The sequence below is a fragment of the Streptomyces spiralis genome (genome assembly GCF_014654675.1).
GTDB lineage: Bacteria > Actinomycetota > Actinomycetes > Streptomycetales > Streptomycetaceae > Streptomyces > Streptomyces spiralis.
The window spans coordinates 57,137-102,286 of the sequence record NZ_BNBC01000025.1; the positions used below are offsets into that span (position 1 = coordinate 57,137).

38 protein-coding genes and 1 tRNA gene (1 of these 39 running past the window's edge) are annotated in these 45,150 nt (G+C 71.3%); 21 read left to right on the forward strand and 18 right to left on the reverse strand.

Annotation, left to right across the window (positions count from 1 at the left end):
- On the reverse strand, nucleotides 1–638 hold the 5' portion of the coding sequence (locus IE318_RS24590; protein ID WP_189903719.1) for a hypothetical protein. The gene continues 262 nt to the left of window position 1, outside the view; the window shows 638 of its 900 coding nt (coding positions 1–638); the start codon lies at nucleotides 636–638; the stop codon falls past the left edge of the window.
- Nucleotides 639–736: 98 nt separating this feature from the next.
- On the opposite strand from IE318_RS24590, the gene IE318_RS24595 reads away from it, so the two are divergent.
- The 4 genes from IE318_RS24595 to IE318_RS24610 all read left to right on the forward strand — a co-directional run bounded on the left by IE318_RS24595 (nucleotide 737) and on the right by IE318_RS24610 (nucleotide 7,508).
- Nucleotides 737–1,087: a chorismate mutase gene (locus IE318_RS24595; RefSeq protein ID WP_030167585.1), complete on the forward strand. Its 351-nt coding sequence runs from the start codon at nucleotides 737–739 to the stop codon at nucleotides 1,085–1,087.
- Nucleotides 1,088–1,922: 835 nt separating this feature from the next.
- Entirely contained in the window at nucleotides 1,923–4,433 is a 2,511-nt protein-coding gene (pepN, locus tag IE318_RS24600) for an aminopeptidase N (RefSeq protein WP_189903721.1), read from the forward strand.
- A gap of 241 nt (nucleotides 4,434–4,674) precedes the next feature.
- On the forward strand, nucleotides 4,675–6,081 hold the full coding sequence (locus IE318_RS24605; protein WP_189903723.1) for a pyridoxal phosphate-dependent decarboxylase family protein: 1,407 nt from the start codon (nucleotides 4,675–4,677) through the stop codon (nucleotides 6,079–6,081).
- Nucleotides 6,078–7,508: a lysine N(6)-hydroxylase/L-ornithine N(5)-oxygenase family protein gene (locus IE318_RS24610; protein ID WP_189903725.1), complete on the forward strand. Its 1,431-nt coding sequence runs from the start codon at nucleotides 6,078–6,080 to the stop codon at nucleotides 7,506–7,508. Before IE318_RS24605 ends, IE318_RS24610 begins: the two co-directional genes overlap by 4 nt.
- Nucleotides 7,509–7,535: 27 nt before the next feature.
- Here IE318_RS24610 and IE318_RS24615 read toward each other — a convergent pair whose 3' ends face one another.
- Complete coding sequence (locus IE318_RS24615) at nucleotides 7,536–9,356, reverse strand: bifunctional metallophosphatase/5'-nucleotidase (protein ID WP_189903727.1); 1,821 nt, start codon at nucleotides 9,354–9,356, stop codon at nucleotides 7,536–7,538.
- 265 nt (nucleotides 9,357–9,621) lie between these two features.
- On the opposite strand from IE318_RS24615, the gene pyk reads away from it, so the two are divergent.
- Nucleotides 9,622–11,058 carry a pyruvate kinase gene (pyk, locus tag IE318_RS24620; RefSeq protein WP_189903729.1) on the forward strand — a complete coding sequence of 479 codons (1,437 nt, stop codon included), beginning with the start codon at nucleotides 9,622–9,624 and terminating at the stop codon, nucleotides 11,056–11,058.
- A 107-nt stretch (nucleotides 11,059–11,165) separates the two neighbouring features.
- On the opposite strand, the gene IE318_RS24625 is transcribed toward pyk, so the two are convergent.
- Nucleotides 11,166–11,248 (reverse strand) — tRNA-Leu (locus IE318_RS24625).
- 101 nt (nucleotides 11,249–11,349) lie between these two features.
- On the opposite strand from IE318_RS24625, the gene IE318_RS24630 reads away from it, so the two are divergent.
- Nucleotides 11,350–12,021 carry an ANTAR domain-containing response regulator gene (locus tag IE318_RS24630; RefSeq protein WP_030167572.1) on the forward strand — a complete coding sequence of 224 codons (672 nt, stop codon included), beginning with the start codon at nucleotides 11,350–11,352 and terminating at the stop codon, nucleotides 12,019–12,021.
- An 80-nt stretch (nucleotides 12,022–12,101) separates the two neighbouring features.
- Here the strand turns inward: IE318_RS24630 and IE318_RS24635 are convergent, their stop codons facing one another.
- From IE318_RS24635 to IE318_RS24665, 7 genes are all read right to left on the reverse strand, one after another.
- Complete coding sequence (locus tag IE318_RS24635) at nucleotides 12,102–12,818, reverse strand: ABC transporter ATP-binding protein (RefSeq protein WP_189903731.1); 717 nt, start codon at nucleotides 12,816–12,818, stop codon at nucleotides 12,102–12,104.
- Entirely contained in the window at nucleotides 12,815–13,789 is a 975-nt protein-coding gene (locus IE318_RS24640) for an ABC transporter ATP-binding protein (protein ID WP_189903732.1), read from the reverse strand. The genes IE318_RS24635 and IE318_RS24640 overlap by 4 nt, the downstream gene beginning before the upstream one ends.
- 6 nt (nucleotides 13,790–13,795) lie before the next feature.
- Nucleotides 13,796–15,574 carry a branched-chain amino acid ABC transporter permease gene (locus tag IE318_RS24645; RefSeq protein WP_189903734.1) on the reverse strand — a complete coding sequence of 593 codons (1,779 nt, stop codon included), beginning with the start codon at nucleotides 15,572–15,574 and terminating at the stop codon, nucleotides 13,796–13,798.
- A gap of 5 nt (nucleotides 15,575–15,579) precedes the next feature.
- Nucleotides 15,580–16,518, reverse strand: coding sequence for a branched-chain amino acid ABC transporter permease (locus tag IE318_RS24650; RefSeq protein ID WP_030167561.1), 939 nt, complete (start codon nucleotides 16,516–16,518; stop codon nucleotides 15,580–15,582).
- A 111-nt stretch (nucleotides 16,519–16,629) separates the two neighbouring features.
- Nucleotides 16,630–17,838 (reverse strand): branched-chain amino acid ABC transporter substrate-binding protein, encoded by a 1,209-nt coding sequence (locus tag IE318_RS24655; RefSeq protein ID WP_189903819.1) that lies wholly within the window; start codon nucleotides 17,836–17,838, stop codon nucleotides 16,630–16,632.
- A gap of 655 nt (nucleotides 17,839–18,493) precedes the next feature.
- The gene (locus tag IE318_RS24660) at nucleotides 18,494–18,985 is read right to left on the reverse strand and encodes a PaaI family thioesterase (protein WP_189903736.1); all 492 of its coding nucleotides are present in this window, start codon (nucleotides 18,983–18,985) and stop codon (nucleotides 18,494–18,496) included.
- A gap of 60 nt (nucleotides 18,986–19,045) precedes the next feature.
- Nucleotides 19,046–21,337 carry an FdhF/YdeP family oxidoreductase gene (locus IE318_RS24665; RefSeq protein WP_189903738.1) on the reverse strand — a complete coding sequence of 764 codons (2,292 nt, stop codon included), beginning with the start codon at nucleotides 21,335–21,337 and terminating at the stop codon, nucleotides 19,046–19,048.
- A 190-nt stretch (nucleotides 21,338–21,527) separates the two neighbouring features.
- On the opposite strand from IE318_RS24665, the gene polA reads away from it, so the two are divergent.
- Together polA and IE318_RS24675 are read left to right on the forward strand one after the other, a co-directional pair.
- Entirely contained in the window at nucleotides 21,528–24,254 is a 2,727-nt protein-coding gene (polA, locus tag IE318_RS24670; protein ID WP_189903740.1) for a DNA polymerase I, read from the forward strand.
- Between the two features lie 278 nt (nucleotides 24,255–24,532).
- Nucleotides 24,533–25,075, forward strand: coding sequence for a hypothetical protein (locus tag IE318_RS24675; protein WP_189903742.1), 543 nt, complete (start codon nucleotides 24,533–24,535; stop codon nucleotides 25,073–25,075).
- Nucleotides 25,076–25,253: 178 nt separating this feature from the next.
- On the opposite strand, the gene IE318_RS24680 is transcribed toward IE318_RS24675, so the two are convergent.
- A complete protein-coding gene (locus tag IE318_RS24680; protein ID WP_189903744.1) occupies nucleotides 25,254–26,165 on the reverse strand; it encodes a DUF4184 family protein in 912 nt (303 codons plus the stop codon).
- A gap of 285 nt (nucleotides 26,166–26,450) precedes the next feature.
- On the opposite strand from IE318_RS24680, the gene IE318_RS24685 reads away from it, so the two are divergent.
- The gene (locus IE318_RS24685; RefSeq protein ID WP_189903746.1) at nucleotides 26,451–28,199 is read left to right on the forward strand and encodes a lytic transglycosylase domain-containing protein; all 1,749 of its coding nucleotides are present in this window, start codon (nucleotides 26,451–26,453) and stop codon (nucleotides 28,197–28,199) included.
- Between the two features lie 105 nt (nucleotides 28,200–28,304).
- Here IE318_RS24685 and IE318_RS24690 read toward each other — a convergent pair whose 3' ends face one another.
- Nucleotides 28,305–30,968, reverse strand: coding sequence for an ATP-dependent RNA helicase (locus tag IE318_RS24690; protein ID WP_189903748.1), 2,664 nt, complete (start codon nucleotides 30,966–30,968; stop codon nucleotides 28,305–28,307).
- A gap of 55 nt (nucleotides 30,969–31,023) precedes the next feature.
- Nucleotides 31,024–31,845 (reverse strand): class I SAM-dependent methyltransferase, encoded by an 822-nt coding sequence (locus IE318_RS24695; RefSeq protein WP_030167534.1) that lies wholly within the window; start codon nucleotides 31,843–31,845, stop codon nucleotides 31,024–31,026.
- Between the two features lie 371 nt (nucleotides 31,846–32,216).
- Between IE318_RS24695 and rpsA the strand changes: the two genes are divergently transcribed.
- The 4 genes from rpsA to IE318_RS24715 all read left to right on the forward strand — a co-directional run bounded on the left by rpsA (nucleotide 32,217) and on the right by IE318_RS24715 (nucleotide 35,938).
- The gene (gene rpsA / locus IE318_RS24700; RefSeq protein ID WP_030167530.1) at nucleotides 32,217–33,707 is read left to right on the forward strand and encodes a 30S ribosomal protein S1; all 1,491 of its coding nucleotides are present in this window, start codon (nucleotides 32,217–32,219) and stop codon (nucleotides 33,705–33,707) included.
- Nucleotides 33,708–33,884: 177 nt separating this feature from the next.
- Nucleotides 33,885–34,823 (forward strand): PAC2 family protein, encoded by a 939-nt coding sequence (locus IE318_RS24705; RefSeq protein WP_030167526.1) that lies wholly within the window; start codon nucleotides 33,885–33,887, stop codon nucleotides 34,821–34,823.
- A 45-nt stretch (nucleotides 34,824–34,868) separates the two neighbouring features.
- Nucleotides 34,869–35,507 (forward strand): dephospho-CoA kinase, encoded by a 639-nt coding sequence (gene coaE, locus IE318_RS24710; protein ID WP_189903750.1) that lies wholly within the window; start codon nucleotides 34,869–34,871, stop codon nucleotides 35,505–35,507.
- A 50-nt stretch (nucleotides 35,508–35,557) separates the two neighbouring features.
- A complete protein-coding gene (locus IE318_RS24715; RefSeq protein ID WP_030167520.1) occupies nucleotides 35,558–35,938 on the forward strand; it encodes a tetratricopeptide repeat protein in 381 nt (126 codons plus the stop codon).
- Nucleotides 35,939–35,964: 26 nt separating this feature from the next.
- Here the strand turns inward: IE318_RS24715 and IE318_RS24720 are convergent, their stop codons facing one another.
- Entirely contained in the window at nucleotides 35,965–36,231 is a 267-nt protein-coding gene (locus tag IE318_RS24720; RefSeq protein WP_189903752.1) for a DUF6343 family protein, read from the reverse strand.
- Nucleotides 36,232–36,431: 200 nt separating this feature from the next.
- On the opposite strand from IE318_RS24720, the gene IE318_RS24725 reads away from it, so the two are divergent.
- On the forward strand, nucleotides 36,432–36,881 hold the full coding sequence (locus tag IE318_RS24725) for a DoxX family protein (protein WP_189903754.1): 450 nt from the start codon (nucleotides 36,432–36,434) through the stop codon (nucleotides 36,879–36,881).
- 72 nt (nucleotides 36,882–36,953) lie between these two features.
- Here the strand turns inward: IE318_RS24725 and IE318_RS24730 are convergent, their stop codons facing one another.
- A complete protein-coding gene (locus IE318_RS24730) occupies nucleotides 36,954–37,499 on the reverse strand; it encodes an RNA-binding S4 domain-containing protein (RefSeq protein ID WP_189903756.1) in 546 nt (181 codons plus the stop codon).
- 75 nt (nucleotides 37,500–37,574) lie between these two features.
- Between IE318_RS24730 and IE318_RS24735 the strand changes: the two genes are divergently transcribed.
- The 4 genes from IE318_RS24735 to IE318_RS24750 all read left to right on the forward strand — a co-directional run bounded on the left by IE318_RS24735 (nucleotide 37,575) and on the right by IE318_RS24750 (nucleotide 40,460).
- Entirely contained in the window at nucleotides 37,575–38,276 is a 702-nt protein-coding gene (locus tag IE318_RS24735) for a uracil-DNA glycosylase (RefSeq protein WP_189903758.1), read from the forward strand.
- 37 nt (nucleotides 38,277–38,313) lie between these two features.
- Nucleotides 38,314–39,315, forward strand: a complete 1,002-nt coding sequence (gene pip / locus IE318_RS24740) for a prolyl aminopeptidase (RefSeq protein ID WP_189903760.1) — start codon at nucleotides 38,314–38,316, stop codon at nucleotides 39,313–39,315.
- Complete coding sequence (locus tag IE318_RS24745) at nucleotides 39,312–40,097, forward strand: nucleotidyltransferase family protein (RefSeq protein WP_189903762.1); 786 nt, start codon at nucleotides 39,312–39,314, stop codon at nucleotides 40,095–40,097. The genes pip and IE318_RS24745 overlap by 4 nt, the downstream gene beginning before the upstream one ends.
- A gap of 177 nt (nucleotides 40,098–40,274) precedes the next feature.
- Complete coding sequence (locus IE318_RS24750; protein ID WP_189903764.1) at nucleotides 40,275–40,460, forward strand: DUF8839 family protein; 186 nt, start codon at nucleotides 40,275–40,277, stop codon at nucleotides 40,458–40,460.
- A 30-nt stretch (nucleotides 40,461–40,490) separates the two neighbouring features.
- On the opposite strand, the gene IE318_RS24755 is transcribed toward IE318_RS24750, so the two are convergent.
- Together IE318_RS24755 and IE318_RS24760 are read right to left on the reverse strand one after the other, a co-directional pair.
- Nucleotides 40,491–40,982, reverse strand: a complete 492-nt coding sequence (locus IE318_RS24755; protein WP_030167494.1) for a hypothetical protein — start codon at nucleotides 40,980–40,982, stop codon at nucleotides 40,491–40,493.
- Entirely contained in the window at nucleotides 40,973–41,671 is a 699-nt protein-coding gene (locus IE318_RS24760) for an ATP-binding protein (RefSeq protein ID WP_189903766.1), read from the reverse strand. Before IE318_RS24760 ends, IE318_RS24755 begins: the two co-directional genes overlap by 10 nt.
- Before the next feature lie 278 nt (nucleotides 41,672–41,949).
- Here IE318_RS24760 and IE318_RS24765 point away from each other — a divergent pair, with 278 nt between their 5' ends.
- From IE318_RS24765 to IE318_RS24775, 3 genes are read left to right on the forward strand one after another with little or no spacing between them, the layout of a single operon-like run.
- Entirely contained in the window at nucleotides 41,950–42,810 is an 861-nt protein-coding gene (locus IE318_RS24765; RefSeq protein ID WP_030167487.1) for a Sco1979 family transcriptional regulator, read from the forward strand.
- Nucleotides 42,811–43,101, forward strand: a complete 291-nt coding sequence (locus IE318_RS24770) for a DUF397 domain-containing protein (RefSeq protein WP_030167484.1) — start codon at nucleotides 42,811–42,813, stop codon at nucleotides 43,099–43,101. It begins immediately after the preceding gene.
- 53 nt (nucleotides 43,102–43,154) lie between these two features.
- A complete protein-coding gene (locus tag IE318_RS24775) occupies nucleotides 43,155–43,304 on the forward strand; it encodes a hypothetical protein (protein ID WP_189903767.1) in 150 nt (49 codons plus the stop codon).
- 113 nt (nucleotides 43,305–43,417) lie between these two features.
- Here IE318_RS24775 and IE318_RS24780 read toward each other — a convergent pair whose 3' ends face one another.
- Nucleotides 43,418–44,905 (reverse strand): glutamate synthase subunit beta, encoded by a 1,488-nt coding sequence (locus IE318_RS24780; RefSeq protein ID WP_189903769.1) that lies wholly within the window; start codon nucleotides 44,903–44,905, stop codon nucleotides 43,418–43,420.
- Between the last annotated feature and the right edge of the window lie 245 nt (nucleotides 44,906–45,150).

The window sequence follows — 45,150 nt, forward strand, 5'->3', positions numbered from 1 at the left end:
CGGCGGGCCCGGGCCAGCCCCTTCTCATACGCCTCGTAGCCCTGCGGGCTGGTGAACCACGTCGAAGGGTCCTCACCGAAGAACAACGCCCGCTTGGCCAGGACGTACCCGAACTCCTCCGGCGTGAGATAGCCGAGCTTCTGGGAGGACGTGCCGTGCTCCCGGAAGGCGTCCAGCAGCAGCCAGCCCGCACCCAGGTACGTCGCCGCCGTGTCCGTGAGGATCTCGTTGTCCCGCAGACCGGGGAACGACAGATCCAGGCGGTGCAGATAGACGTGCATCACCTCGTGCGCCAGGGCCGCGCCGATGTCCTGCCGATGGGTGCGGAAACGGTCGTTCAGCTCGACGAAGTACTCGGGGCCCGACGTCAGCTCCACGTTCGCCGCGTGCTGCATCTCCCTGAAGCTGACGATCAGCCGCGCGTCCGGCAGCCGGTAGTGGCGCACCATCTCGCGTGCCACCCGCTGGGCACCCAGATGCAGATCGTCGGTGTCGCAGAACGCCACGTCGGCCGGGGCCACACTGGTCGCGAACGTCTGGACGGTGTCGTACGAGAGCCGCTTGTACAGCGCCGTGATCGCGGCGCGCACCGTCTCCAGATGCGGGAAACCGTGCTTGACCGGTCCGTCGTCCGCCACGTCCGCACCCCCAAAGACGCCATGAACCCTTCCACTCTATGCACAGCGGACACCGCGCGGACGGAACCGGGCGGTCCGGCCCCGTAAGGTGGACCCCCATGACCATCAGCAGCACCGGTACCGGCGACGTCGACCCCGCCGTCCTCAGCGAACTCGCACGCCTGCGCGACAGCATCGACAACATCGACGCCGCCGTCGTCCACATGCTCGCCGAGCGGTTCAAGGCGACCCAGCAGGTCGGCCACCTCAAGGCCGCCCACCAGCTCCCGCCCGCCGACCCGGACCGCGAGGGCCGCCAGATCGCCCGCCTGCGCGCACTCGCCGAGGACGCCAAACTCGACCCGGCGTTCGCCGAGAAGTTCCTCAACTTCATCATCGCCGAGGTCATCCGCCACCACGAACGCATCGCCGAGAAGTCCGCCAACGGCGACCCCACCCCGACGATCTGACCCCACCCCACCCCACGACACCGCCCGCCCCGCCGAGTCTCCAGGCGCGCGGGAGCAAATCCCGTGCGGGACCGCCCCTGCGGATGTGGCGGTTCCTGTGGGTGGGGGAGCCGGCGCCGGCGCCGAGGATGTTCGGCTCCGGGGCGGGCGCGCTGCTCGTGTGGGGTCGTCCGTGCGGTGGTGGAGGTCCCTGTGGGTCGGGGAGCCGGCGCCGCGCGGGGGGATGTTCGATCCCCGGCGGGAGGGTGCTCGTGTGGGGTAGGTCGTCCGTGCGGTGATGGAGGTCCCTGTGCGTGGGGGAGTCGGCGACTGCGCGGCGACGACTGGCTCTCGCGCGGGATCGGCGCTCGTCCGGGACCGGCCTCCGGCACGGCCCCGGAGCCCCCGCGCGTGGGGCCGCCCTCGCGGTCGCGGGGCCCGTGTGCGCGGGAAGTCGGCATCGGCGCGCGGAGGGCCGGATCGCGCGTAGGACCGGGCATCCCGCACGGACGCCGCCCCCGGCCCGTGCAGGGACGGGTCGCGTGCCTGCGAGGCCCCGTACGCAGGGAGGGGCCGTGTGTCTGCGAGGCCCCGTGGGCAGGGAGGGGGCGCGTACTGTGCCAGGCCCCGTGCGCGGGGACGGGCCGCGTGCCCTGCCGAGCCCCCGTGCGCAGGGACGGACGTGTGCGCTGCTGGACTCGGCGCGCATGGGTCGTGCCGTGTGCCCTGCCGGGGCCCCTGCGCAGAGACGGGCCGCGCGGGTGTGGGGCGTGGGTCGTGTCGGGTTTCGTGCGGGGGAGTGCCCCGGTGGTGGTGCCCGGAACCCCCTCGTGCCCTGACCGTGGTATCAGGCACCATGGCGTCCATGTCCGTACTGACGCGCGACGAAGCGCAGACCCGTGCCCAGCTCCTCGACGTCCACCACTACAGCGTCGACCTCGACCTGACCCGTGGGGACGACACCTTCGACTCCCGGACCGTCATACGGTTCACCGTACGCACCGGCACCGGCCAGGACACCACGGACACCTTCGTCGAGCTCAAGCCGGCCGAACTGCGCTCCGCCACCCTCGACGGACAGCCCCTCGACCCGCACAGCCTCAGCGGCAACCGCCTGCCCCTGAAGAACCTCGCCGCCGGCGAACACGAACTGCGCGTCGACGCCGCCATGCGCTACTCCCGCACCGGCGAGGGCATGCACCGCTTCACCGACCCCTCCGACGGCGAGACCTACGTCTACACCCAGCTGTTCCTCGACGACGTCCAACGCGTCTTCGCGGCCTTCGACCAGCCCGACCTCAAGGCCGTCTTCGACCTCACCGTCACCGCACCCGACGGCTGGACCGTCCTCGCCAACGGCATCACCGAGCACACCGGGGACGGCGTCTGGAAGTCCGCCACCACCCCGCTCATCTCCACCTACCTCGTCGCCGTCGCCGCCGGGCCCTGGCACTCGGTGCGCACCGAACACCGCGGCCTGCCCTTCGCCATCCACTGCCGCCGCTCCCTCGCCCCCCACCTCGACGCCGACGCCGACGAGATCCTCGACGTCACCCGCGCCTGCTTCGACCGCTACCACGAGAAGTTCGAGCAGCCCTACCCGTTCGACTCCTACGACCAGGCGTTCGTCCCCGAGTTCAACGCCGGCGCCATGGAGAACCCCGGCCTCGTCACCTTCCGCGACGAGTTCGTCTACCGCTCCGCCGTCACCGAGACCGAGCGCCAGACCCGCGCCATGGTCATCGCCCACGAGATGGCCCACATGTGGTTCGGCGACCTCGTCACCCTCAAGTGGTGGGACGACATCTGGCTGAACGAGTCCTTCGCCGAGTACATGGGCTACCAGACGGCCGCCGAGGCGACCCGCTTCACCAACACCTGGACCGAGTTCGGCGTCTCCCGCAAGTCCTGGGGCTACGACGCCGACCAGCGTCCCTCCACCCACCCCGTGGCCCCCGAAGCCGTCGACGACACCGCCTCCGCCCTGCTCAACTTCGACGGCATCTCCTACGCCAAGGGCGCCTCCGCCCTGCGTCAACTGGTCGCCTGGCTCGGCGAGAAGGACTTCCTGGCCGGCATCAACACCCACTTCGAGAGGCACAAGTTCGCCAACGCCTCCCTCGCCGACTTCGTCGACTCCCTCGCCTCCGCCACCGACCGCGACGTCCACGCCTGGGCCGACGCATGGCTGCGCACCACCGGCGTCGACACCCTCACCGCGTCCACCGACGCCCGCCCCGGCCAGTGGTCCCTCACCCTCGGCCGCGACGGCAGCCGCCCCCACCGCGTCACCATCGGCGTCTACGACCGCGACCTGTCCGACGGCCGCACCCTGACCCTGCGGGAACGCTACGAGACCGACGTGCCGCAGGAAGCCGCCCCCGAGCCCCGCCCCGGCATCCGCCCCGCACTGGTCGTCCCCAACGACCTCGACCTGACCTACGCCAAGGTCCGCCTCGACGACACCTCCCTGGAAACTGCCCTGCGCGGCCTGTCGGGCGTCCCTGACGCACTCACCCGCGCGGTCGTGTGGAACACGCTGCGCGACATGGTCCGCGACGGTGAGCTCGCCCCCGCCGACTACCTGGCCACCGCCGCAGCCCACCTGCCGGAGGAGACCGACCTCGCCCTCGTCCAGGGCGTCCTCGCCTTCGCCCGCACCCACATCGCCGACCGCTACCTCACCCCCGACCAGCGGCCCACCGCCCTCGCCACCCTCACCGACCTGTGCCGCGACCTCATCCGCCGCACCGAGGACGGCGACAACCCCGGCCTGCGTCTCATCGCCGTACGTCACCTCATCGACGTGGCCGCCCACCCGGACACCATCGCCGCCTGGCTCGCCGAGGGCATCGTCCCCGGCGGCCCGGAACTCGACCCCGAACTGCGCTGGCGCATCCTCGCCCGCCTCGCCGTCCTCGGCGCCACCGACGAGACCGCCATCGCCGCCGAACTCCACCGCGACCCCTCCGCCACCGGCCAGGAAGGCGCCGCCCGCTGCCGCGCCGCCCTGCCCGATCCCGAGGCCAAACGCGCCGCCTGGCAGGCGATGTTCGCCTCCGACGACCTGTCCAACTACCTGTTCACCGCCACCGCCCAGGGCTTCTGGCAGCCCGAACAGGCCGACCTCGTCCAGGACTACGTGCCCCGCTTCTACGAGGACGCCGTCACCGTCGCCGCCCGCCGAGGCCCCGCCATCGCCCGCGCCGCTGGCCATTGGGGCTTCCCCGCCCACGCCGTCGACACCGACCACCTCCGCCTCGGCCAGGCCTGTCTGCGCGACGCCGACCCCGTCCCGGCCCTGCGCCGCACCCTCGTCGACCAACTCGACGACCTCGCACGCGCACTGCGCGTCCGCACCGCGTAGACACCCGCGGGGCCCAGCCCTCAGGGGCGGGGCCCGACCGCAGGAACTCCAGGTGTGCGGGCCGAGCCACGACCCGGCCCGCACACCTCACCCTGTCCGCACCTCACCCGGCCCCCGCACCAACACGTTCTGCCCGCACGGCAGTACCCACTTTCGGGTTCCCCTCGCACTGCATTCCGGGCGCGTCGGACCCCAGGCGTACAAGCTGGACCCCCAGGCCCCGCGCCCCGGAGGACAGCCGATGAGTACGCCGCCCCCACCGCCGCCCCGAGCCCCCCTCGCCTCCGGCGCCGAAGACCCCGACCCCCTGCGTCCGCTGCTCGACACCGTCCTCGACGCCCTCCGCAGCGGCCGCCACGCCCGCGGAGGACCACTGCCCGCCGGCGGCCCCGACACCGTCACCGCCAAGCTGCGCGCCGCCGTCGGAGACGTCCTGCCCGACCACGGCGACCCCGACGCCCTGCGCACCCTCGTCCACGCCCTCGCCGAAGGCGCGGCCGACCCCGCCGACCCCCTGTGCGCCGCCCACCTGCACTGCCCGCCCCTCGCCGTCGCCGCCGCGGCCGACCTCGCCGCCAGCGTCCTCAACCCCTCGCTCGACTCCTGGGACCAGGCCCCCGCCGCCTCCGCGCTCGAAGCCCTCGTCACCCGCGAACTCGCCCACGCCACCGGCCTCGCCGACGCCGTCGTCACCACCGGCGGCACCGAGTCCAACCAACTCGCCCTGCTCCTCGCCCGCGAGAGCCACCCCGGCGGCGTCCGCCTCGTCTGCGGTGCCAACGCCCACCATTCCCTGCCCCGCGCCGCCTGGCTGCTCGGCCTGCCCGAACCCGTCGTCGTCCCCGCCCCCGCCGGCACCCTCGACCCCGCCGCCCTCCACCAAGCCCTCACCGACCTCGCAGGCCCCCACGGCCCCGGCAGCCCCCGCACCCCCCTCGTCGTGGCCGCCACCGCGGGCACCACCGACGCCGGCCTCATCGACCCCCTCCCCGAGATCGCCGGACTCTGCGCCGCCCACGGCGCCCGCCTCCACGTCGACGCCGCCCACGGCGGAGGGCTCCTGTTCAGCGACCGCCACCGCGACAAACTCACCGGCCTGGAAGCCGCCCACACGGTCACACTCGACCTGCACAAACTCGGCTGGCAGCCCGTCCCCGCCGGACTCCTCGCCGTCCGCCACCCCCGCGACCTCACCGCCCTGCACCACCGCGCCGACTACCTCAACGCCGGCGACGACACCGAGGCGGGCATCCCCGACCTCGTCGGCCGCTCCCTGCGCACCACCCGCCGCCCCGACATCCTCAAAGTCGCCGCCACCCTCAAGACCCTCGGCCGCAGCGGCCTCGGCGCCCTCGTCGACCAGGTGTGCGCCCGCGCCCGCGAACTCGCCGACCTCATCCACGCCGACCCCGGCCTCGAGCTCTACGACCGGCCCACCATCAGCACCGTCCTCTTCCGGCCCGCCGGCGCCACCGACGACACCGTCGCCGCCGTACGCCGCACCCTCCTCACCGACGGCCGCGCGGTCCTCGGCCGAGCCCGTCTCGATGACCGGCTCTGGCTCAAAGCCACCCTCCTCAACCCCCACACCCAGTCCGAAGACCTGGCCACCCTCCTGAAACTGGTGGAAGGAAGCACCCCCGCATGAACCTCCCGAACCACCTGAACCACCCCACCCCCCAAACCCCCCACGACCTCGTCGGCATCGGGATCGGCCCCTTCAACCTCTCCCTCGCCGCCCTCGCCCACCCCCTCACCCACCTCGACGCCGCCTTCTTCGAACAACGCCCTCGTTTCCACTGGCACTCCGGCCTGCTCATCGACGAGGCCCGCATCCAGGTCCCCTTCCTGGCCGACCTCACCACCCTCGTCGACCCCACCAGCCAGTGGACCTTCCTCAACTACCTGAAGACCCGCGAACGGCTCTTCCCCTTCTACTTCGCCGAACACCTGCACATCCGGCGCACCGAATACGACGCCTACTGCCGCTGGGTCAGCGAAAACCTCCCCACCCTCCACTTCGGCCACCAGGTCGACGCCGTCCGCTGGAACCCCGAACTCCGTCTCTTCGAGATCGACTACACCCAACTCGACACCGACGGCGAAGCCGAAGCACTCGGCCGCACCTACACCCGCAACATCGTCCTCGGCATCGGCACCCAACCCCACGTCCCCGAACCGCTCAAACCCCTCGCCGACGCCCCCGGCGTCCCCGTCGTCCACGCCGCCGACTACCTCGACCACCGCGACACCCTGCTCACCGCGGCGCACATCACCGTCGTCGGCACCGGGCAGTCAGGCGCCGAGATCTTCCTCGACCTGCTCCGCCACCGTCCCACCGGTCACGAAGGACTCCGCTGGATCGGCCGCACCGAGGCCTTCGCCCCCATGGAGTACTCCAAACTCGGCCTCGAACACTTCACCCCCGACTACACCCGCTACTTCCACGCGCTGCCCGAACCCGTCCGCGACCGGCTCGTGCCCGCCCAGTGGCAACTGCACAAGGCCGTCGACGCCGACACCCTCGCCGCCATCCACGACGAGCTCTACCACCGCACCCTGCACGACGGCTGGCCCGACACCGTCCTCACCCCCGGCGTCCACGTCCGCACCGCCGGCCGCGTCGCCGGCACCAAGATCGAACTCCACCTCGAGCACACCCAGCAGGCCACCCGCACCCGCCTCACCACCGACGCCGTCGTCCTCGCCACCGGGTACCGCCCACGCCCGCTCACCCCCCTCCTCGCGGGCCTCGACCCCTACCTGCGCCGCGACAGCAGCGAACGCCCCCGCATCGACGACCAGTACCGTCTCGTCCTCGACCCCTCCATCACCGCCACCGGCTGCCACGCCTACGTCCAGAACGCCGAACTCCACACCCACGGCGTCGGCACCCCCGACCTCGGACTCGCCGCCTGGCGCAGCGCCACCATCCTCAACGCGGTCACCGGCACCGTTCCCTACCCGCTGCCCACCCGCACCGCCTTCACCACCTTCGGCCTCACACAGCAACGGCCCCAGATCCCGCCCGTGCGCCAGATCAGAACACTGACACCCCTGGCAGACGGAATCTGAGGCCGCCACCTTCACACAGCCGAACGGCTAGAACACCGGCGTACCGTTCCGCGTCAGCCGCCAGTCCACCGAGGCGAAGTCCTTCGGATCCAGCTCGCCCTTCGCCGTCACCCACTCGGCGATCCGGGTACGGATCTCCGTCGACTCCGACCACAGCTCCTTCGCCGACGCCACGAACGGGAACGCCCCACCGCCATTGGCACGGTAGTTGTTCACCGCCAGCACGAACTGCTGCGCGTCGTCCAGCGCCGCCCCGTCGAACGTCAGGTTCCTGATCCGGGAACCGACCGGCTGGGCCACGTCGATGTCGTACCGCAGACCCGACACATAGTCGTAGTTGTAGTCCGGACGGCCGCCCGCGTTCGTCAGCTTGTCCACGTCGACGGCCGCGTCCGGCGCCGTCTGCACGTAGTACCCGGCGGAGTACTCCAGGTACGCACGCACCTGGGCGCCCGTCATCAGCTTGGCGACCAGCGTGTTGTCGTACACGTACAGACCCGACAGATCCCGGATCGTCACATCGCCGGCCGGGATCTCGGACGTCCGGGAGAACGGTGAGGCCTGTGCGATCACCGGCAGCGAGGCGTACTCGGTGCCGGCCAGCGCCGCCTTCACCACGTCCTCCTGCACCTTGGTGATCAGGTCGATGATCGGTGCGTCCTTGTACCGGGCCTCCACCGTCGTCAGCGTCTCCGTCGCCCGGCCGACCACCTGGTTGACGTACGCCACGACCTTCTCGTGCTCGTCGTCCAGCAGCTTCGTGATCGCCGGATCGTCGGCCACCGAGTTGGAGTTGCGCAGCGACGCCGACACCGACTCCACCTCCCACCGGCCCTTGACGAACACCAGCTCGATGTCGAAGAGGGTCAGCCGCTCGGCGAAGCACAGCGGCTCCGACAGCACCACCGTCTTCCCGGACTGCTCGTTGACGACCTTCAGCTCCGGGATCTCCAGATGCGCGTGCCCCACCAGGATCGCGTCGATCCCCGGCACCTGCCTGGCCACGTTCGCCGCCGCATCCTCCACATACGGCAGCTGGTCACCGTAAGAGGACTGACCCGACGTACCCGAATGCGCCGACACCACCACCACGTCCGCACCCATCGAACGCAGCTTCGGCACCCACTTCGCCGCCTGCTCCTCCAGCCCCGGGAACGTCAACTTCCCCTGCACATAGGCCTTGTCCCAGATCGCGATACCCGGGTTGGTCAGGCCCAGCACCGCCACCTTCACCGGCGGCGCACCGTGCGGACGGAACTCCTTGATGAAGTACGGCGCGAAAGCCGGCCGCTGCGTCGTCGCGTCCAGCGCGTTCGCACCCAGCAGCGGGAAGTCGCACTGCTGCTCGAACTTCCGCAGCGTCTCGATGCCGTAGTTGAACTCGTGGTTGCCCAGCGCCGCCGCGTCGTACCCGATCGCGTTCATCGCCTGCGCCATCGGATGCACCGGGCCACCCTTGGCCGTGATCGGATCCACCTTGGCGTAGTAGTACGTCAACGGCGTGCCCTGGATCGTGTCACCCGCGTCCAGCAGCAGCGTGTTGCCGCGGCCCTTCTCCTCGCGGACCTGGTTCACCAGCGTCGAGATCCGCGCCAGACCCTGCGCGTTGCCCGCCTTGTCCGAGTACTCGGCGTCCTTGAAGTAGTCCCAGTTGAAGACGTGCCCGTGCAGGTCCGTCGTGCCCATCACGGTCAGCGAGTACCGCTTGGGGTGCTTGCCCGGACCCATCGCGGAGTCCGCCGACGCCTCCGCGGCCTGCGCCGCCGGAGCCGCCGCCGCACCCGCCAGCGCCACCCCCGCCCCCGTCGCGGCCGACTTCTTCAGGAACTTCCGGCGGTCCAACGCCATGCTGGCTCTCCTCGCGAGAAGGGACAAAAGGTTTCACAACGCGCGTAGACACGCGCACATACATACGGACGCGCGTAGATTCTGGCCGGAGCATGATGAACGGAACAGCCCCTGGAGGTTGCGATCTGATGACCGGCACCGACACGGAATCAGATGAGCGCCACCCCGCACAGTTCAACAAGTGTCAATGACGGTTCACCCAAAGGTCGTTGAGCGGTCACGTCACACCAAGTCTCTACCGGCCGGTAAGGCCTAGGCTCGTACCATGCGCCGAGCAAAGATCGTCTGTACATTGGGGCCCGCCACCGCCACGTACGACCAGATCAAGGCACTGGTCGACGCCGGAATGGACGTCGCCCGCTTCAACCTCAGTCACGGCGGACACGCCGAACACGAGGAGCGCTACCAGCACGTTCGCAGAGCCGCCGACGAGACCGGCCGCAGCGTCGGAGTGCTCGCCGACCTTCAAGGCCCGAAGATCCGCCTCGGCCGGTTCCGTGAAGGCCCCGTACTCCTCGAACGCGGCGACACCTTCACCATCACCGTCGAAGAAGGTGTCGAAGGCGACCGCCACATCTGCGGCACCACCTACGCCGGCCTCGCCGAGGACGTCACCCCCGGTGAACGCATCCTCGTCGACGACGGCCGCGTCGCCCTCAAGGTCACCGCCGTCGACGGCCCCCGCGTCCACACCGAAGTCGTCGAGGCCGGCATGGTCTCCGACCACAAGGGCCTCAACCTCCCCGGAGTGGCCGTCTCGGTCCCCGCCCTCTCCAAGAAGGACGAGGACGACCTCCGCTGGGCCCTGCACGCCGGCTTCGACGTCATCGCCCTGTCTTTCGTCCGCAGCGGCCGCGACATCCTCGACGTCCACCGCATCATGGACGACGAGGGCCGCCGCCTCCCCGTCATCGCCAAGATCGAGAAACCCCAGGCGGTCGAGGCCATAGACGACATCGTCGCCGCCTTCGACGGCATCATGGTCGCGCGGGGAGACCTGGGCGTCGAAATGCCGCTCGAGCAGGTCCCCATCGTCCAGAAGCGAGCGATCAAACTGGCCAGACGCAACGCCAAACCGGTGATCGTCGCCACCCAGATGCTCGACTCCATGATCGACAACGCCCGCCCCACCAGGGCGGAGGCATCGGACGTGGCCAACGCCGTCATCGACGGCACCGACGCGGTGATGCTCTCGGGCGAGACCAGCGTGGGCAACTACCCGGTCCAGACGGTCCGCACCATGGCGAAGATCGTCGCGGCGGCGGAGGAGGACATCCTGGCCAAGGGCCTGCCGCCCCTGACCGAACGGAACAAGCCCCGCACCCAGGGCGGGGCCGTCGCCCGCGCGGCCGCCGAGATCGGTGACTTCCTCGGCGCGAAGTTCCTCGTCGCCTTCACCCAGTCCGGCGACACCGCCCGCCGCCTCTCCCGCTACCGCTCGCCCATCCCCCTCCTCGCCTTCACCCCCGAACCGGCCACCCGCTCCCAGCTCAGCATGTCCTGGGGCGTGGAGACGTTCCTGGGCCCCCACGTCGACTCCACGGACGCGATGGTCGCCCAGGTGGACGAACTGCTGCTGCGCTACGGCCGCTGCGAGCGGGGCGACGCGGTGGTGATCACGGCGGGCTCCCCTCCAGGGGTCCCGGGCGCGACGAACATGGTCCGCGTCCACCACATCGGCGAGGACGACAGCCCCAAGTAGGGCGGTCTGCCGTGCGGTGCCGCATGCGTACAGGCCGGGTGGCTGGGTGTGACGGCACACAGCAGAAAGCGGAAGATCACGCGAGCGTGATCCTCCGCTTCCAGGCGTGCCGGGTGCGGGATTCGAACCCGCAAGCCCTCACAGGCAGAGGTGTTTGAGACCTCCGTGTATACCGTTCCACCAACCCGGCGAGGCACTGCGGTGAGTGTACCGGGTGAGCTCGGGCCCGTGCCTCTAGGTAGGCTGCATAAGCAGCAAGACCTGCCCCGCCCCGGAACGAGGAGCGCCCCCGTGACCGCCGAGTCGCCCCAGCCCGTAGACGTGCCCGACGACGACAAGTCGCACGTGCCCCCGCTGACGACGCGTGTCGTCATCGCGGAGGACGAGGCGCTGATCCGGCTGGATCTCAAAGAGATGCTGGAAGAGGAGGGGTACACCGTCGTCGGCGAGGCCGGGGACGGTGAGCGGGCGGTGGAGCTGGCCCGGGAGCACCGTCCTGACCTGGTGATCCTCGATGTGAAGATGCCGAAGCTGGACGGCATCTCCGCGGCGGAGAAGATCGCTGAGGAGCGGATCGCGCCGGTGCTGATGCTGACGGCGTTCTCGCAGCGTGATCTGGTGGAGCGGGCTCGGGACGCGGGCGCGATGGCGTACCTCGTGAAGCCGTTCAGCAAGAGCGATGTGGTTCCGGCGATCGAGATGGCCGTGTCGCGGTTCACGGAGCTGAAGGAGCTGGAGAGGGAGGTCGCGGACCTCACCCAGCGTCTGGAGACGCGGAAGCTGGTGGATCGTGCGAAGTCGATCCTGCAGACGGAGTACGGGCTGACGGAGCCGGCGGCGTTCCGCTGGATCCAGAAGACGTCGATGGATCGCCGCATGTCGATGCAGCAGGTGGCGGAGGCGGTCATTCAGGACAGCGACGAGAAGAAGGCGGCGAAGGGCGGGAAGCCCGAGAAGGGCTGAGCGCGCCCGGCCTCTTCGACGCGTACGGCGAGGCCCGCACCCCTGTGGAGGGGTGCGGGCCTCGTTGTCGTGGTCCGGTGCTAGTCCTCGCCGAGGTATGCCTTGCGGACGGACTCGTCGTGGAGGAGTTCCTGTCCGGTGCCGGACAGGACGATGTTGCCGACCTCCATGACGTGGCCCTGGTCGGCGAGGGAGAGCGCCGCCTGGGCGTTCTGTTCGACGAGCAGGATGGTGGTGCCCTGGGACTTCAGTTCCGAGATGGTGGCCATGATCTTCTGCATCATGATCGGCGAGAGGCCCATGGACGGTTCGTCGAGCATGAGGAGCTTGGGCTGGGACATGAGGGCGCGGCCCATGGCGAGCATCTGCTGTTCGCCGCCGGAGAGGGTGCCCGCGGCCTGCTTTCTGCGTTCCCCGAGGATGGGGAAGAGGTCGTAGGCGCGCTGGATGTCCTTTTCGATGCCTTCCTTGTCCTTGCGGAGGAAGGCGCCGAGCTGGAGGTTCTCGGCGATGGTCAGGCGCGGGAAGATGTGCCGGCCTTCGGGGGAGTGGGCGAGTCCGAGGGCGACGATCTTGTGGGCGGGGACGCCGGTGAGCGGCTTGCCGTCGAAGACGATCTTGCCGGACGTGGGCTTGAGCAGGCCCGAGAGGGTGCGCAGGGTGGTCGTCTTGCCGGCGCCGTTGGTGCCGATGAGGGTGACGACCTGGCCGGCCTCGACGCTGAACGAGATGCCTTTGACGGCTTCGATCTTGCCGTAGGCGACCCTGAGGTCCTCGACCTCCAGCAGTGCGGTCACTGGGCCTCTCCCTTGGTGGTGCTGTCGTTCTCCTCGCCGGTGCTGTCGGCGACGCCCGAGGTGTCCGCGTCGCTGCGGCTGTCCGAGTCGGCGATGTCGTCCGCGGCGCCGCTGTCGTCCGCGTCGGCCGTGTCGTCCGCGTCGGCGGTCTCGGCGGCAGCCTCCGCGGCCTCGACCTCGGCCGCCTCCGCTTCCCCGGGATCGCCCTCGAAGGGTTCGCCCAGGTAGGCGGCGACGACCCGCTCGTCGGCCTGGACGACGTCGGAGGTGCCCTCGACGAGCTTCTCGCCCTGGACGAGGACGGCGACGCGGTCGCACAGGTTGAAGATGAAGCGCATGTCGTGCTCGATCACGAGCACGGCGATGCCCTTGTCCCGGATGGCGAAGACCAGTTCCTCGGTGGTCCGGGTCTCCTGCGGGTTCATGCCGGCCGTCGGCTCGTCGAGCAGCAGCAGGCCCGGCTCGCTGGCGAGTGCCCGGGCGATCTCCAGCTTGCGCTGCTCGCCGTAGGGCAGGTTGCGGGCGAGGTGGTCGCGTTTGGCGTCGAGGCCGACGAACGCGAGGAGCTCCATGGCCTTCGCCTCGGAGTCCCTCTCGGCCTTGCGGAAGCCGGGGCCGCGCAGCAGTGCGGACCACAGGCCTTCCTTGGTCCGGGTGTGGCGGCCCACGAGGACGTTCTCCAGAACGGTCATGTTGGCGAACAGCCGGATGTTCTGGAAGGTGCGGGCGATACCGGCCTGCGTGACCAGGTGCGGCTTGGGCGGCAGCACCTTGCCCTGGTAGGCGACGGTGCCCTCGGTGGGGACGTACAGGCCGGTGAGGCAGTTGAAGAAGGTGGTCTTGCCGGCGCCGTTCGGGCCGATGAGGCCGACGATCTCGCCGCTGTTGACCGTGAAGTCGACCGATCGCACGGCGGTGAGGCCGCCGAAGCGCATGGTGACGTCACGGGCTTCGAGTACAGGTGTCGTCATGGTTTCTTACGCCCCTGCCTTGGTGACGGCCGGTTCGTCGGTCAGCGTCTTCTGTTCTGGTACGTCGAGTTGGTCGATCTCGTGGAACTCGAGCTGGCGGCGGCGGTTGGCGATGATGCCCTCCGGCCGGAAGCGCATCAGCAGGACGAGCGCGATGCCGAAGGCGAACAGCTCGTAGTTCTGGAGGAACTGGAGCTTTTCGGGGACCAGGTAGAGGACGCTGGCGCCGAGCAGCGGGCCGCTGACGGTGCCCATGCCGCCGAGGACGACGGCGGCCAGGAGGAAGGCCGAGTTGGGCGGGGCGGCGCCGGCGAACTGGTAGGGCTGGGGGTTGACGCTGTAGTTGACGTGGGCCATCACGGTGCCGGCGAGGCCCGCGAGGGAGGCGCCGAGGGCGAAGGCGATGAGTTTGACGCGGAAGCCGTTGATGCCCATGGCGGTGGCGGCGGTCTCGTCCTCGCGGATGGCGATCCAGGAGCGGCCGATGCGGGAGTCGGCCGCGCGGGTGAAGACGAGCACGACGATGGCCGTGACGATGAGCATCAGGAACAGGTAGTTGGCGAATCGGCCGAGGGTGAATCCGCCGATGTCGTGTGCCTCGCCCAGGTTGAATCCGAGGATGTTGAGGTCCGGGATCTGGGTGATGCCGTTCGGGCCGCGGGTGATGTTGGGTCCGGAGTCGCCGTCGAGGTTGTTGACGGTGATGCGGAAGATCTCACCGAAGCCGAGGGTGACGATGGCGAGGTAGTCGCCGCGCAGTCGCAGGGTGGGCGCACCGATGAGCACGCCGAAGACGAGCGAGGCGGCCATGCCGGTCAGGGCGGCGGCCCAGAAGGGGAAGTGGACGCCGGAGAACCGGGAGTACTCGGAGCCGGAGACGAGGGCCGCGGCGTAGGCGCCGACGCCGAGGAAGGCGACGTAACCGAGGTCGAGGAGGCCGGTGAGGCCGACGACGATGTTCAGGCCGAGGGCGACGGTGGCGAAGATGAGGATGTTGACGCCGACGTTGGCGTTGTGGTCGTCGCTCTGGGTGAAGGGGAAGATCACCGCCGCGACGAAGGCGAGGGCCGCGGCGAAGCCCTTGTGCTGTGCGGAGATCGTCGCGTAGCGGTCGACGAGACCGGTGTGGATGAGTCCCCAGGCGGCGAAGACGACGAGCAGCAGGTAGCCGATGAAGGTTTCGCTGGCGTCGTTGTCGATGCCGATGCCGTAGGTGAAGGCGATCAGGGCGATCGCGGTGCCGGCGGTGATGATGCCGCGTTCGGCGATCGGCGTGATGCCGCGGGGGCGGGGCTGCTGGGGCTTGGTGAGGTAGCCGCGCAGGCCGGTGCCCGGGGCCGGGTGGGGCAGGGCGAGGGCGCCGAGGACGGGGAGTGCGGAGGCCACCATGGCCACGTAGGCGCCGGGGTCGAGGTTGACCAGGCCGCCGAGGTCGACGGTGATGGCGATGCCGGTGAACCAGCAGACGGTGAACGCCGACATGGCGGTGAGGAACACCGGCGAGGTGGCGTTCGACGGGTTCAGCCAGCGCAGCCCCTTCACGTTCCACTGGTTGAGCGCGAACAGCAGGGTGAGGGCGCCGGCCACCAGGGCGAGGATCTGCAGGCCCGCGGGGTAGCCGTAGACGGTGAGGTCGCCGGGGAAGTCGGGCGTCCAGGTCCAGCTGAGGAAGGTGCTGGCGATGGTGGCGACGGCGCCGACGGCGATGAGCGGGCGGGCGAGGGCGGTCGGCAGCGGGATGGGTCCGCGTCCGGTGCCGGCGGGGGTCTTGGTGGTGTCGGTCATGCTGTTCACGCCCTGTCCGCGACGCGTTCACCGAGCAGGCCCTGTGGCCTGAAGAGGAGTACGAGGATGAGGAGGACGAAGGCCCATACGGCGGCCCAGCCACCGCCGCCGAGCTGCTGCATGCCGGGGATGTCGGCGATGTAGGCGGTGGCCATGGCCTCGGCGACGCCGAGGACGAGGCCGCCGAGCATGGCGCCGTAGATGTTGCCGATGCCGCCGAGGACGGCCGCGGTGAATGCCTTCAGGCCGGCGATGAAGCCCATGTCGTAGGAGACGGAGCCGTACTTGAGGCCGTAGGACACGCCGGCGACGGCGGCGAAGAAGCCGCCGATGGCGAAGGCGATGACGATGATGCGGTTGGTGTCGATGCCCATCAGCTGGGCGGTGTCCGGGTCCTGGGCGGTGGCCTGCATGGCGCGGCCGGTGCGGGAGAGGCGGACGAAGAAGGCGAGGACGGCCATGCACAGCGGGGCGGCGATGATCAGGAAGACGTCGCCGCTCTGTACGGTGACGGAGCCGATGTGCAGGGGGCCGAAGGGCAGCTGCGGGAACACGCGGGCGGACTTGGCGTCGCCGCCGACCTTGTACCAGTTGAAGACGGCCTGCTGCAGCGCGAGCGAGAGGCCGATCGCGGTGATCAGCGGGGCGAGGCGTGGTGCGCCGCGCAGTGGCCGGTAGGCGAAGCGCTCGGCGCCGACGGCGATGAGCACGGCGACCAGTGCGCCGCCGATGAGCATCGCCGGCAGGGCTATCCACATGGATATGCCGTCCGGCAGGACGAGATAGACCGTGAGGGCTCCGAAGCCTCCGGTCATGAAGATCTCGCCGTGGGCGAAGTTGATGAGCTGGACGATGCCGTAGACCATCGTGTAGCCGATGGCTATCAGCCCGTACATCGAGCCGAGGAACAGCCCGTTGGCCAGCTGCTGCGGCAGGGTGTTCACCGCATGGCCTCCATGTGGTGGGGAGAGTCAAGGGGGGGGCGTAGAAGGCGGGCCGCGCGGTGACGGTGGTCTGCGCCGCGCGGCCCTGGTGGTGCGGAGTGTCCGGCTTGGTTACTTCGGGGTGGCGATGCCGCTCTTGACGGACTTCCATTCACCGTTGGTGACCTGGTAGACGGTCAGCTGCTTGTTGGTGGTGTCGCCGTACTCGTCGAAGGAGATCTTGCCGGAGAGACCGTCGAAGGAGGACTTCTGGACACCGTCGACGACCTGCTGGCGGGCGTCGGCGGGGATCTTGCCGTCCTTCACGACCTGGCCCACGGCCTTGATGATGGCGGTGGCGGCGTCGTAGGCGTAGGAGCCGTAGGTGCCGTAGTCGCCGGGGTACTTCTTGGCCTTGTAGGTGGCCACGAAGTCCTTGGCGGCGGGCAGGGTGTCGACCGGGACGCCGATGGAGGTGACCAGGTCGCCCTCGGCGGCCTTGCCGGCGGTCTTGATGTAGGTCGGGGTGAACATGCCGTCGCCGCCGAACAGCGGGATCTTGGCCCCGGCGTCCTTGAGCTGCTTGGTCAGGACCTGGGACTCGTCGTACTGGCCGCCGTAGTAGAGGATGTCGGCGCCGGAGTTCTTGATCTTGGTGACGAGGGTGGAGAAGTCGCGGTCGCCGGTGTTGACGTGGTCGGTGCCGATGACCTTGCCGCCCTGCTTGACGAACTGATCCTTGAAGATCTTGGAGAGGCCGGCGCCGTAGGTCTGCTTGTCGTCGACGACGAACGCCTTCTTCTTGTGGATGCCGTTGTAGGCGTAGTCCGCGGCGTAGGCGCCCTGGAGCGCGTCGGTGGTGGCGGTGCGGAAGTACGTCTTGAACGGGCGGGACTTGCTGGTCTGCCAGTTCTTGCCCTGGGTCAGCTCGGGGGCGGTGTTGGAGGGCGAGATCTGCACCAGGTTGGCGGTCGCGAAGACCTGCTGCATCTGGGTGGCCACACCGGAGTTGAGGGGGCCGACGACGCCGAGGACGCTCTTGTCGGAGACGAGCTGGGTGGCGTTCTGCTGGCCGGTGGCCGGGATCGCCTTGTCGTCCAGCGCCTTGAGTTTGAAGGTGACGCCGGGGACGGTCTTGTTCTTGTTGGCGTCGTCGACGGCGATCTGCGCGCCGTACTGGATGCCGAGACCCGTCGCGGAGTTCTGGCCGGTCAGCGGGGCGTCGACGCCGATCGTGACCGTCACGTTGCCGCTGTCGCCGCCCTTGCTGTTGTCATTGCGGGAGCCGCAGGCGGTGAGAGTCAGAGCTCCGGTGGTCAGAACGGAGGTAAGAATCACCAGAGAACGCTGTCGCACAATCGATCCTTTCCGCTGGCACGCCCGCCCCTTCTGCGGGGAACGGCGGGTGCTGCGCCGGTACCGAACTCCCGTTGGAGCGGTGACTGGCCGTGACTCTAAGCGTGTGTGGGGAACGTGGAGGAGTGCTTGACCAAGGCTGTGACGCTCTTGTTATGACACGAGGTAATGCAGAGCGGTACAGCGTGGGGGGAAGAGCTGAATTCGGGCCGATTCGCCCCGTCCACATTGTGAGAATCCGCAGGACTCGCCGTGCTGCGTTCAGGCGTCTCAACGGTTTTGGTGATTACGCAGCTTTGTTGCCGCGGGCGCCTTTCGGGGTCGGCGAAGGGTGCTGCGCGCAGGGGGTTGTGGGAGCGAAAGCGCGAATGTGTATTGCGCGCGTATTACATAGAGTTACTGCGAAGGAAAGGGTTCGGCGACTTCGGCGCTTTTCCGTATTCCGCCCATGGGTGAGGGTGTGGTGACTTTGCGGGAAGAGTGCCGCTTTGTCTGGAAAGGGCGGGTGATGTCGTGCGCGGGGCGGCGGAGGCCGCACCGGCTGACAAGGCGTCAACTCACTGGCGCAGACGGCGGGATGAGGGTCGCCGCGAGAGGTGTGGTCCCCGGCGGGGCTCGGTGGCCTGCCGGGGTGAGGGCGTCAGACGCCGGTGTTCGGCAGGTTCGCCCCGTCGCTCTTGGGGGCGTCGCGCAGCAGGCAGGTCAGGCGGGCGCTGCACACGCGGCGTCCCTCCTCGTCACTGATCACGATCTCGTACGTGGCCGTCGAGCGTCCCCGGTGCACCGGTGTGGCGACGCCGGTGACGAGGCCCGAGCGCGCCCCGCGGTGGTGCGTGCAGTTGAGGTCCACGCCGACCGCGATCTTCGAGGTGCCGCCGTGCAGCATGGAGCCGACCGAGCCCAGCGTCTCGGCCAGCACGGCGGAGGCGCCGCCGTGCAGCAGCCCGTACGGCTGGGTGTTGCCCTCCACGGGCATGGTCCCGACGACCCGCTCCGCCGACGCCTCCAGGATCTGCACGCCCATCCGCGTCCCGAGGTGCCCGGCCGAGAACAGCGCCTGCAGGTCGACACCGAGCGCGGCGTACTCGTCGATGACCTCCTGCGGGAACTTCACGTGCTGCTGCTCACCCATGGGCCCGGCTCCGTTCGTCGTACACCTGGTTCGTCGTACATCTGTCCGCTGAGCAAACGCTCAGTCGGTCGCCGATTGTTCCAGACGGGTCTTCAGGCGGACCACCACGGACTTGCTGGCGGGGGTGTTGCTGGTGTCCGCGGTGGCGTCCAGCGGGACGAGCACGTTGGTCTCCGGGTAGTAGGCCGCCGCGCAGCCCCGGGCCGTCGGGTAGTGCACGACGCGGAAGCCGGGCGCCCGCCGCTCGACACCGTCCTTCCACTCGCTCACCAGGTCGACGTAGGAGCCGTCGGCGACGCCGAGGGCCCGCGCGTCCTCGGGGTGCACCAGCACCACCCGGCGGCCGGCCGTGATGCCCCGGTAGCGGTCGTCGAGGCCGTAGATCGTGGTGTTGTACTGGTCGTGCGAGCGCAGCGTCTGCAGCAGCAGCCGGCCCTCGGGCAGCTCGGGGTACTCCACCGGCGCCGCCGTGAAGTTGGCCTTGCCGGTGGCCGTGGGGAAGCGGCGCTCGTCGCGCGGGGCGTGCGGCAGCGCGAAGCCGCCGGGGCGGGCCACGCGCGCGTTGAAGTCCTCGAAGCCGGGGACCACGCGGGCGATCCGGTCGCGGATCGTGGCGTAGTCCTTCTCGAACTCCTCCCACGGCACCACGCTGTCCTCGCCCAGCACGCGGCGCGCCAGCCGGCAGACGATGGCCGGCTCCGACAGCAGGTGCGGGCTCGCGGGCTCCAGACGGCCGCGCGAGGCGTGCACCATGCCCATGGAGTCCTCGACGGTCACGAACTGCTCGCCGCCGTCCTGGAGGTCCCGCTCGGTGCGGCCCAGGGTGGGCAGGATCAGGGCGCGCGCGCCGGTGACGACGTGGGAGCGGTTGAGCTTGGTCGACACGTGCACGGTCAGCCGGGCCCGGCGCATGGCGGCCTCGGTGACCTCCGTGTCGGGGGAGGCGGAGACGAAGTTGCCGCCCATGGCGAAGAACACCTTCGCCTCGCCGTCGCGCAGCGCGCGGATGGCCCGCACGACGTCGTAGCCGTGTGCGCGCGGCGGCGCGAAGCCGAACTCCTTCTCCAGGGCGTCCAGGAAGGCCGGGGCCGGGCGCTCGAAGATGCCCATCGTGCGGTCGCCCTGCACGTTGGAGTGGCCGCGCACCGGGCACACGCCCGCGCCCGGGCGGCCGATGTTGCCGCGCAGCAGCAGGAAGTTCACGACCTCGCGGATGGTCGGCACCGCGTGCTTGTGCTGGGTCAGGCCCATCGCCCAGCACACGATGGTGCGCTTCGAGGCCAGGACCATCTCCAGTGCCCGGTCGATCTCCGCGCGCGTGAGGCCGGTCGCGGTGAGCGTCTCGTCCCAGTCGGCGGCGCGGGCGGCGGCGGCGAACTCCTCGTAGCCGTGGGTGTGTTCGCGGACGAACTCCTCGTCGACCGCACCCCGGGTCTCCACGATCAGCTTGTTGAGCAGGCGGAAGAGGGCCTGGTCGCCGCCGATGCGGATCTGCAGGAACAGGTCGGTGAGCGCGGCGCCGGTGGTCAGCCCCTTCGGCGTCTGCGGGTTCTTGAAGCGCTCCAGGCCCGCCTCGGGCAGCGGATTGACGCTGATGACCTTCGCGCCGTTCGCCTTGGCCTTCTCCAGGGCGGAGAGCATGCGCGGGTGGTTGGTGCCCGGGTTCTGGCCGGCCACGATGATCAGGTCGGCCCGGTACAGGTCCTCCAGCAGGACGCTGCCCTTGCCGATGCCGATCGTCTCCGACAGGGCCGAGCCGGAGGACTCGTGGCACATGTTGGAGCAGTCGGGCAGGTTGTTGGTGCCCAGCTCGCGCGCGAACAGCTGGTAGAGGAACGCGGCCTCGTTGCCGGTGCGGCCGGAGGTGTAGAAGACGGCCTCGTCGGGGGAGGAGAGGGCGGCGATCTCCTCGGCGACGATGCCGAAGGCGCGCTCCCAGGTGACCGGCTCGTAGTGGTCGGCGCCCTCGGGCAGGTACATGGGGTGGGTCAGGCGCCCCTGCTGGCCCAGCCAGTAGCCGCTGCGGCCCGCCAGGTCGGCGACGGAGTGCGCGGCGAAGAACTCCGGGGTGACCCGGCGCAGGGTGGCCTCCTCGGCGACCGCCTTCGCGCCGTTCTCGCAGAACTCCGCCTTGTGCCGGTCCTCCGGCTCCGGCCAGGCGCAGCCCGGGCAGTCGAAGCCGTCCTTCTGGTTGACCCGCAGCAGGGTCAGCGCGGTGCGGCGCACGCCCATCTGCTGCTGGGCGATGCGCAGGGTGTGCCCGACGGCCGCCAGCCCCGCGGCCGCGTGCTTCGGCCCGGCGACCCGCGGCGCGTCCTGAACCGGGTCGCCCTTGGGCGGCTTCGTGGCCATCGCGCCCTCCCCTTCGACTGCGCTGTTGAAGACGTACGCCGCCGATCCTGCCACGGGGCACCGACTACGGGACCGGCCCCCTTGCGCCCCGGTCGCCGTGACGGCTGCGACCCCGGTCGCTGTGACGGCGCTCACGCCCGCCGGGGCCGCGCGGCACCGGCTGTCAGTGGGGCGTGGCAGGATCGAGGGCGTGGCAGAGACAGCATCGAAGAAGACCGACACGACCTCCGGCGGTACCCGTCCCCGGCTGATGCTCATGGACGGGCACTCGCTGGCCTACCGGGCGTTCTTCGCGCTGCCCGCGGAGAACTTCACCACCGCGACGGGCCAGCCGACGAACGCGATCTACGGCTTCGCGTCGATGCTGGCCAACACCCTGCGTGACGAGGCGCCCACGCACTTCGCGGTCGCCTTCGACGTCTCGCGCAAGACCTGGCGCTCGGAGGAGTTCACCGAGTACAAGGCGAACCGCTCCAAGACCCCGGACGAGTTCAAGGGCCAGGTCCAGCTGATCGGCGAGCTGCTCGACGCGATGCAGGCCCCCCGCTTCGCCGTCGACGGGTTCGAGGCGGACGACGTCATCGCCACCCTCGCCACCCGGGCCGAGGCCGAGGGCTTCGAGGTGCTGATCGTCACCGGCGACCGCGACTCCTTCCAGCTGGTCTCCGAGCACACCACGGTGCTGTACCCGACCAAGGGCGTCTCGGAGCTGACCCGGTTCACTCCGGAGAAGGTCTTCGAGAAGTACGGGTTGACGCCGGCCCAGTACCCGGACTTCGCGGCGCTGCGCGGCGACCCGTCGGACAACCTGCCGGGCATCCCGGGCGTCGGCGAGAAGACGGCCACGAAGTGGATCAACCAGTTCGGTTCGTTCGCCGAGCTGGTCGAGCGCGTCGAGGAGGTCAAGGGCAAGGCCGGGCAGAACCTGCGCGACCACCTGGAGGCCGTCAAGCTCAACCGCCGGCTCACCGAGCTGGAGCGCGACGTGGAGCTGCCCAGGGCGGTCACCGACCTCGCCCGGCAGCCCTACGACCGCAAGGCTGTCGCGATGCTCCTGGACAGCCTGGAGATCCGCAACCCGTCCCTGCGCGAGCGGCTCTTCGCGGTCGACCCCGGTGCCGAGGAGGCCGAGACCACCCCGATCGCCGCCGACGGCGTGGAGCTGGACGGCACGGTGCTCGCCACCGGCGAGCTGGCCGGCTGGCTCGCCGAGCACGGCACCCAGCCCCTGGGCGTCGCCACGGTCGACGCATGGGCGCTGGGCGCGGGCTCGGTCGCCGAGGTCGCGCTCGCGGCGCCCGGCGGTGCGGCCGCCTGGTTCGACCCCTCCGAGCTGGACGAGGCCGACGAGCGGGCGTTCGCGAACTGGCTGGCCGACGCCGAGCGGGCCAAGACCTTCCACAACGCCAAGGGCGCGATGCGGGTCTTCGCCGAGCACGGCTGGCGCGTCGAGGGCGTCACCATGGACACCGCGCTCGCCGCCTACCTGGTCAAGCCGGGCCGCCGCTCCTTCGACCTGGACGCGCTGTCCCTGGAGTACCTGCACCGCGAGCTGACGCCCGCAGCCGCGGCCGACGGGCAGCTGGCCTTCGGCGCGGACGACGCCGCCCAGGCGGACGCCCTGATGATCCAGGCCCGCGCCGTCCTCGACCTCGGGGAGGCGTTCGAAGGCCGGCTGCGGGAGGTCGGCGCGGCGGATCTGCTGCGCGACATGGAGCTGCCCACCTCCGCGCTGCTCGCCCGCATGGAGCGGCACGGCATCGCCGCCGACCGCGCGCACCTCGAAGCCATGGAGCAGATGTTCGCCGGAGCGGTGCAGCAGGCCGTGAAGGAGGCGCACGCGGCGGCCGGGCACGAGTTCAACCTCGGCTCGCCCAAGCAGCTCCAGGAAGTCCTCTTCGGCGAGCTGGCCCTGCCGAAGACCAAGAAGACCAAGACGGGCTACACCACCGACGCCGACGCCCTGGCCTGGCTGGCCGGCCAGACGGACAACGAGCTGCCGGTGATCATGCTCCGCCACCGCGAGCAGGCCAAGCTCCGGGTCACCGTCGAGGGCCTGATCAAGACGGTCGCGGCGGACGGCCGTATCCACACCACGTTCAACCAGACGGTCGCCGCCACCGGCCGCCTGTCCTCCACCGACCCCAACCTGCAGAACATCCCGGTCCGCACCGACGAGGGCCGGGCCATCCGCCGCGGCTTCGTGGTCGGCGAGGGCTTCGAGTCGCTGATGACGGCCGACTACAGCCAGATCGAGCTGCGGGTGATGGCCCACCTCTCCGAGGACGCGGGCCTGATCGAGGCGTTCACCTCCGGCGAGGACCTGCACACCACGGCGGCCTCCCAGGTCTTCGGCGTCGAGCGGTCGGCGGTGGACGCGGAGATGCGCCGCAAGATCAAGGCGATGTCGTACGGCCTGGCCTACGGGCTGTCGGCCTTCGGCCTCTCCCAGCAGCTCAACATCGAGGCGGCCGAGGCCCGCGCCCTGATGGACGCCTACTTCGAGCGCTTCGGCGGCGTACGGGACTATCTGCGCCGGGTGGTCGACGAGGCGCGGGCCACGGGCTACACGGCGACGCTCTTCGGGCGCCGCCGCTACCTGCCCGACCTCAACAGCGACAACCGCCAGCGTCGCGAGGCGGCCGAGCGCATGGCCCTCAACGCACCCATCCAGGGCACGGCCGCCGACATCGTCAAGATCGCCATGCTGAACGTGGACCGCGCGCTGCGCGAGGCCGGTCTCGCCTCCCGCCTGCTCCTTCAGGTCCACGACGAAATCGTCCTGGAGATCGCCCCCGGCGAGCGGGCGGCGGCGGAGGAGATCGTCCGCCGTGAGATGTCCGGCGCGGTCCGCCTCCGGGCGCCGCTGGACGTCTCGGTGGGCGTGGGGCCGGACTGGGAGTCTGCGGCGCACTAGACGCGGCGCGGCACCTGGTGCCGCACCAGGCGACGGGCGGGCGACGGGGCCGGGCGGCGGCGCGAAGACGTGCGGGGGAGGGCCTGCCTGCCCTGCCTGGCCTGCCTGCCTCGGCCGTGGCGGCCGAGGCAGGTCCCCCGCCGCGGATACGGCAACCCGCACCGCCCACCTCGTGACCGGGACGGGCGGTGCGGACGGCCCTCCGTCCCGTGGCTGCCTGTCACTCACGTGGCCCCCGCAGAAACGCACCGGCCACCGCGGCCCGCCAGGATGCGGGCATGGGTATACGCACGCTCAACCACCGGCCGGCGGTGTCCCCGACAGCCGTCGGCGCGGCCCCCGCCGCGCCGCCCCCGCCGGTCCCGGCCCTCGCGGCCGACGCAAGCACCGCCCGCGTCCCCACCGATCTCGCGGCAGCCGTGCGCCGGGCCGTGACCGGGCTGCGCCGTCGGGCCGTCCCCGGCGAGTCCCGTTCCTGGCGGCTGTGGGCCGACCTGACGCGCGGCTACGTCGCGCTCCTCCTCACGCGCCTCCCGCGACCGGCCCCGGCGCGCACCGTCACCGTCTTCGTGGCGACCCCGATCCCCGGTACCGACCGTGTGGACCGCGCGGACCGCACGGACCGCCCGCTGGGCCCACCCGCGCACCGGCCCCGCCCGGACGGCCGTCCCGGCCGGGACGAGCCTGCCCGCCGGGACGAATCCGCTCGCCGGGACGGGCCGTCCCACCGAGAGAAGCCGTCCCTCCCGGACGAGCCCTCCCGTCACGACCGGCGCCCCCAGCAGAACGGGCAGAACCGCCCGGGCAACCGCGACTGGTAGCGCCGCCGGCCGATGAGAGCGGCCAGGGCGGCCGTGACCGGCACGCCCGCGCCACCGCCGGGAGCAGCCCACGGCCCGCAGCCGTCCGGTTCTCCCGCATCTCCGGCACTGTCAGGATCTTCCGTAGCCTCCGTAGCTTCCGGACCTTCCGGACCGTCCGAGGTGCCCGAAGCGCCCCTCAGTCCGAGCGCACGGAAACGCCCGCTTGGTCCGCCTCTCCGCCGGAGCGACCTGAGCGTCCGATCGAGCCACCTGAGCCACCCGAGCCGCTCAAGCCGTTGAATTCCCCGTACCCGGACCCCCGGCGCGCCCTGATCCCCACCGCGTAGGCCACCAGGCCGAGCGTCAGTCCGGCGCCCGCGCCGAAGCACAGGGTCGGGACGAGATCCCGGAGGCCCGCCGCCGAGGGCGGCCCCGCCCAGGACTGCGCGACCCGCTGCACCGCCCCGGCCGCCGCACATCCGCCGATGACGACCCCGGCCCACCATCGGTCCCGCACCGTCAGCACGGGCACCCCGGCCGGCTCGCCCGCCGGCACCCGCCGCAACGCGCGGACGAGGAACAGCACGATCACGACCCCGGCCACGGCCGAGCCGCCGTACTGCAGGTACCAGTAGAGCGGAGCGCCCGCCAGCCGCTGCCCCAGCACCGGAAACAGCCGCATTCCCCACCGGTCGAGATGCGTGAACGCGTCCCACACCACGTGCGTCAGCGCCCCCAGCACGGCCGAGACGTACCACCACAGCACCGAGGCCGGTGCCACGCGCGCGCGGGGCACCCCGCACCGGGTCAGCGCCGCGGGCCGCCCCTGCCGGGCCCGCGGCAGCAGCGCCACCAGTGGCTCGCGCATCAGCAGCCAGAGCCACACCAGCGCCCAGGCGATGGGCACATCGACGGTGAAGACCCCGGGGAAGGAGTGCGTGACCGTGCCGAACTCCATCGCCCCAGGAAGGACATTGGCCACGTAATAGGTCATGTCCGGCGAGAAGGAGCCGGCCACGAGCACCGTCGGCACCAGTCGGCCCCGGCCCGATCCGTCGCCGCGCACCGCGGGCAGCACGGCGGCCGCATGGCTCAGAGTGAACGGCAACTGGGCCCTCCGGAAAGCACGTTGAACCGGGCCCGACGGACCGGTGATCACCGCGTCCAGTATGCGGGACGGACCGGCGGTGCGACTCATCACCCGACGTCCGGGGCCAACCGGTGAAAACCGGGCACGAACCGCTCCCGACACAAAGGAAGTTGTCGTAGGGTCACCTGGGTCGTACATCCGAAAAGCTCCACGAGGGCAACCAGTACCGCGGGTCAACCGTCACAACAGGGCGAACAGACAGAACAGAGGGACGCTCGGACGTCCACGGGAGGGGTTCACTCCATGGCGGCGCAATTCGGCAGGAGGCTCTACAAGGGGGCGGCAACCACGGCCGTGGCCGCAGCGGCGGTCGCGGCTCTCACCGCCTCCCAGGCTCCCGGCGCGACGACGGACGGCCCGGGAAGACCGACCGCCACCGGTGCGACACCCTCCCCCGACGTCAACGCCGACGGCGACGGCGCCGCGACAGGCAACTCGCCGTACTACACGGACCTGCCCCCGCTCAACAGCCCCGACCCCGCGCCCACCGCCGGCGCCCCGTCCTCCGGGACGCCGTCCGAGGCCGGCATACCCGCCACCGTCCTCGACGCCTACAAGAAGGCCGAGGCGGAGCTGAGGGCCTCCAAGCCGAGCTGCAACCTGCCGTGGCAACTGCTCGCCGCCATCGGCAAGGTCGAGTCCGGCCAGGCGCGCGGCGGCCGCGTCGACGCGAACGGCACGACGACCTCGCCGATCCTCGGCCCGGTCCTCAACGGCAGCGGCTTCGCCCACATCAGCGACACCGACCACGGCGTCTACGACGGCGACAGCACGTACGACCGCGCGATCGGACCGATGCAGTTCATCCCGTCCACCTGGGAGTGGGCGGGACGCGACGGCAACGGCGACGGCAAGAAGGATCCCAACAACGTCTACGACGCGGCCCTCGCCGCGGGCCACTACCTGTGCCGCAACGGCTGGGACCTGTCCGACGACGCCGACCTGCGCAGGGCGATCCTCAGCTACAACAACTCCCAGGACTACCTGAACACCGTCCTGTCCTGGCTGGAGTACTACCGCAAGGGCACCCACTCGATCCCCGACGGCACCGGCACGATCCCCTCCGGCCGCAGCGACGACAGGAGCGGGTCCCGGCCGGGGCCGTCCTCCTCGGGGACGACCCCGCCGAGGGCAACGCCCGAGCCCCACAGTCCGGGCAAGACCGGCGGGCCGGCCAAGCCGGGCGGCGGCAGCCCGAGCACCAAGCCGACGCCGCCGTCCAGGTCGGTCACGCCGCCCTCGACGCCCTCCGCATCGCCGACGCCCACCGACACCGTGGACCACCTGGAGGACGCGGGCACCGCAGGGCTCACCGCCATGGCCGGGGACGCGTTCACCCAGAAGATCAGCACCCGTGCCGAGACGAAGGCCGGCAAGGCGGTCGCCAAGGTCAGGGTCCGGTTCACGATCCTCGGCGACACCGACGCCACCTTCACCGGCGGCGAGACGGTCGCCACGGTCCTCACCGACTCCTCAGGCGTGGCCGCCGCACCGGCGCTCCAGGCGGGCGAACAGACGGGCCGCTTCACCGTCCGGGCCCTGGTCGTCGGCCGTACGATCTCCGGCCTCGACTACACGGCGACCGTCACCGCGCGCGCCGCCGACACCCTCACCCGCACCAGCGACACCGCGCTCACCTGCACCCCGGGCGGCGAGTTCGCCGACCAGGTCGAGGTCAAGGCCACCTACAAGGGCGCCGTCGCCGACAAGGTCGCGGCCACCGCCACCCTGATCAAGGCCGCCGACGACGCGACCGAGAACGACAAGGGCCCCTACTTCAAGGACGCCGACGGCAAGCCCGTGCGCACGCTGAAGGACCTTCAGACGGACGGCGACGGTCTGCTGAAGCTGCCGAAGCTGTACGCGGACGACACCACCGGCACCTTCCTGCTCCGCATCACCACCACCGGCGGCGCCACGCTGACGGTGGAACTGAAGGTGGCGGCGGCCGACACCTCGGCGGAGCCGTCGCCGAGCCCCTCGGCCTCGTAGACCACGGCCCGACCGGCCCGCCGGACCGCATCGGCCCGACCGGCCCGCCGGACGCCACCGGCCCGACCGGCCCGCCGGACTCCACCGTCCGGCGGGCCGGACCTGTCAGCCCCGCCGGAGCCGGGCGTTGGTGTGCCGGGTCGGTTCCGCCGTCGCCGGGTCCTCCGGCCACGGATGCTTCGGATACCGCCCGCGCAGCTCCGCCCGTACGCCCTTGTAGCCGTCCCGCCAGAACGAGGCCAGGTCGGCGGTGACGGCGGCGGGCCGCCCGGCGGGGGAGAGCAGGTGCACGAGGACCGGTACCCCGGCGAGCACCGGCGACTGCCGCATCCCGAACATCTCCTGCAGCTTCACCGCCAGCACGGGCCGCTGGGGATCGGTGTAGTCGACGCGGATCCTGGACCCGCTGGGCACGGTGATCCGCTCCGGGGCGAGCTCGTCCAGCCGGGCGGCCTCACCGGAGGCCCAGGGCAGCAGCCGGGCCAGCGCCTGCCCGGCGTCGATCCGCGCCAGGTCCGCGCGCCGCCGGGCGCGGCCCAGCTCCGGCTCCAGCCACTCCTCCACGCGCGCGTGCAGCGCCTCGTCCCCGACGTCGGGCCACGGCTCCCCGAGATGCCGGTGCAGGAACGCGAGCCGCAGCCGCAGCACCTCCGCGTCGGGCGACCAGCGCAGCAGCCGGAAACCCTCCTGCCGCAGCCCGTCCAGCACTGCGTCCCGTACGCGGCCGGGGTCCGGGTCGGCCAGGGGGCGGACCGTCAGTTCCACCGCGCCCAGCCGCTCGACCCGCCGGGCCACCACGTCTCCGCCGGCCCAGCGGACCTCCTCGCGCTCCTCGTGCAGCGCCGCGGCCGCCCGTCGCGCGACGTCCTCGTCCACGGCCGCGGCGAGCCGCACGCGCGCGTGCCCCCTGCCGAGCGGCCGGTCCGCCACGGCCACGGCGATCCAGGGGACCCCTCGCAGACCCGACCCCTCGGCCAGCTCGGCACGCGTACCGGAGACCATGAGATACGACCCCCCGTCCAGCCTGGCCACCCGCTCGGGAAAGGCGAGCGCGGCCACAACCCCGACGACTGCGTCCTCCCCGGCACCGGCCCACCGCGCCCCGCGATGCTCCGCAGCCGGCCGGTGGTCGCTGCGCGGTTGTGCGTCCGCGTCCGTGACGGCGGTCGGCCGGTGGCCGCGGCCAGTTTTCGTACCGGCATTCGTACCAGCGTTCGTACCGGTGTTCGTCTCGGCGGGAGGCTCGTCGGCGGGGCGGTCGCCGGCGCCTGTCGCGGCGGCATGCAGGCGCCGGGACTCCGTGCGCCAGCGTGACGCGTACGGGTCGTCGCCGCGCCGGGCGGCCCGCAACGCGGCGGCGAGGTCGTCGCCGTACTCCCGGGGCAGCTCCTCGCTGAGCAGCGCGACCACCTCCGCCACGCGTTCGGCGCCGCCCGGGGCCGTCGCGTCGAGCAGGGCGCGGCCCAGCCGAGGATGCACGCCCAGCCGCGCCAGCCGCAGTCCCCGCGATGTGGCCCGCCCGGCCGGGTCCACCGCTCCCACGGCCGTCAGCACGTCCCGTGCCGCCGCCATCGCGCCCTGCGGCGGCGGATCCAGCAGTGCCAGCCCGGAGGCGTCCGGATCGCCCCAGCAGGCCGCCTGAAGGGCGAACGCGGTCAGGTCGGCCACCTTGATCTCCGGAGCGGGGAAACGCGGCAGCCGCCCGTCCTCGGCCTCCGCCCAGCACCGGTACACCGCGCCCGGCGCCTCGCGCCCGGCACGGCCCGCCCGCTGCCGTCCGGCCGCCTGCGAGGCACGTACCGTCGCCAGCGCGCTCAACCCGCGCGCGTGGTCCACACGCGGCTCCCGGGCCAGCCCCGAGTCGACGACCACGCGCACCCCGGGCACCGTCAGCGACGACTCCGCCACGGAGGTGGCGAGCACCACCCGGCGGCCCCGCCCCGGCGCCAGCACCGCGTCCTGCACGGCCGCCGGCGCCCGCCCGTGCACCTGGAGCACCTTCACGTCGCCGAGATCCCCCAGCTGCCCGGCGACCCGCGCGATCTCGCCCACGCCCGGCAGGAAACACAGCACGTCCCCGGCCCGCTCGGCGAGCGCCCGCCGCACCACCGACGCCACGTGCGTCAGCAGCGCGGGGTCCACCCGCATCCCGTGCGGCGGCCGTACCGGACGCGCGGGCGGCGCCCACACCACCTCCACCGGATGCGAGACGCCCTCCGCCTCGATCACCGGAGCCCCGCCCAGCAGCCGCGCCCAGCCCTCGGCGTCCGTGGTCGCCGACGCGGCGACCAGCCGCAGCTCGGGCCGCAGCGTCTCGCGCACGTCCCACAGGAACGCCGCCGCCGTGTCCGCGTCCAGATGCCGCTCGTGGCACTCGTCGAGCACCACCACGTCGACACCCGCCAGCTCCTGGTCGCGCTGGAGCCGCTGCAGCAGCACACCGGTCGTGACGACCTCCACGCGCGCGTTCCGCCCGACGACCCGCTCCCCGCGGACGGTGTAGCCGACCCTGTGGCCGACCTTCTCGCCCAGCAGCCATGCCATGCGCCGCGCCGCCGCCCGCGCGGCGATCCGCCGCGGCTCCGCCACGACCACCCGCCGCGCCGGTCCCTCGCCCAGCAGCCCGGCCAGCGCGAGCGGCACCAGCGTCGTCTTGCCGGTGCCGGGCGGGGCCACCAGAACGGCGGTCCCGTGCCCGTCGAGGGCGTCGTGCAGACCGGGCAGGGCGCCGCGCACCGGCAGCGCGTCCAGGGCGTCGTAACGGATCACGGTCGTCTCGGTCCCGGTCGTCTCACTCGTCCCGCTCGTCCGGCTCGTCCCGCTCTCAGTCCCGCTCGCAGACGAAGATCGCCGTCCCCGGGATCAGGTGCCCGCGCAGCGGGGACCAGCCGCCCCACTCGGAGGTGTTCCAGTCGGGCCACTCCGGCTCGACCAGGTCCACCAGGCGGAAGCCCGAGGCCACGACGTCCCGGACGCGGTCGCCGAGCGTGCGGTGGTGCTCGACGTAGACCGCGTTGCCGTCGTCGTCCTGCTCCACGTACGGCGTGCGGTCGAAGTAGGAGGCGGACACGCTCAGCCCCTCCGGGCCCGGCTCGTCGGGGAAGGCCCAGCGGATCGGGTGCGTCACCGAGAAGACGAACCGCCCGCCCGGCCGCAGCACCCGCCGCACCTCCCGCAGCACCAGCCGCGGGTCGGCGACGAAGGGCAGCGCCCCGTACGCCGAACACGCCAGGTCGAAGGAGCCGTCCGCGAAGGGCAGGGCGCCCGCATCGGCGCACACCAGAGGGAACGGTCCGCCGATCCGCAGTGCGTGCTGGAGCTGCCGGTGGGACAGGTCCAGGGCCACGGGGCGAGCGCCCTGCGCGGCGAGCCAGCGCGCACACTGGGCCGCACCGGCGCCGATCTCCAGGACGTCCTTGCCCTTGAGCTCCTCGGCCGGGCCGAGGAGCTCCGCCTCCACCTCGTCCAGGCCCTCGGGGCACCACACGAAGCGGTCGTCGCCGAGGAAGGTGCCGTGTTCGATCTGGTACTCGTCCGCGTTGCGGTCCCACCAGCCCCGGTTGGCCCGGGCGCTCTCGGTGACACCGGCCGCCCGCCGGGTGGCCTCGGGTTCGGACGATGCGAACGGTGCTGGCTCTTGGATGATCGGCTCCCTCGTCGTACTCTTCCGTCCAACCCGCCGCCCCGGTGTGCGCGCCGTCGGAGTGACGCCCTGGTGTCGGCGTGGCCTCGGGAGACAGGTTTTGTGCCGGATATGCGGCGATACGCCCCGGGTGGGTGGCTTCGCGCATTGACCCTGCCCGGCTGCCCCCGTATGCTACAAGTTGCGCTGCGGGCCTGCGCACCTCAGACGTAGCAGGCTGCGCTCGCATCTGTTGTATGTCCCCTCGGTTGTCGAGGCGCCACCAGTGGTTTGGTGTGGCGCTTCCTTGGCTGTCCGGCTTCTGCAGAGCGAAACGGGCTCCCGGCGTAAGCAGTACCTACGACTTCAATGTCCGTACCGGAGCCCTTTCCCACATGACGAGCAGCACCGAGACCACCGCCACCACCCCGCAGGTAGCGGTCAACGACATCGGTAACGAGGAAGCTTTCCTCGCAGCGATCGACGAGACGATCAAGTACTTCAACGACGGCGACATCGTCGACGGCGTCATCGTGAAGGTCGACCGGGACGAGGTCCTGCTCGACATCGGTTACAAGACCGAAGGTGTCATCCCGAGCCGCGAGCTCTCGATCAAGCACGACGTCGACCCGAACGAGGTCGTCGCCGTCGGCGACGAGATCGAGGCCCTGGTCCTTCAGAAGGAGGACAAGGAAGGCCGCCTGATCCTCTCGAAGAAGCGCGCCCAGTACGAGCGTGCCTGGGGCACCATCGAGAAGATCAAGGAAGAGGACGGCATCGTCACCGGTACCGTCATCGAGGTCGTCAAGGGTGGTCTCATCCTCGACATCGGCCTCCGTGGCTTCCTCCCGGCCTCCCTGGTCGAGATGCGCCGCGTCCGCGACCTTCAGCCGTACGTCGGCAAGGAGCTCGAGGCCAAGATCATCGAGCTGGACAAGAACCGCAACAACGTGGTCCTGTCCCGCCGTGCCTGGCTCGAGCAGACCCAGTCCGAGGTCCGCCAGACGTTCCTCACGACCCTCCAGAAGGGTCAGGTCCGCTCCGGCGTCGTCTCCTCGATCGTCAACTTCGGTGCCTTCGTGGACCTGGGTGGCGTCGACGGTCTGGTCCACGTCTCCGAGCTGTCCTGGAAGCACATCGACCACCCCTCCGAGGTCGTCGAGGTCGGCCAGGAGGTCACGGTCGAGGTCCTCGACGTCGACATGGACCGCGAGCGCGTCTCCCTGTCGCTGAAGGCGACCCAGGAAGACCCGTGGCAGCAGTTCGCCCGCACCCACCAGATCGGCCAGGTCGTGCCCGGCAAGGTCACGAAGCTGGTTCCGTTCGGTGCGTTCGTCCGCGTGGACGAGGGCATCGAGGGTCTGGTCCACATCTCCGAGCTGGCCGAGCGTCACGTGGAGATCCCGGAGCAGGTCGTCCAGGTCAACGACGAGATCTTCGTCAAGGTCATCGACATCGACCTCGAGCGCCGTCGCATCAGCCTCTCGCTGAAGCAGGCCAACGAGTCCTTCGGTGCCCACCCGGAGGAGGTCGAGTTCGACCCGACCCTCTACGGCATGGCCGCGTCCTACGACGACCAGGGCAACTACATCTACCCCGAGGGCTTCGACCCGGAGACCAACGACTGGCTGCCGGGCTACGAGAAGCAGCGCGAGGAGTGGGAGCGCCAGTACGCCGAGGCGCAGGCCCGCTTCGAGCAGCACCAGGCGCAGGTCATCAAGTCCCGCGAGGCGGACGCCGCTGCCGCCGCCGAGGGTGGCGAGGCCGCCGCTCCGGCCGCGACCGGCGGTTCGTACTCCTCCGAGGGTGGCGACACCTCCGGCGCCCTGGCCTCGGACGAGGCCCTGGCCGCCCTGCGCGAGAAGCTGGCCGGCGGCCAGAGCTGACCGCTCACCGCTAGGCAACCAGCCGACGACCGCGGCCCGTACCCCCTGTGTGGGGGGTGCGGGCCGCGGCCGCGTTCCGGGCCCGACTCGGCCTCCCGGACCGCTTGTCAGGAGTCGGGGAATGCCTGGGTCCCGTCTCTCGTTGTGAACCTACGAACACGAGGAGGGGCGGTCACAGTGCTTGATCCGCAGGGTTTGTACGCATGGGAGCCGAAGGGCCTGGCGGTCGTCGACATGGCGCTCGCCCAGGAGTCGGCCGGACTTGTCATGCTCTACCACTTCGACGGATACATCGACGCGGGCGAGACCGGCGACCAGATCGTCGAGCGGCTTCTGGACTCACTGCCGCACCAGGTCGTGGCGCGCTTCGACCACGACCGGCTCGTGGACTACCGGGCCCGCCGCCCGCTGCTGACCTTCAAGCGCGACCGCTGGACGGCTTACGAGGACCCCGCCATCGAGGTCCGGCTCGTCCAGGACGCCACCGGCGCGCCCTTCCTGCTGCTGTCCGGGCCCGAGCCCGACGTGGAGTGGGAGCGCTTCGCCGCCGCCGTACGGCAGATCGTGGAGCGCCTCGGCGTACGCCTGTCGGTGAACTTCCACGGCATCCCCATGGGCGTCCCCCACACCCGCCCGGTGGGCCTGACCCCGCACGGCAACCGCAGCGACCTCGTTCCCGGCCACCACAGCCCCTTCGACGAGGCGCAGGTGCCCGGCAGTGCCGAGGCGCTGCTGGAGTACCGCCTGATGGAGGCCGGCCACGACGTCCTCGGGGTCGCCGCGCACGTCCCGCACTACATCGCCCGCTCGCCGTACCCGGACGCGGCCCTGACCGTCCTGGAGGCCGTCACCGCGGCCACCGGCCTGGTCCTGCCCAGCATCGCGCACTCCCTGCGCAACGACGCCCACCGCACCCAGACGGAGATCGACCGGCAGATCCGCGAGGGCGACGAGGAGCTCACCTCCCTCGTCCAGGGCCTCGAGCACCAGTACGACGCCGCCGCGGGCGCGGAGACCCGCGGCAACATGCTCGCCGAACCCATCGACATCCCGTCGGCCGAGGAGATCGGCCGCGAGTTCGAGAGGTTCCTGGCGGAGCGCGAGGGAGAGAACTGAGGTCCGCCGGGCGGTCTGTCAGCGGCAGCGCCTAAGCTTCCGCTCATGCTGAAGGTAGGCCTCACCGGGGGCATCGGAGCCGGTAAGAGCGAGGTGTCGCGGCTGCTCGTCGAGTGCGGGGCCGTGCTGATCGACGCCGACCGCATCGCGCGCGAGGTCGTCGCCCCGGGCACGCCCGGCCTCGCCGCGGTCGTCGACGCCTTCGGCCCGGAAGTGCTCGCCGCGGACGGCAGCCTGGACCGGCCCAAGCTGGGTTCCATCGTCTTCGCCGACGCGGAGAAGCTGGCCGTCCTGAACTCGATCGTCCACCCCCTGGTGGGCACCCGCTCCCGCGAGCTGGAGGAGGCCGCCGCCGAGGACGCCGTCGTCGTCCACGACGTCCCGCTCCTGACGGAGAACGGTCTCGCCCCGCTGTACGACCTCGTGATCGTCGTCGACGCGGCCCCCGAGACCCAGCTGGACCGGCTGGTACGGCTGCGCGGCATGACCGCGGAGGACGCACGCGCCCGCATGGCCGCCCAGGCCACCCGGGAGGAGCGCCTGAAGATCGCGGACATCGTCATCGACAACGACGTGCCGCTGGAACGCCTCCGGCAGCGGGTGAGAGACGTCTGGGCCGAGCTCGTCCAAAGGGCCGCGCACACCCAGCACCCAGGGCACGGGGCGGCCGAACCTCAGGAATAGGGGTGTCCGGCAGGGGCGTTGAACCCTCCCAGTGAGGGAAGGACTTTGCCGTGCCCGAAACCAGCGGTTCGCCCGGACGTACTCCGGAGACGCATGTCATCGACTTCCGCGCCGCCGAGCAGCTGCTCGCCGCACGGGACCCTCGGGGCGCGGTGAAGCTGCTCGACGGGGTCATCGCCGCCCATCCCGAGAACACGGCCGCCCGGCTGCTGCGCGCCCGCGCCTTCTTCGCGGCCGCGCAACTGCGGCCCGCCGAGCTGGAGTTCAGCATCGTCCTGGAGCGTGAGCCGGACAACGCGTTCGCGCACTACGCGCTCGCCCGGACCTACGAGCGGCAGGGCCGCCCCGACCAGGCCAAACGCCACTTCCGGCTGGCCGCCGCCCTGGACCCGAACCCGGAGTACCTCCAGCGCGCCCGGTTCGACACCTGACCCCCGGACAGGTCCTGCCGGCGGGCCTACCGGCGGCGCTGATCGGGCGGCCAGTACGGCGGGACATCGCGCCCCGGCTGGTAGTGCGACCCCTGCCGCAGATGCCGGACGACCAGGGCGAAGTCGACGGCGATCACCAGCCACAGCGCCCCGAACGCGGCCGCCCATCCGGGCCGGCCGACCAGCACGAACACCGCCGTGCCGAACATCGCCCAGAACATCCCCCACACGCACAGCCAGAACCGCGCCCGCAGCGCACTCCGGGCGGTCGTCGGCTCACTGCCCGTACGCATCGCCGATCACCACTCCTCCTTGCAACGTACTCCCCGTGAGGGCCGTACGCGGCAGGAGAGCCGACCGGAGCGGAGACAAGGAGAGAGCCGGCCGGAGCGGAGAAGGCGCACGGGAAATCCGCCCGGCCGCGATGAGTCCCAGGGGCGAGGGCGGTCTACCTCTGCGACAGCACACGCACCGCTTCCCGGAGGAGACCCCCATGTCCGAGACCGCCGCTTCCGCCCCGTCCGTCGCCACCGCCCCGTCGACCGGGTCCGCCCGTGGCCGCCGTACCGCCCGCATCGCCCTGCGCGCCGTGCAGGTGCTGCTCGCCCTGTTCTACGTGATCGCGAGTGCGCTGCCCAAGCTCATCGCACATCCATCGGCCGCCGAAGCCTTCGACAAGATCGGCTGGGGCAGTGCGGGGATGTACACCATCGGCGCGCTGGAGCTCGCCGGAGGCGTCGCGCTGCTGATCCCGGTGCTGCAGTCGGTGGCGGCGCTGGCACTGAGCGCGCTCATGGTCGGCGCGTTCGTCGTCCAGCTCACCGTCTTCGACGGGCAGAACGCGGCGACACCGATCATCCTGATCGTGCCGCTCGCCCTGATCGCCTGGGCCCGCCGCGGGCACAACGCGGAGCTGCTGCGGCTGCTGCGGCGGCAGGGGTGACGACCACCGGACGGGCGCCGCACGGCTCCGCAGGCATCATCGGCCGTGCGAGCATCATCGGCCGTGCGAGCGTCACCGGCCGTGCGGGCGGCCGGCGGGGCCGCTCGGACCGTCCAGGCCGCCCAGGGCGCGCAGCCGCTCCAGTTCACGCCGGTCGCGCTTGGTGGGCCGGCCGGTACCCCGGTCGCGTACGGCGATCGGAGCGACGGCCTCGCGGGGCGGGGGCGGCGGGGAGTTGTCGACGTAGCACTGCACCGCGACGGGCGCGCCGACCCGCTTGCGGATCAGGCGCCTGACGACCACGATCCGCTCGCGACCCTCCTGCCGCACGCGCACCTCGTCGCCGACGCGGACCGAGTGGGACGGTTTGACCCGCTCGCCGTTCACCCGGACGTGCCCGCCCCGGCAGGCGGTGGCACCGGCGGAACGGGTCTTGACCAGACGCACGGCCCAGATCCAGCTGTCGATCCGCACGGTCTCACCGCTCGCCGGACCGGCCGCCTCGGCGGCGGCGATGGCGGCGGCGACCTTCGGATCCACGGCCGCAGCGGGCGCCTCGCCGGCTTCGGCCCCGCTCCCGTCCCCGTCGCGGTCCTTGACGTCGTCCTCGCTAGCCATGGCTCAGACCTTAGTCTCCTCACGTCTCTTGGACCGGCCGCACCGGACGACTTTACGGTGGGGAACGTGGAGAACATGGACAGCAGCAGCCTGTGCGCCCTCGACGAGCGGATTTCGCACTGCCGTGCCTGTCCGCGTCTGGTCGCCTGGCGTGAGGAGGTGGCCCGCACCAAGCGGGCCGCGTTCGCCGACTGGACGTACTGGGGGCGGCCGGTGCCGGGCTTCGGACCGGCGGACGCCCGGCTGCTGATCGTGGGACTCGCCCCGGCCGCGCACGGCGGGAACCGTACCGGCCGCATGTTCACCGGGGACCGGTCCGGTGACGTGCTCTACCAGGCGCTGTACGACGTGGGGCTCGCCTCCCAGCCCACCTCCGTCGCCGCCGACGACGGGCTGGAGCTGTACGGGGTGCGGATCACCTCGCCCGTGCACTGCGCCCCGCCCGCCAACAAGCCGACCCCCGGCGAACGGGACACCTGCCGGCCCTGGCTGGTCCAGGAACTGCATCTGCTGCGGCCCACCCTGCGGGCGGTGGTCGTGCTCGGCGCGTTCGGCTGGCAGGCCGCGCTGCCGGCGTTCACCGAGGCGGGCTGGACGGTGCCCCGGCCCCGCCCCGCCTTCGCCCACGGAACACGGGTGCCGCTCGACGGCCTCGACCTCTTCGGCTGCTTCCACGTCAGCCAGCGCAACACCTTCACCGGCAGGCTCACCCCCACGATGCTCCGCGACGTCCTGCGCACGGCGGCGCAGGCGGCGGGACTGCCGACAGGAAAATGAGGCGACGCGGCCGGCGAGAGGCGGTTACGTTCCCCCGATGGGCCCGTATCCGGAGATCGAACCGTACGACCAGGGCATGCTCGACGTGGGTGACGGCAACCTCGTGTACTGGGAGACCTGCGGAAACCCACAGGGCAAGCCGGCGGTGATGCTGCACGGCGGTCCGGGGTCCGGCTGTACGCCGGGGCAGCGGCGCTTCTGCGATCCCGCCGCGTACCGGATCGTCCTCCTCGACCAGCGCGGCTGCGGACGCTCCACACCGCACGCGAGCGCGTACGACACCGACATGAGCGTCAACACGACCGACCACCTGCTCGCCGACCTGGAACTGCTCCGGCACCACCTCGGCATCGAGCGATGGCTGGTGTGGGGCACCTCCTGGGGCTCGGTGCTGGCCCTGCGCTACGCCCAGACCCATCCCGGGGTCGTCTCCGAACTGGTCCTGACGGGCGTCGCGACCGGCTCGAACGCCGAGGTCACACTGCTGACCCACGGGCTGGGCAGGATCTTCCCGCAAGACTTCGCACGCCTCCTCGCCGAACTGCCCGAGGACACCGACCGCACCGGAAACCTCGCGGCCGCCTGCAACCGGCTGCTCGAGTCGCCCGACCCGGCGGTGCGCGAACGGGCGGCGCGCGCCTGGACCGACTGGGAGACCGCGACGATCCCCGCGCCGCCGCGCTCCGTCGCACGGTACGAGGACCCCGCCTTCCGCATGGGCTTCGCCCGCACCGTCACGCACTACTTCGGCAACGACCACTTCCTCGGCCCGGGCAACGACGAGGGCGTGGTGCTGCGCGACGCCCCTCTGCTGCGCGGCATCCCCGGCACCCTCGTCCAGGGCGGCCTGGACCTCGGCAACCTCCTCGGCATCGCCTGGCGCCTGCACCACGCCTGGCCCGACAGCGAACTGATCGTCGTCGACGAGGCCGGGCACGACTTCGGAGCACCGGGCGTGGTGGACGCGCTGGTCGCGGTGATGGACAGGTACGCACGGCGCGAGGACACGCGCACACGGCAGGAGGCAGGCAGGCGATGACCCGGCCGGACCAGCACTTCCTCGACACCACCGCCGATCGCCTGGCCGCACTCCCCGGAGTCCGTGCCGTGGCCCTCGGCGGCTCCCGCGCCCAGGGCACCCACCGCCCGGACAGCGACTGGGACCTCGCCGTCTACTACCGGGGCCGTTTCGACCCGGACGACCTGCGTGCCGTCGGCTGGGAGGGCGAGGTCTCCGAGCTCGGCGGCTGGGGCGGCGGCGTCTTCAACGGTGGAGCCTGGCTGACGATCGACGGCCGCCGCGTCGACGTGCACTACCGGGACCTCGACGTCGTCGAGCACGAATGGGCTCAGGCGCAGGAGGGTCGCTTCCGGGTGGAACCGCTGCTGTTCCATCTCGCCGGGATCCCCAGCTACCTGGTGGTCGCCGAGCTCGCGGTCAACCGGGTGCTGCGAGGAGAGCTGCCCCGCCCGGCGGCCTACCCGCCCGCACTGCGGCGCACCGCACCCGAACACTGGTACGGCATGGCCACCGCCGGCCTCGCCTACGCGAAGGCGGGCCACGCCCCCAGGGGATCCGTCACCCAGGTCGCCGGCGCGATCGCCCTGGCCGCCACCCAGACCGCCCATGCCGTACTCGCCGCACGAGGCGAGTGGACCACCAACGACAAGGGGCTCGTGACCCGCGCGGGCCTCCAGGACGTCGACGACATCCTCAGTGGAATGACGGCGTCTCCCACGGCACTGCTCCGGGCGGTGACCGAGACCGAGGGGGTCCTGAGCACCGCCGTGAACGGCACACCCACGATCACGGACGTGTGAACACGAGATGTACGCGAGTTGACGCGGAAGGTGATCGAGTCGGTCGAAAGTGTGAGGTGAGACGCACTTTTGGCATTGAACTCGTGTCGAGTACGTCTCAGTACCGTCACTGGACGAGGCTTTCGCCCCATGCTTGGCGTTTAACTCTACGAGTACAGCGCTACATGGAGGTGCAGGGTGAACGGGCGAACGGTGCTCGAGCGCTTTCCCGCCGGCGGTCCGCGCGGGTCGTGGCCGGCGGAGGAGTTCGCGCATGCGCGACGCCTGGAGGGCCTGCCCGCGGAGGTCGTCATGGACCTCGCGACGGACACGTTCCTGGTGATCGTCCGGGGCGGCGAGACCGGTGGTGACATCACCGCCTGAAAGCGTCGCCGCCGACGGCCCTCCCCGCGCTCACGCTCTGATCGGACGGCTCCACGCCGGGGTCGTGCCCGTGACCCTGCACAGCGCGAGGTACAGGGGGATCGGCGGAGTGTACGGAACCGTCCCGTCCGGTCGGTGGATGAGAACGGGCAACGGACCCCGAGAGGCGTCGGGGAGGACCGCCCCGGTGGCGTAGTGCGCGGGTGAGGGCCACCGCAGGGCATAGTCGGAGTCGGCCGGGACGATCCACCACCAGTGCGTCTCGTCGGCGTAGACGCACCCCACGCGGGGCAGCCGCGGCATCAGCTGGGCACCGAAGCGGGCCGGTACCGCCACCGCGTCGCAACCCAGCGGGACCACCATGCCCTCGGGAAGGGACAGCCGCCGGGGCGCCGTGAGGCCGCCGTCCGGGGAGGCGTCGCCGGACGCGGCGGACCTGCCCGTCGCGCGTCCCAGACGTACGAGCGTGTCCAGGCTGAGCGCCTGGCCGGAACCGGAGGCGCGGGCACCGCTCACAGCCATACGGCCCCCGATCCGTGCGTGTCGTGCGTGTATGCCCTGTGGTGCTGTGCCCCTTGGAGGGCGCCCTCGTCGTCCGGCGGCGGAGCCGGATGCGGGGTCGAAGGGGGCGGAGGGGACGAAGGGGTCGGATGAGGGTCCGGGATCGGGTACGGCTTCGGGCGGGCGCCCCAGCCGAGGTCGCCCCGGACGTCGTGGCTGCCGTCGGTGTCACGCGCCAGTTCCGCCCACACCACCAGCCCCTGGCCGTGCTGCTGCGCGCCCCAGGAGAGGCACATGGCCTCGACGAGGAGCAGCCCCCTGCCGTGTTCCTCCTCCGGCCGCTGCGGTGACGGGTGCGGTTCCCCCGGAGCGCGGCCCTCGTCGCGTACGGCTATGCGCACCAGCTCCCCGCGGTCGTGCAGTTCGCAGACGACCCGGCTGCTCGCGGTGTGCACGATGGCGTTGGTGACCAGCTCGGAGATGACGAGGTCGGCGGTGTCACAGGTGTCCTCGCACACCGACCAGGCCGTCAGCCGGGCTCTGGTCAGACGTCTGGCCTGAGCGGGGGAACCCGGGTGTGCGGCCAGCTCGAAGTGGAACCGGCGCTCGGCGGCGGCCCCGTCGGGGTCCGCTCCCGTGAGGGCGCCGGGGGCGAGAAGGCCCGCGGCGGCGTCTGTTCCTAAGGGCGGGGACGGAATCACGCTTGCCACTATCTCCCCGCCGTGAACACTTGGCAAGTGGCACTCTGAAAAATGCAGAGTGCTGTGTGACGCGGTGAGGGGCCGTGGCACACTGCTCGCAACAGCACGTCGAGCGGCGCCAGTTGGGATCACCGGAGATCCGTCGGGTCTTCGAATAGATCTTCGAATGGCGCCGTAGGGCTGTCAGGATTCCTACAGCCCGCGGGGACCGACCCCGGGCCCGTGGGACTCCTCCGGCCCGACGGAACTCCTCGGCGGAGTCCCGGATTCTTCGGTGGAGGTGGAGCGTGAGCGAACCGCGGTCGGCACCGACCGTCGGGCAGGTCGTGCTGGGCCGGCGCCTGCACGACCTGCGGGAACGCGCCGGCCTCAAGCGCGAGGAGGCCGCCCGCGTCCTCCGCGTCGCCCCGGCCACGGTCCGCCGTATGGAGACGGCCGAAGTCGCCCTCAAAATCCCCTATCTGCAACTGCTGCTGAAGGCGTACGGCGTCCCCGACGACGAGGCCGAGGCCTTCGTGCAGCTCGCCGAGGACGCCAACCGGCCCGGCTGGTGGCAGCGTTTCCACGACATCCTGCCGGGCTGGTTCTCCATGTACGTCAGCCTGGAGGGCGCCGCGGCACTCGTCCGGTCCTACGAACCTCACTTCGTGCCCGGCCTGCTCCAGACCGAGGACTACGCGCGCGGGGTGCTCACCTCGGGCGCCATCGGACAGACCAGCCCCGACGACATCGAAGGCCATGTCGCCCTGCGCATGCAACGCCAGGAACTGCTCACCCGTCCCGACGCGCCCCGGTTCTGGTTCGTGTTCGACGAGACCGCGCTGCGCCGCCCAGTCGGCGGCCCGGAGGTGATGCGTGCTCAGATCGACAGACTGCTCGACGCCACGAAGCTGCCCAACGTGACCCTCCAGGTCGCCCCGTTCTCCTCGGGGCCGCATCCAGGCACGTACGGGCCCTTCGTGCTGTTCCGATTCGCCATGCCCGAACTGCCGGACATGGTCTACAGCGAGTACCTGACCGGCGCCGTCTACCTGGACGCGCGCGAGGAGGTGGCGACCCACCTCGAGGTCATGGACCGCATGGCGGCGCAGGCCGCTACGGCACATCGCACGAAGGAGATCCTCCGGGATCTCCGCAAGGAGCTGTGAATGGATCGCATCACGTCCCAGCCCGCCTCACGAGGCCGCGGCGACCGGACCCGCGGCGAGCGGATCTACAACGGCATGCCCGCCAGGGAACTGGGCAGCGAGGGCTGGCACAAGCCGTGGAGCGGCGGCAACGGCGGCAACTGCCTGGAGGCGATGAAGCTGGCCGACGGGCGGATCGCGGTACGCCAGTCGACCGACCCGGACGGGCCGGCCCTCATCTACACCACCGACGAGATGACCGCCTTCATAGAAGGCGCCAAGGCGGGGGAGGCCGACTTCCTGCTCTCTTGACCATGCCTGGATTTTCCGCTGCCCAACTCCTTAATTCTGGTGCCACCTTGAACATGTCCGAGACCACTCCCGAGTCCGAGACCACGACCGAGACCGAGACCACGACCGAGACCGAGACCACGACCGAGACCGAGTCCGCAACCAAGTCCGAGACCGAGTCCGAGATCACTCCCGAGGCCGCATCCGTCGGCTTCACCGGCTGACGGCATCCGGCGGCGTCCGACGCCGTCAGACGTTCTCCGCCGTCGGCCGCTGCCGTCCGGCGGCAACCGACGCCGGCCGGCAGCGACCGGTCCTACGGCCGCATCGGCGGCGGTCACACGGCCATCGGCCGGTCGTGCGGCCCGATCGGCGACGGCAGTCGCGAGCTCCCCGTCAGGTAGTGGTCGACTGCCGCCGCCACCGCCCGTCCCTCCGCGATCGCCCACACGATCAGCGACTGCCCGCGCGCGGCGTCCCCCGCCGCGAACACACCGGGGACGTTCGTCACGTAGCCGACGCCGCGCGCGAGCGTGCCGCGCGGCGCCAGGTCGAGTCCCAGCTGGTCGATCAGCCCGTCCCGCCGGTCCGGCCCGGAGAAGCCGAGCGCGAGCAGCACCAGGTCGGCCGGGAGGGCCCGCTCGGTGCCCGGCAACGGGCGCCGCTCCGCGTCCACCTCGACCAGATGCAGCTCGCGCACCTGCCCGTCCCCGTCACCGGTGAAGCGCAGCGTCGACGCCGCGAACATCCGCGCGTCGACATCCGCGGCGGGCGCCGTGTGCAGCACCTCCGCCTCCTCGTGCGCGGCCGACAGCCGGTAGATCTTCGGATACGTCGGCCACGGCTCGGTGTCCTCGTCGCGCTCCGTACCGGGCTGGGCGTAGATGTCCAACTGGGTCACGGACGCGGCGCCCTCCCGTACCGCCGTGCCCAGGCAGTCGGCCCCCGTGTCACCCCCGCCCACGATGACCACATGCCGGCCCGCCGCGCACAACGGCGAGACCGCGATGTCCCCCTCGCACACCCGGTTGGCCAGCGGCAGATACTCCATCGCCTGATGGACCCCGGCCAACTCGCGCCCCGGCACGTCCAGTTCACGCCACGCGGTGGCGCCCGTGGCGATCACCACGGCGTCGTAGCGCGAACGCAGCTCCGCCGCCCCGACGTCCCGCCCGACCACCGTCGACGTACGGAACTTGGTCCCCTCGGCCCGCATCTGCTCCAGCCGGCGTTCCAGGTGGTGCTTCTCCATCTTGAACGCGGGGATGCCGTAGCGCATCAGCCCGCCGAGCCGGTCGTCCTTCTCGTACACGGCCACCGTGTGTCCCACGCGAGTCAGCTGCTGGGCCGCGGCGAGCCCGGTCGGCCCCGAGCCGATCACGGCGACGGTCCGGCCCGTCAGCCGGTCCGGCGGACGCGGCGGGGTCAAACCCTCCTCCCACGCCCGGTCGGCGATGGCGCACTCGACGTTCTTGATGGTGACGGCCGGCTGGTTGATCGCCAGCACGCAGCCCGCCTCGCACGGCGCCGGACACAGGCGGCCGGTGAACTCCGGGAAGTTGTTCGTGGCGTGCAGCCGGTCGCTCGCCGCCCGCCAGTCCTCCCGCGAGACAAGATCGTTCCACTCGGGGATCAGATTGCCCAGCGGGCAGGCCTGGTGGCAGAACGGGACACCGCAGTCCATGCAGCGGTCGGCCTGCTTGCTGATGATCGGCAGCAGGCCACCCGGAACGTACACCTCGTCCCAGTCCCGGACCCGTTCCTCGACGGGCCTGCGGGACCACTCCTGGCGGGGCGTGGTCATGAAACCCTTGGGATCGGCCATGGCCGTCTCCCTTGCGTACTCGCGTACTCGCCGTCCTCGCGCGCTGTTGCGCGTCCTCGTGCGGCCTCTCGCGTTGTCGTCGCGTACTCGTCGCGTTCTCGCGCGTCCACGGGCGGCGCTCTTCCGGCCACGATACGTCCCCCGGGGCGCGCGTGCAGGGCGTGTGCGGGGGGCTTTTCCGCTGGCGGGGCGGCCTTCGCTAGCTCGGGGGGCCAGGCGTCGTCCCCTTCCTTCTCGGGGGGCCC

What these genes read in the sequence shown, in the direction of transcription:
- IE318_RS24720 (WP_189903752.1), bottom strand. Translation starts at nt 36,231, where the DNA reads ATGCGTACGGGCAGTGAGCCGACGACCGCCCGGAGTGCGCTGCGGGCG.
- IE318_RS24665 (WP_189903738.1), bottom strand. Translation starts at nt 21,337, where the DNA reads ATGGCCACGAAGCCGCCCAAGGGCGACCCGGTTCAGGACGCGCCGCGG.
- IE318_RS24640 (WP_189903732.1), bottom strand. Translation starts at nt 13,789, where the DNA reads ATGACGACACCTGTACTCGAAGCCCGTGACGTCACCATGCGCTTCGGC.
- IE318_RS24755 (WP_030167494.1), bottom strand. Translation starts at nt 40,982, where the DNA reads ATGGCTGTGAGCGGTGCCCGCGCCTCCGGTTCCGGCCAGGCGCTCAGC.
- IE318_RS24775 (WP_189903767.1), top strand. Translation starts at nt 43,155, where the DNA reads ATGTCCGAGACCACTCCCGAGTCCGAGACCACGACCGAGACCGAGACC.
- IE318_RS24610 (WP_189903725.1), top strand. Translation starts at nt 6,078, where the DNA reads ATGAACCTCCCGAACCACCTGAACCACCCCACCCCCCAAACCCCCCAC.
- IE318_RS24615 (WP_189903727.1), bottom strand. Translation starts at nt 9,356, where the DNA reads ATGGCGTTGGACCGCCGGAAGTTCCTGAAGAAGTCGGCCGCGACGGGG.
- pyk (WP_189903729.1), top strand. Translation starts at nt 9,622, where the DNA reads ATGCGCCGAGCAAAGATCGTCTGTACATTGGGGCCCGCCACCGCCACG.
- IE318_RS24725 (WP_189903754.1), top strand. Translation starts at nt 36,432, where the DNA reads ATGTCCGAGACCGCCGCTTCCGCCCCGTCCGTCGCCACCGCCCCGTCG.
- pepN (WP_189903721.1), top strand. Translation starts at nt 1,923, where the DNA reads ATGGCGTCCATGTCCGTACTGACGCGCGACGAAGCGCAGACCCGTGCC.
- IE318_RS24645 (WP_189903734.1), bottom strand. Translation starts at nt 15,574, where the DNA reads ATGACCGACACCACCAAGACCCCCGCCGGCACCGGACGCGGACCCATC.
- IE318_RS24770 (WP_030167484.1), top strand. Translation starts at nt 42,811, where the DNA reads ATGGATCGCATCACGTCCCAGCCCGCCTCACGAGGCCGCGGCGACCGG.
- IE318_RS24675 (WP_189903742.1), top strand. Translation starts at nt 24,533, where the DNA reads ATGGGTATACGCACGCTCAACCACCGGCCGGCGGTGTCCCCGACAGCC.
- IE318_RS24735 (WP_189903758.1), top strand. Translation starts at nt 37,575, where the DNA reads ATGGACAGCAGCAGCCTGTGCGCCCTCGACGAGCGGATTTCGCACTGC.
- IE318_RS24780 (WP_189903769.1), bottom strand. Translation starts at nt 44,905, where the DNA reads ATGGCCGATCCCAAGGGTTTCATGACCACGCCCCGCCAGGAGTGGTCC.
- IE318_RS24730 (WP_189903756.1), bottom strand. Translation starts at nt 37,499, where the DNA reads ATGGCTAGCGAGGACGACGTCAAGGACCGCGACGGGGACGGGAGCGGG.
- pip (WP_189903760.1), top strand. Translation starts at nt 38,314, where the DNA reads ATGGGCCCGTATCCGGAGATCGAACCGTACGACCAGGGCATGCTCGAC.
- IE318_RS24595 (WP_030167585.1), top strand. Translation starts at nt 737, where the DNA reads ATGACCATCAGCAGCACCGGTACCGGCGACGTCGACCCCGCCGTCCTC.
- rpsA (WP_030167530.1), top strand. Translation starts at nt 32,217, where the DNA reads ATGACGAGCAGCACCGAGACCACCGCCACCACCCCGCAGGTAGCGGTC.
- IE318_RS24605 (WP_189903723.1), top strand. Translation starts at nt 4,675, where the DNA reads ATGAGTACGCCGCCCCCACCGCCGCCCCGAGCCCCCCTCGCCTCCGGC.
- IE318_RS24660 (WP_189903736.1), bottom strand. Translation starts at nt 18,985, where the DNA reads ATGGGTGAGCAGCAGCACGTGAAGTTCCCGCAGGAGGTCATCGACGAG.
- IE318_RS24745 (WP_189903762.1), top strand. Translation starts at nt 39,312, where the DNA reads ATGACCCGGCCGGACCAGCACTTCCTCGACACCACCGCCGATCGCCTG.
- coaE (WP_189903750.1), top strand. Translation starts at nt 34,869, where the DNA reads ATGCTGAAGGTAGGCCTCACCGGGGGCATCGGAGCCGGTAAGAGCGAG.
- IE318_RS24685 (WP_189903746.1), top strand. Translation starts at nt 26,451, where the DNA reads ATGGCGGCGCAATTCGGCAGGAGGCTCTACAAGGGGGCGGCAACCACG.